Annotated in this window: 52 protein-coding genes, 1 tRNA gene and 1 pseudogene (1 of these 54 cut by a window edge); 23 read left to right on the top strand and 31 right to left on the bottom strand. The window is 74.5% G+C overall.

The genetic code is table 11. From position 1 onward, the window contains the following. On the bottom strand, nt 1-380 hold the 5' portion of the coding sequence (locus ACI79C_RS16330; protein ID WP_456946716.1) for a type 1 glutamine amidotransferase domain-containing protein. Its footprint begins 196 nt before the window's first position; the window shows 380 of its 576 coding nt (coding positions 1-380); it begins with the start codon at nt 378-380; its stop codon lies beyond the left edge, outside the window. 1 nt (nt 381) lies between these two features. Then, complete coding sequence (locus ACI79C_RS16325; protein WP_456946715.1) at nt 382-1,536, bottom strand: glutathione-independent formaldehyde dehydrogenase; 1,155 nt, start codon at nt 1,534-1,536, stop codon at nt 382-384. A 648-nt stretch (nt 1,537-2,184) separates the two neighbouring features. On the opposite strand from ACI79C_RS16325, the gene ACI79C_RS16320 reads away from it, so the two are divergent. After that, nucleotides 2,185-3,066 carry an SRPBCC family protein gene (locus ACI79C_RS16320; RefSeq protein ID WP_456946714.1) on the top strand — a complete coding sequence of 294 codons (882 nt, stop codon included), beginning with the start codon at nt 2,185-2,187 and terminating at the stop codon, nt 3,064-3,066. Further along, complete coding sequence (locus tag ACI79C_RS16315) at nt 3,063-4,238, top strand: zinc-dependent alcohol dehydrogenase (RefSeq protein ID WP_456946713.1); 1,176 nt, start codon at nt 3,063-3,065, stop codon at nt 4,236-4,238. The genes ACI79C_RS16320 and ACI79C_RS16315 overlap by 4 nt, the downstream gene beginning before the upstream one ends. Here the strand turns inward: ACI79C_RS16315 and ACI79C_RS16310 are convergent. Next, nucleotides 4,228-5,181: a LysR family transcriptional regulator gene (locus ACI79C_RS16310; protein WP_456946712.1), complete on the bottom strand. Its 954-nt coding sequence runs from the start codon at nt 5,179-5,181 to the stop codon at nt 4,228-4,230. The genes ACI79C_RS16315 and ACI79C_RS16310 overlap by 11 nt on opposite strands. A 196-nt stretch (nt 5,182-5,377) precedes the next feature. Here ACI79C_RS16310 and ACI79C_RS16305 point away from each other — a divergent pair, with 196 nt between their 5' ends. The 3 genes and pseudogenes from ACI79C_RS16305 to ACI79C_RS16295 form a co-directional block, all read left to right on the top strand. Then, nucleotides 5,378-6,391 carry a response regulator transcription factor gene (locus tag ACI79C_RS16305; RefSeq protein ID WP_456946711.1) on the top strand — a complete coding sequence of 338 codons (1,014 nt, stop codon included), beginning with the start codon at nt 5,378-5,380 and terminating at the stop codon, nt 6,389-6,391. Between the two features lie 244 nt (nt 6,392-6,635). After that, entirely contained in the window at nt 6,636-6,779 is a 144-nt protein-coding gene (locus ACI79C_RS16300) for a hypothetical protein (protein ID WP_456946710.1), read from the top strand. A gap of 50 nt (nt 6,780-6,829) precedes the next feature. Then, nucleotides 6,830-7,599: pseudogene (locus ACI79C_RS16295) on the top strand (DUF2254 family protein); the annotation flags it as partial. Between the two features lie 254 nt (nt 7,600-7,853). On the opposite strand, the gene ACI79C_RS16290 reads toward ACI79C_RS16295, so the two are convergent. From ACI79C_RS16290 to ACI79C_RS16275, 4 genes are all read right to left on the bottom strand, one after another. Next, nucleotides 7,854-7,926 (bottom strand) — tRNA-Ala (locus tag ACI79C_RS16290). An 83-nt stretch (nt 7,927-8,009) separates the two neighbouring features. Continuing rightward, nucleotides 8,010-8,423, bottom strand: coding sequence for a VOC family protein (locus ACI79C_RS16285; RefSeq protein WP_456946709.1), 414 nt, complete (start codon nt 8,421-8,423; stop codon nt 8,010-8,012). Between the two features lie 20 nt (nt 8,424-8,443). Further along, nucleotides 8,444-8,851, bottom strand: coding sequence for a helix-turn-helix domain-containing protein (locus ACI79C_RS16280; protein ID WP_456946708.1), 408 nt, complete (start codon nt 8,849-8,851; stop codon nt 8,444-8,446). A 29-nt stretch (nt 8,852-8,880) separates the two neighbouring features. Further along, nucleotides 8,881-9,633 (bottom strand): M23 family metallopeptidase, encoded by a 753-nt coding sequence (locus ACI79C_RS16275; protein ID WP_456946707.1) that lies wholly within the window; start codon nt 9,631-9,633, stop codon nt 8,881-8,883. A gap of 538 nt (nt 9,634-10,171) precedes the next feature. Here ACI79C_RS16275 and ACI79C_RS16270 point away from each other — a divergent pair. The 4 genes from ACI79C_RS16270 to ACI79C_RS16255 are packed head-to-tail and all read left to right on the top strand — an operon-like array spanning nt 10,172 to nt 14,421. Continuing rightward, a complete protein-coding gene (locus tag ACI79C_RS16270; protein WP_456946706.1) occupies nt 10,172-11,668 on the top strand; it encodes a mannitol dehydrogenase family protein in 1,497 nt (498 codons plus the stop codon). A 20-nt stretch (nt 11,669-11,688) separates the two neighbouring features. Continuing rightward, nucleotides 11,689-12,474 (top strand): HAD family hydrolase, encoded by a 786-nt coding sequence (locus tag ACI79C_RS16265; protein WP_456946705.1) that lies wholly within the window; start codon nt 11,689-11,691, stop codon nt 12,472-12,474. Continuing rightward, complete coding sequence (locus tag ACI79C_RS16260) at nt 12,471-13,595, top strand: CDP-glycerol glycerophosphotransferase family protein (protein WP_456946704.1); 1,125 nt, start codon at nt 12,471-12,473, stop codon at nt 13,593-13,595. Before ACI79C_RS16265 ends, ACI79C_RS16260 begins: the two co-directional genes overlap by 4 nt. Further along, the gene (locus ACI79C_RS16255) at nt 13,585-14,421 is read left to right on the top strand and encodes a phosphocholine cytidylyltransferase family protein (RefSeq protein ID WP_456946703.1); all 837 of its coding nucleotides are present in this window, start codon (nt 13,585-13,587) and stop codon (nt 14,419-14,421) included. The genes ACI79C_RS16260 and ACI79C_RS16255 overlap by 11 nt, the downstream gene beginning before the upstream one ends. A 28-nt stretch (nt 14,422-14,449) precedes the next feature. Here ACI79C_RS16255 and ACI79C_RS16250 read toward each other — a convergent pair whose 3' ends face one another. From ACI79C_RS16250 to ACI79C_RS16230, 5 genes are read right to left on the bottom strand one after another with little or no spacing between them, the layout of a single operon-like run. Further along, complete coding sequence (locus ACI79C_RS16250) at nt 14,450-15,526, bottom strand: hypothetical protein (protein ID WP_456946702.1); 1,077 nt, start codon at nt 15,524-15,526, stop codon at nt 14,450-14,452. After that, nucleotides 15,523-16,179, bottom strand: coding sequence for an SCO family protein (locus tag ACI79C_RS16245; RefSeq protein WP_456946701.1), 657 nt, complete (start codon nt 16,177-16,179; stop codon nt 15,523-15,525). The genes ACI79C_RS16250 and ACI79C_RS16245 overlap by 4 nt, the downstream gene beginning before the upstream one ends. Then, nucleotides 16,176-16,955, bottom strand: coding sequence for a YcnI family protein (locus ACI79C_RS16240; RefSeq protein WP_456946700.1), 780 nt, complete (start codon nt 16,953-16,955; stop codon nt 16,176-16,178). Before ACI79C_RS16240 ends, ACI79C_RS16245 begins: the two co-directional genes overlap by 4 nt. A gap of 31 nt (nt 16,956-16,986) precedes the next feature. Beyond that, on the bottom strand, nt 16,987-18,780 hold the full coding sequence (locus tag ACI79C_RS16235) for a copper resistance CopC/CopD family protein (protein WP_456946699.1): 1,794 nt from the start codon (nt 18,778-18,780) through the stop codon (nt 16,987-16,989). Beyond that, on the bottom strand, nt 18,777-19,427 hold the full coding sequence (locus tag ACI79C_RS16230) for a zf-HC2 domain-containing protein (protein WP_456946698.1): 651 nt from the start codon (nt 19,425-19,427) through the stop codon (nt 18,777-18,779). The genes ACI79C_RS16235 and ACI79C_RS16230 overlap by 4 nt, the downstream gene beginning before the upstream one ends. 88 nt (nt 19,428-19,515) lie before the next feature. Between ACI79C_RS16230 and ACI79C_RS16225 the strand changes: the two genes are divergently transcribed. From ACI79C_RS16225 to ACI79C_RS16210, 4 genes are all read left to right on the top strand, one after another. After that, complete coding sequence (locus tag ACI79C_RS16225) at nt 19,516-20,064, top strand: sigma-70 family RNA polymerase sigma factor (RefSeq protein WP_456946697.1); 549 nt, start codon at nt 19,516-19,518, stop codon at nt 20,062-20,064. Between the two features lie 105 nt (nt 20,065-20,169). After that, nucleotides 20,170-20,787: a DUF47 domain-containing protein gene (locus tag ACI79C_RS16220; RefSeq protein ID WP_456946696.1), complete on the top strand. Its 618-nt coding sequence runs from the start codon at nt 20,170-20,172 to the stop codon at nt 20,785-20,787. Nucleotides 20,788-20,793: 6 nt separating this feature from the next. Then, complete coding sequence (locus tag ACI79C_RS16215) at nt 20,794-21,795, top strand: anion permease (RefSeq protein WP_456946695.1); 1,002 nt, start codon at nt 20,794-20,796, stop codon at nt 21,793-21,795. A gap of 329 nt (nt 21,796-22,124) precedes the next feature. Continuing rightward, nucleotides 22,125-23,051 carry a sulfite exporter TauE/SafE family protein gene (locus ACI79C_RS16210; protein WP_456946694.1) on the top strand — a complete coding sequence of 309 codons (927 nt, stop codon included), beginning with the start codon at nt 22,125-22,127 and terminating at the stop codon, nt 23,049-23,051. 22 nt (nt 23,052-23,073) lie between these two features. Here ACI79C_RS16210 and ACI79C_RS16205 read toward each other — a convergent pair whose 3' ends face one another. The 6 genes from ACI79C_RS16205 to ACI79C_RS16180 form a co-directional block, all read right to left on the bottom strand. Next, nucleotides 23,074-24,066 carry an NAD-dependent epimerase/dehydratase family protein gene (locus ACI79C_RS16205; protein ID WP_456946693.1) on the bottom strand — a complete coding sequence of 331 codons (993 nt, stop codon included), beginning with the start codon at nt 24,064-24,066 and terminating at the stop codon, nt 23,074-23,076. A gap of 85 nt (nt 24,067-24,151) precedes the next feature. Next, on the bottom strand, nt 24,152-24,649 hold the full coding sequence (locus ACI79C_RS16200; protein ID WP_456946692.1) for a DUF5994 family protein: 498 nt from the start codon (nt 24,647-24,649) through the stop codon (nt 24,152-24,154). 204 nt (nt 24,650-24,853) lie between these two features. Next, the gene (locus ACI79C_RS16195) at nt 24,854-26,002 is read right to left on the bottom strand and encodes an aldose epimerase family protein (RefSeq protein WP_456946691.1); all 1,149 of its coding nucleotides are present in this window, start codon (nt 26,000-26,002) and stop codon (nt 24,854-24,856) included. A gap of 411 nt (nt 26,003-26,413) precedes the next feature. Next, nucleotides 26,414-28,303, bottom strand: coding sequence for a translational GTPase TypA (gene typA / locus ACI79C_RS16190; protein WP_456946690.1), 1,890 nt, complete (start codon nt 28,301-28,303; stop codon nt 26,414-26,416). Nucleotides 28,304-28,469: 166 nt separating this feature from the next. Then, on the bottom strand, nt 28,470-28,802 hold the full coding sequence (locus ACI79C_RS16185) for a hypothetical protein (protein WP_456946689.1): 333 nt from the start codon (nt 28,800-28,802) through the stop codon (nt 28,470-28,472). A gap of 524 nt (nt 28,803-29,326) precedes the next feature. After that, a complete protein-coding gene (locus ACI79C_RS16180; protein ID WP_456946688.1) occupies nt 29,327-29,887 on the bottom strand; it encodes a YceI family protein in 561 nt (186 codons plus the stop codon). 91 nt (nt 29,888-29,978) lie between these two features. Here ACI79C_RS16180 and ACI79C_RS16175 point away from each other — a divergent pair, with 91 nt between their 5' ends. From ACI79C_RS16175 to ACI79C_RS16165, 3 genes are all read left to right on the top strand, one after another. Beyond that, the gene (locus ACI79C_RS16175; protein WP_456946687.1) at nt 29,979-30,482 is read left to right on the top strand and encodes a MarR family winged helix-turn-helix transcriptional regulator; all 504 of its coding nucleotides are present in this window, start codon (nt 29,979-29,981) and stop codon (nt 30,480-30,482) included. Nucleotides 30,483-30,561: 79 nt separating this feature from the next. Further along, nucleotides 30,562-31,749 (top strand): sensor histidine kinase, encoded by a 1,188-nt coding sequence (locus ACI79C_RS16170; RefSeq protein ID WP_456946686.1) that lies wholly within the window; start codon nt 30,562-30,564, stop codon nt 31,747-31,749. Between the two features lie 44 nt (nt 31,750-31,793). After that, nucleotides 31,794-32,483 (top strand): response regulator, encoded by a 690-nt coding sequence (locus tag ACI79C_RS16165; protein WP_456946685.1) that lies wholly within the window; start codon nt 31,794-31,796, stop codon nt 32,481-32,483. A gap of 4 nt (nt 32,484-32,487) precedes the next feature. Here ACI79C_RS16165 and ACI79C_RS16160 read toward each other — a convergent pair whose 3' ends face one another. Continuing rightward, nucleotides 32,488-33,282, bottom strand: a complete 795-nt coding sequence (locus tag ACI79C_RS16160) for an ArsR/SmtB family transcription factor (protein ID WP_456946684.1) — start codon at nt 33,280-33,282, stop codon at nt 32,488-32,490. Between the two features lie 197 nt (nt 33,283-33,479). Between ACI79C_RS16160 and ACI79C_RS16155 the strand changes: the two genes are divergently transcribed. Together ACI79C_RS16155 and ACI79C_RS16150 are read left to right on the top strand one after the other, a co-directional pair. Beyond that, nucleotides 33,480-34,253, top strand: coding sequence for an ABC transporter ATP-binding protein (locus tag ACI79C_RS16155; RefSeq protein WP_456946683.1), 774 nt, complete (start codon nt 33,480-33,482; stop codon nt 34,251-34,253). Between the two features lie 10 nt (nt 34,254-34,263). Further along, nucleotides 34,264-36,717, top strand: coding sequence for an FtsX-like permease family protein (locus tag ACI79C_RS16150; RefSeq protein ID WP_456946682.1), 2,454 nt, complete (start codon nt 34,264-34,266; stop codon nt 36,715-36,717). Nucleotides 36,718-36,762: 45 nt separating this feature from the next. Here ACI79C_RS16150 and ACI79C_RS16145 read toward each other — a convergent pair whose 3' ends face one another. From ACI79C_RS16145 to ACI79C_RS16120, 6 genes are all read right to left on the bottom strand, one after another. Further along, on the bottom strand, nt 36,763-38,859 hold the full coding sequence (locus ACI79C_RS16145; protein WP_456946681.1) for a xanthine dehydrogenase family protein molybdopterin-binding subunit: 2,097 nt from the start codon (nt 38,857-38,859) through the stop codon (nt 36,763-36,765). Beyond that, nucleotides 38,856-39,851 (bottom strand): FAD binding domain-containing protein, encoded by a 996-nt coding sequence (locus ACI79C_RS16140; RefSeq protein WP_456946680.1) that lies wholly within the window; start codon nt 39,849-39,851, stop codon nt 38,856-38,858. The genes ACI79C_RS16145 and ACI79C_RS16140 overlap by 4 nt, the downstream gene beginning before the upstream one ends. Then, complete coding sequence (locus ACI79C_RS16135; RefSeq protein WP_456946679.1) at nt 39,848-40,372, bottom strand: 2Fe-2S iron-sulfur cluster-binding protein; 525 nt, start codon at nt 40,370-40,372, stop codon at nt 39,848-39,850. Before ACI79C_RS16135 ends, ACI79C_RS16140 begins: the two co-directional genes overlap by 4 nt. An 86-nt stretch (nt 40,373-40,458) precedes the next feature. Next, nucleotides 40,459-41,343, bottom strand: a complete 885-nt coding sequence (locus tag ACI79C_RS16130) for an enoyl-CoA hydratase-related protein (RefSeq protein WP_456946678.1) — start codon at nt 41,341-41,343, stop codon at nt 40,459-40,461. Continuing rightward, nucleotides 41,340-42,329: an acyl-CoA dehydrogenase family protein gene (locus tag ACI79C_RS16125; protein ID WP_456946677.1), complete on the bottom strand. Its 990-nt coding sequence runs from the start codon at nt 42,327-42,329 to the stop codon at nt 41,340-41,342. The genes ACI79C_RS16130 and ACI79C_RS16125 overlap by 4 nt, the downstream gene beginning before the upstream one ends. Further along, a complete protein-coding gene (locus ACI79C_RS16120) occupies nt 42,326-43,546 on the bottom strand; it encodes an acyl-CoA dehydrogenase family protein (protein WP_456946676.1) in 1,221 nt (406 codons plus the stop codon). The genes ACI79C_RS16125 and ACI79C_RS16120 overlap by 4 nt, the downstream gene beginning before the upstream one ends. A gap of 110 nt (nt 43,547-43,656) precedes the next feature. Between ACI79C_RS16120 and ACI79C_RS16115 the strand changes: the two genes are divergently transcribed. Both ACI79C_RS16115 and ACI79C_RS16110 read left to right on the top strand, forming a co-directional pair. Then, on the top strand, nt 43,657-44,298 hold the full coding sequence (locus ACI79C_RS16115; RefSeq protein WP_456946675.1) for a TetR/AcrR family transcriptional regulator: 642 nt from the start codon (nt 43,657-43,659) through the stop codon (nt 44,296-44,298). 104 nt (nt 44,299-44,402) lie between these two features. After that, complete coding sequence (locus tag ACI79C_RS16110; RefSeq protein WP_456946674.1) at nt 44,403-45,938, top strand: long-chain-fatty-acid--CoA ligase; 1,536 nt, start codon at nt 44,403-44,405, stop codon at nt 45,936-45,938. A gap of 67 nt (nt 45,939-46,005) precedes the next feature. Here ACI79C_RS16110 and ACI79C_RS16105 read toward each other — a convergent pair whose 3' ends face one another. Further along, complete coding sequence (locus tag ACI79C_RS16105; protein ID WP_456946770.1) at nt 46,006-46,794, bottom strand: patatin-like phospholipase family protein; 789 nt, start codon at nt 46,792-46,794, stop codon at nt 46,006-46,008. A 145-nt stretch (nt 46,795-46,939) separates the two neighbouring features. Between ACI79C_RS16105 and ACI79C_RS16100 the strand changes: the two genes are divergently transcribed. Continuing rightward, on the top strand, nt 46,940-48,685 hold the full coding sequence (locus ACI79C_RS16100; protein WP_456946673.1) for a class I adenylate-forming enzyme family protein: 1,746 nt from the start codon (nt 46,940-46,942) through the stop codon (nt 48,683-48,685). A 99-nt stretch (nt 48,686-48,784) separates the two neighbouring features. After that, nucleotides 48,785-49,852 (top strand): potassium channel family protein, encoded by a 1,068-nt coding sequence (locus ACI79C_RS16095; RefSeq protein ID WP_456946769.1) that lies wholly within the window; start codon nt 48,785-48,787, stop codon nt 49,850-49,852. Nucleotides 49,853-49,948: 96 nt separating this feature from the next. Here ACI79C_RS16095 and ACI79C_RS16090 read toward each other — a convergent pair whose 3' ends face one another. Both ACI79C_RS16090 and ACI79C_RS16085 read right to left on the bottom strand, forming a co-directional pair. Continuing rightward, nucleotides 49,949-51,460 (bottom strand): adenylate/guanylate cyclase domain-containing protein, encoded by a 1,512-nt coding sequence (locus tag ACI79C_RS16090; protein WP_456946672.1) that lies wholly within the window; start codon nt 51,458-51,460, stop codon nt 49,949-49,951. A 22-nt stretch (nt 51,461-51,482) separates the two neighbouring features. Beyond that, nucleotides 51,483-52,106 carry a PadR family transcriptional regulator gene (locus ACI79C_RS16085; RefSeq protein WP_456946671.1) on the bottom strand — a complete coding sequence of 208 codons (624 nt, stop codon included), beginning with the start codon at nt 52,104-52,106 and terminating at the stop codon, nt 51,483-51,485. Between the two features lie 73 nt (nt 52,107-52,179). On the opposite strand from ACI79C_RS16085, the gene ACI79C_RS16080 reads away from it, so the two are divergent. Then, nucleotides 52,180-53,040, top strand: a complete 861-nt coding sequence (locus ACI79C_RS16080; RefSeq protein WP_456946670.1) for a class I SAM-dependent methyltransferase — start codon at nt 52,180-52,182, stop codon at nt 53,038-53,040. Nucleotides 53,041-53,058: 18 nt separating this feature from the next. On the opposite strand, the gene ACI79C_RS16075 is transcribed toward ACI79C_RS16080, so the two are convergent. The 3 genes from ACI79C_RS16075 to ACI79C_RS16065 form a co-directional block, all read right to left on the bottom strand. Next, entirely contained in the window at nt 53,059-54,582 is a 1,524-nt protein-coding gene (locus ACI79C_RS16075) for a sugar ABC transporter ATP-binding protein (protein WP_456946669.1), read from the bottom strand. 2 nt (nt 54,583-54,584) lie between these two features. Beyond that, nucleotides 54,585-55,703, bottom strand: coding sequence for a sugar ABC transporter substrate-binding protein (locus ACI79C_RS16070; protein ID WP_456946668.1), 1,119 nt, complete (start codon nt 55,701-55,703; stop codon nt 54,585-54,587). 116 nt (nt 55,704-55,819) lie between these two features. Beyond that, nucleotides 55,820-56,755, bottom strand: coding sequence for an ABC transporter permease (locus tag ACI79C_RS16065; protein WP_456946667.1), 936 nt, complete (start codon nt 56,753-56,755; stop codon nt 55,820-55,822). Nucleotides 56,756-56,875 lie beyond the last annotated feature (120 nt).

The raw sequence follows: 56,875 nt of genomic DNA, 5'->3' as shown, positions 1-56,875 counted from the left end.
CCTCGCGCGACGTCGGCCTCGACGAAGTTCCAGGGGCCGTGGCAGATCGAGGCGACCGGCTTGCCGGACTCGACGAAGTTCCGTACGAACTCGACTGCCGTCGGCTGCATGCGCAGCTGGTCCGGGTTCACCGTCCCGCCCGGCAGCAGCAGCGCGTCGTACTCGTCCACCGACGCCGCGCCGACCAGCAGGTCGACTCCGAAGGTGCCGGCGTCCTCCAGGTCGTTGTTGCGTGCCTGGATCTCGCCGCCGTGGATCGACAGCACGTCGGTCCGCGCACCCGCGTCGTCCAGTGCCCGTCGCGGCTGCTCGAGCTCGACACGCTCCGCCCCGTCGGCCGCCAGGATGGCGACCCGCCGTCCGTTCAGCTCCCCTGCCATGTCAGCTCCCCGCCATCGCCGGGTGGAGCACGACCTTGGTCCAGCCGTCATCCCGCTTGTCGAAGTGCTCGTAGGCCTCGGGCGCGCGGTCGAGGGGGAGCTCGTGGCTCACGATGAACGACGGCTCGGCCTTGCCCGCGGCGATGAGGTCGCGCAGCTGCCGGTTGTACTTCTTGACCGGCGCCTGGCCGCTGCCGATGTGCTGGCCCTTGAACCAGAACATGCCGAAGTCGAAGGCGAGCTTGCCCTGCTTGGCCAGTTCGTCGCTGGCGCCGGGGTCCTGCGGCACGAAGACACCGACGGTGCCGATCGTCCCGGTGAAGCGCACCGAGGCGACCAGCCGGTTCATCGTCAGGTTCGCCTGCTCCTGCCCGCCGGGCTCGTGCGCCTGGTAGCCGACGCACTCGCAGCCGTTGTCGGCGCCCAGCCCCATCGTCTCTTCCAGCACGGCCTGCACCGGATCGACCCTCGAGTCGTCGATGGCGATGGCGCCGATGGACTCGGCCAGCTTGAGCCGGTCGGGCTGCCGGTCGACGACCATCACCTTGCCGGCCCCTCGGATGGTGGCCGAGAGGGCGGCCATCAGCCCGACCGGGCCGGCGCCGTAGATGACCGTCTGGTCGCCGGGCTTCACGCCGGCCATCTCGGTGGCGTGGTAGCCGGTCGGCAAGATGTCGGCGAGCATCACGTAGTCGGTCTGGCGCTGCTCGGCGTCCTCACCCAGCCGGAGGCAGTTGAAGTCCCCCCAGGGCACGCGCAGCAACTCCGCCTGGCCACCGGCCCAGGGGCCCATGTCGGCGAAGCCGTAGGCCGCGCCGGCCATGTTCGGCTCCGGCTGCGCGGTCAGGCAGTAGTTCGTGAGCTGCCGCTCGCAGTTCTTGCAGTGCCCGCAGGCGATGTTGAACGGCAGGACGACCCAGTCGCCCACCTTCACCTTGTCGACCCCGTCGCCGACCTCCACCACCTGGCCCAGGTTCTCGTGCCCGAACCAGCGGCCGGTCTCGAAGTCGGTCCGGCCCTCGTACATGTGCAGGTCCGAGCCGCAGATGTTCGTCGAGGTGATCCGCACCAGGACGTCGGTCGGCCGGTCGATCCGCGCGTCCGGTACATCCTTGACGCTGACCTGGCGCGGGCCTTCGTAGACGACTGCTCGCATGCTGTCCCCCTCGCTCGTCGTCGGTGGCACTGCCAGCTCCCGCACGGCGTCTGACCCGCACGGCAACGCTCGTCATCGGACACCGGTCGCGTGGCCCGGCGGTATCGGCAGACATGCCGATACGTGGATGCCCGTGGCGCCGCACCGCCTCGCGGGCGCCAGGGATCAGGTGCTCTGCCGATGGAGCCCGACGGTTCCCGGGCCCATCGGGGAGCAGAGCTCGACCGTCCCGAAGAGCAAGCGATCAGAGGCTGGACCTTCGAGTGCTCAGGCTGCTGATCGCCGGGACGACGTCGATCCGGACGTGGCCGCCGTTCCGGGCGTCGACGCGACCAGAGTCGCCGAGGCCCTCCGCGCAGCCCTGGTCGCACCGTCGGCCTCCAACCTCACCGCCGCCGTGCGGGCCCTGCGCGCGGGGCGGCGAACACCTCCGCAGCTGGCCGGTGCGGGCCCGGCGACGACGACTGCCTGACCGGGGCCCTGCTGAAATCGGTCGTTCTGCCGATGGCGCGGGCCGCGCTCCGGGGATCTGCTGCACCCGACAACGTCTTCCCGGAGGGTGCGATGACCTCTGCCCCCGCCGCGCCTGCCCGCCGGCCAGCTCCAGCTTCGTCCCAGGGACACGACCCGCTGACTCGTGGGCTCGGCGTGACCAGCGCTGCGCTCGGCGTTCCTCAAGTAGCAAGATCGGCGGACTTCGCACGGAGCCTCGCTGTCGGTGACGCCCCTCGGCACCGCGCGGTCACCGAACTCGTCGGCGTCGGTGAACTGGTCGCCGCAGCCGGCCTGCTGGGCCGCCCGCACCCGGCGTGGCTGTGGGGCCGGGTGTGCGGCGATGCCTTGGACCTCTCCCTGATGCGCACGGCCCTGCGCCACCACGACGGGCGTGGCCTGCGCCGCAGCGTTCTCGCCATGGCCGGCCTCGTCGTCACCGCCGTCGACGTCTACGCAGCCGCCACCCGCACGATCCGGAAGGGGACAGCGACACCCATGGAACTCACGTCCGCCACGACCGTCACGAGACCACCGGAGGAGGTGTACGCCTTCTGGCGGCAGCTCGACCGGCTGCCGACGTTCATGGCGCACCTCGACGAGGTGCGCGCCACGAACGCGCACCGCAGCCACTGGAAGGCCAGCGCGCCGTTCGGCCGGTCGGTCGAGTGGGACGCCGAGACGACCGACGACGTCCCGGGGCAGCGCATCGCCTGGCGCTCGCTCGACGGTGCCGACGTCCCCAACTCCGGCCAGGTCGATTTCGTCCCCGCACCGGGCGGCCGCGGCACCGAGGTGCACGTCACCCTGACCTACGAGCTGCCCGGCGGCGCGCTGGGCAAGGCCGTGGCGAAGTACTTCGGCGAGGAGCCCTCCCAGCAGCTCGACGACGACCTGCGCCGGTTCAAGCAGGTCCTGGAGACCGGCGAGGTGATCCGCAGCGACGGCGCACCGCGGGGCAAGCAGGCCCGCGAGGAGTTCCCGCAGCACCCCGCCCGCCCGCTGACCGACGACGAGCGCAGGGAGGTCCTGGCGTGAAGGCCAACTGCTGGATCAGTCCGAACACGGTCGAGGTCACTGACGTCCCGGACCCGGCCATCCTCAACAGCCGGGACGCGATCGTGAAGATCACCTCCACGGCGATCTGCGGCTCCGACCTGCACCTGCTCGACGGCTACGTGCCGACGATGCAGAAGGGCGACGTCATGGGCCACGAGTTCATGGGCGAGGTGATCGAGGTCGGCCCCGGCGTCGACCGTGAGAAGCTCCGGGTCGGCGACCGCGTCGTCGTCCCCTTTCCCATCGGCTGTGGCGCCTGCTTCGCCTGCCGGAACCAGCTGTGGTCCTGCTGCGAGAACACCAACCCCAACGCCGGTGTGGCCGAGAAGATGTTCGGCCACCCGGTCGCCGGCATCTACGGCTACTCCCACCTCACCGGCGGTTTCGCCGGCGGCCAGGCCGAGTACGCCCGGGTGGTGCTCGCCGACGTCAACCCGCTGAAGGTCGAGTCCGACCTCTCCGACGAGCAGGTGCTCTTCCTCTCCGACATCCTGCCCACCGGCTACATGGGCGCCGAGATGTGCGAGATCTCCGACGGCGACGTGGTCGCCGTGTGGGGTGCCGGGCCGGTCGGGCAGTTCGCGATGGACTCCGCCCGGGTGCTCGGCGCGGTGAAGGTGATCGCCATCGACGACGTCCCCTACCGGCTCGAGATGGCCGCCGCGCAGGGCTACGAGACGATCGACTACTCCGACACCGACGTCCGCTCGGCCCTGCTCGAGCTGACCGGCGGCCGCGGCCCGGACAAGTGCATTGACGCCGTCGGCATGGAGGCCACCCACGGCGCCGGCCACGTGAACCTCTACGACCGAGCCAAGCAGGCCATCCGGTCCGAGACCGACCGGCCGCACGTCCTGCGCCAGGCCATCACCTCCTGCCGCAGCGGAGGCATCGTCTCGGTCATCGGCGTCTACGGCGGGTTCGTCGACAAGTTCCCTGCCGGTTCCTGGATGAACCGCTCCCTGACCCTGAGGACCGGGCAGTGCCACGTCCAGCGGTACATGCGCCCGCTGCTCGAGCGCATCGAGCGCGGCGAGATCGACCCCACCCGAGTGATCACCCACCGTCTGCCCCTGGCCGAGGCACCGCACGGCTACGACATCTTCAAGCACAAGCAGGAGCGCTGCGAGAAGGTGGTCCTCACACCGTGATCGACGTCCCGGTGCCGCCACCGAGGTGCTCGGCTGCCTCGATGGCGGTACCGGGGTCCCGCGCGGATCGCACGAGGAACTCGATGAGCCTGCGGACGGACTGCCCGGCCGGCGCCCGCCAGACGGCCTCCAGTTCGAGCCGCAGGTCGGGCTCGAGACGCCGGGCCTCGACCCCGTCGATGCCCATGCCGTCGACGATCCCCAGGATGCCCGCGGCCATGCCGACGCCCGCTGCGACCGCGCGCAGCACCGCCTCGGGACTGTTGAGCAGGTTCGGTTCGACGACGACCTGGCCGGGTCCGGCGCCACCGGGGAAGAAGTGGTCCACCGTGCGGTCCCAGATGCCGGCGAACGGTCCGCGCGGGAACATCACCAGCACCTCGCGGGCGAGGGCAGCGACCGGCACCCTCGCCGAGTCGGCCGCCCGGTGCCCCAGCGGGAGGACCACGCCGAACAGCACCGAGCCGAGGACGACGCCGTCGAGGTCGCGGTCCATCGGTCGACGGCTCCAGACGACCGCCGCGTCGGCACGGGCCTGACGGACGGCCTCCAGCGCGTCGTCCCCTCGGCTCGAGCTCACCGAGACCTCGACCCCGTCGATGCCCTCGGCCAGCCCACTGAGCGGACCGTCCAGGACCAGGTCCGCCATGTTGGCGACCCGGAGGCTCAACCGCTCGCGTCCCGTACCGGCGGCGCGCACCGCCTCTGGTGCCCGCTCCACCTCTGCGACGATCACCCTGGCTCGCTCGACCAGTACCTGCCCGGCGGTGGTCAGCTCGACCCGCTGCGGCGTGCGCTCGAAGAGTGCCACGTGCAGCTCTCGTTCCAGGGCCCTGATCTGCTGGGAGAGGGAAGGTGCGGCGATGTGCAGGCGGGTCGCCGCACGGCTGAAGCGCCCTTCCTCGGCCACCGCCAGGAAGTACCTGAGCTGGCGAAACTCCACGACCCACGCTACTGCTCCGCGGTGCACCCCGCGTCGGTGGCACCGTTAGCCGGCACCTCCGACCACTGCGACTCTTTCGTCATGGTGAACGGGACTACTCCGTTCCGCTCCGCGGTAACCGGGCACCCGAGGGGCAGACGTCGGCACCGTTGAACAGACAGCGTGCCTTGCCGAGGCTGCGGTCCCGGGAGTGCCGATGAAGCAGACCGCGAGCCTCGAGCTGGCCGAGATAGCCGACTCGACCAGTCCCCCCTCCGAGCGCACGCAGGAGATGCTGGAGAAGCTGCGCCGCGTCGTGCCGTTCGACGCCGCGTGGCTGGCGAGTGTCGATCCGATGAGCAGCAGCTACACGTGCGTGGCCAGCACCGACCTCGACGAGAGCACGGTGCAGTACCTGAGCGGTCCCACCATGGCCCACGACATCGAGGTGACCCACACCGACCCCGCGCGCCCGCCGCTGAGCCCATCCGACCTGCCCTACCCGGCCACAGACCTGCCGACCTGGGCCGAGTGCTTCATCCCCGCCGGCTTCCACGAGGCCCTGGGCGTCGCCCTGTTCGACGGAGGGCAGCGCCACGTCGGACACCTGGCGCTGCTCTTCAGCAGCAAGGAGCCGCCGCCCCCGGTCATGCGGCGCCGGTTGCACCAGCTCACCCCCGTTCTGGCGCGCGGGTCGGACCCTTTGCGCTCGCTGGCCGCGGCAGCGCGGGTGGTGCGGGGCGCGACCGCAGGCATGGTGCTGTGCCGCGACAGCGCCACCCGGCCACTGCCCGGCCTCGACGGCGACGCACTGCTCGCCGAGGGATCGCCCGTCGTCACCATCGCCCGCTCGTGCATCGACGAGGGCCGGGTGTTCGCGTCCTTCCTGTGGCCGCGCGGAGGCCGCCATGCCCCGGATGGGCACATCCGCGTGAGCGTCCTGGCCTGTCCCGGATGGGCACCAGGGAGCCCGCTCGGAACGGTGGTCCTCTCCCCGGTGACCGACCTGCGGGGGTTGACGCCGCGCGAGCTGGAGGTGCTCGGGTTGCTGGTCGACGGGTGTTCCAACCAGCAGATCGCCCGCGCGCTGGTCGTGACCCCGCGAACCGTCGCTGCCCACCTCGAGCACATCCTCGCCAAGCTCGATGCACGCACGAGGACGCTCGCCGCGGTGCGGGCCGAGCGCGAAGGCCTCTACGTGCCCCTGTTGCCGTCGCCCTGCCGGGCCTGAACGGGGCGTTCTGCCGATGGGTCTGCCTCGTCGGCATCGGTTCCATGAGAGGCCCGGGCGGTCCGGCGAGGTCGCCGGGTCAGGCGCGTCCGCGCGAGCGCATCCGTCCACACGGAGGGCAGACTATGATCGGGTACGAGTCGTCCATCGAGGCCGCGGGTCGGGAGGGCTCCAGCCCCTCCCCCTCCCTTCGGCCACCGCTGCTCTCCGGTCACGGGGGCCCGGTCGGCGGTGCCTCCAGCGCATGAGCAGGCTGCGGCTCCGACTCCTCGTCCGCAGCAGCATGTGGCTGCTGCCGATCGGCTGCCTGGCCGCGGGCGCCCTCCTCGCCGTCGGAACGCTCGCCGTGGACCGGGCGACGGGCTACGGCTCGTCCCGCAGAGCCTGACCGGGACGCCGTCCGACGCCCAGACGATCCTGTCCTCCTTCGCCACCGCCATGGTGTCGCTGACCACCCTCGTCCTGACGATCACCCTGGTCGCGGGCCAGCTGGCGATGGGCCAGTTCTCGCCCGCATCGTGGGGGCGCTGCTCACCGACCGCTGGAGCCAGCTGGCGATCGGGTTGTTCGGCGCGAGCTCCCTGGTCGCGGTGCTGACCCTCCGAGAGATCCGCGGCTCGGACACCGGCACGGTGCCCGGACTGTCGATGCTGCTGTGCTACCTCCTGGTGTTCGCCAGCATCGTCGTGCTCATCCTGTTCGTGCACCATGCCGGCCAGGGCCTGCGGGTCGCCGGCCTGATCGACCTCGTCGGCGACCGCAGCCGCGCGTTCATCGTCCGCGAGCACGGAGACCTGCCCGCCGTGACCGGCGGCCCGGACGGCATCGTCGCCGCGCAACCCGCCAACGTGATCCGCGTGGACCGCCCCGCACTGGTCGCCGCCCGGCGGGCGGACTGCGTGCTCGAGCTGGTCCCCGTCGTCGGGGACTTCGTCGTCTGCGGCGCACCGCTGTTCCGGGTGCACCCGGGCACCCGGTCGCCGGTGAGCGCGGACGGGGACCCGGCCCATCGGCTCCGGGCCCCCAACGTCACCCGCCACGTCCTGCTCGCCGGAGAGCGCGTGCACACCGAGGACCTCGCCTACGGCTTCCGCGAGCTCGTCGACATCGCCGTGCGGTCGATCGCACAGCCGTTCAACGACCCCACGACGGCGGTCCAGGCGCTGCACCGGCTGCACGACCTGCTGCGCCAGATCGCCGCCCGCCCCCTGTCCTGCGGTGAACACCGCGACGAGGACGGCGTGGTGCGCCTCCGTCCGGCGCGCCCACGAGGACGAGGAGGACGTCCTCGCAGCGCTCACCCCGGACGCCGAGGGCATCGGGTCGGGGGCCGACGTCACCGCCGCCCCACGGCCTCGGTCGACTCCCGGACCGTACTGAGCCGACCGGGTGGTGGCCACCGCAGTGGCACCAGAGACGACTCAGGCCGCCCTCCCGAGGGAGGACGGCCTGGTCATCGGGGTGGAGCTGAGGGGACTCGAACCCCTGACCCCCACACTGCCAGTGTGGTGCGCTACCAGCTGCGCCACAGCCCCGTACCTGGCCCGGTCGGTGTCCCCGAGCCGTCGACAACTGTACAGGGCTGCGTCAGCGCTCGGACGCAGGGGGTCCAGGCGGGTCAGCCCTGCTTCATCTGGGCGATGCGGATGTGGTTGCCGAACGGGTCGCGCAGCCCGAAGTCGATGCCGTAGGGCTGGTCGACCGGCTCCTCGGTGATCTCCACGCCCCTGGCCTTCAGCTCGGCGTGGGTCTTGTGGGCGTCGTCGCAGGCGAAGAAGAGGTGCCCGCCGGCGACGCCCTTGCTGATGGCGTCGCGCACCTGCGCGGCGGTCTCCTCGCTCATCGACGGCGGCCCGGGCCGCTCCAGGAGGACGGCGCGGTCGGGCTGGCCCGGCAGGTTCACGGTGAGCCAGCGCATGGGCCCGAAGTCCATGTCGGACTGGACCTCGAAGCCGAGCTTGCCCACGTAGAAGTCGAGGGCGGCGTCCTGGTCGGGGACGTAGATCTGGGTGATGGTGATCGCGGTCAGCATGGGAGCGACGCTAGAGACGATCACTCCCGCCGCGCTTCTCCGAAACTGCTCGGCCGCGACCACGCCATCGCGAAGCAGGACGGCACGGGCGGCAGCGGTCCCCGCTGCCGGTACTGGGACGGCGGCTCACCCACGACGTCCCGGAACACCCGGCTGAACGTGCCCAGGCTCGAGAAGCCGACGTCCATGCAGATGTCGGTCACGCTCCGGTCGGTGGAGCGCAGGAGGAACATCGCCCGCTCCACGCGGCGCCGCTGCAGGTAGCGGTTGGGGGTCTCCCCGAAGGTGGCCCGGAAGGTGCGGATGAAGTGCGCCTCGGACACGTGCGCGATCCGCGCCAGGGTCGGGATGTCGAGGGGTTGGGCGTAGGAACCGTCCATCGCGTCCCGGGCGCGCAGCAGTCGGCGGTTGGCGTCCTCGGCACCCACGCCGCGCATCCCACCACGGACGCCGGCGGTCACACCTCGACGCCGCGCGCCTCCAGCCACGGGATGGGGTCGATCCGCTTGCCGTCGATCCCGCCCTGGTGCACCTCGAAGTGCAGGTGCGGGCCGGTGGACTGACCGCGGTTGCCGAGCAGGGCGATGGTCTCCCCCGCCTCCACGTACTGGCCGGGCTCGACGAGGATCTCGTCCATGTGGCCGTAGACGGTCACGTCGCCGTTGTCGTGGAGGACGTAGACGGCCAGGCCGAACCCGCTGGCCGCCCCGGCTCGCAGCACGACGCCGTCCACGGCCGCGTACTCGGGGGTGTGCATGGGCGCGGCCAGGTCGATGCCGTAGTGGAAGGTGCCCCAGCGGGCGGCGAAGGTGCTGGTCAGCCGGCCGTCGACGGGCAGGACGGCCTTGGGCCGGGCTGCCTCACGCGCCGCCTCGGCCGCCGCCGCCTCGGCCGCCGCGCGCGCCGCCCGGGACGCGGCCACCTCCGCCAGCCGGGCCTCGGCCTCGGCGACGGAGATCGACGCCTGCGGGAGCAGCTCGAGGTCGTCGTCGACGGTGAGCAGCTGCTCCTGGGCCTCCAGGACCGACGTCGGCTCGGCCGCGGCGTCGGGTGCGCCCGTGATCCCGGTGACCCCGGCGATCAGCCCGCCCGCGACCAGCGCGGCCAGCAGCAGCGGCCCCCGCCGGGGTCCGGGCGCGGAGGCGACGACCCCGGAGCCGCGAGCGACCGAACGGTCGCCGGGAGTAGTGGCGCGACGTCGACCGGCCATGCACCTATCCGTCTCGTGGGGAAGAGAGCGCCCGTGCCCGGGCCAGGGGGGTTGCCCCGATACAAACACGCCGTGACCGATCCGTGACCCTCCGCTCGGCGCGTCGTCCGAGACACGCCGGGTGCCGTGCCTCACACACCCCTCGCGTCATGCCCTCGTGTGACGCGCGTCCGGTTTGGACCCCCCGGCAAGGGGCATGTCAGTCCCCCCGGCGTGAAAACACCGCGCCTCGGCGTCAGGTCGACTGCTGCGGTGCCCGCCGCACGGGGATGCCCCCGATTGGCCACGGACGGCTCCGCCCGTGTACTGATGGTCGACGCTGCAGCCCCCGTTGCCCTCTCCTGCCCTGAGGTGGAGGGCGACGGACCAGGAACCGGCGCGAGGGGGGCGACCGCACCACACGCACGAGAGAGGCAGATGCCGCATGACGAGGCCGGAGCGCTCCCCCGGAGCCGCACTGCCCCAGTCGGCACCCTCCACGACCTCCACGGCACTGCCCTGCACCGCGCTGCCCCCAGCCCCGCCCGACGAGCGTCCGGTGATCCGCCAGCTGAGCCAGGACACCCTGCACAGCCACGGCGCGCGGCTCACCGTGCCCACCTACGACCGGTCCGCCCTCACCCCCTCCGTGGTGCACCTGAGCGTCGGCGGCTTCTCCCGCGCCCACCAGCTCATCTACTTCGACGAGCTGGCCGAGCGGCGGATCTCCGACGAGTGGGGCGTCGTGGGCGTGGGTCTGCGGCACCGGCACATGCAGGAGGCCCTCGCGCCGCAGGACCACCTGTACACCGTCGTCGAGCGCAGCCCCGACGGTGAGCGCGCCCGCGTCGTCGGCGTGATGGTCGACTACCTGTTCGCCCCCGACGCGCCTGCCGCCGTCCTCGACCGGCTGACCGACCCGCGGACCCGGATGGTCACCCTCACCATCACCGGAGCGGGCTACCCGCTCGACCCGCACACCGGCGAGTTCACCGCCGAGGACGCCGACGTCCGGCGCGACGCGGCCCGGCCGCACGAGCCCACCACCGCCTTCGGCTACCTCGTCGAGGCCCTGGACCGCCGCCGGCGGGCGGGGCTGCCCCCCTTCACCGTCGTGTCCTGCGACAACATCCACCGCAGCGGCGACGCCACGCGCACCGCGGTCGCCGGCCTGGCCCGGCTCCGCGACGAGGTGCTCGCCCGCTGGATCACCGACCGGGTCGCCTTCCCCAGCAGCATGGTCGACCGGATCACCCCGCAGACCGCGCCCGAGGAGCGCGCGGCGGTCGCCGAGCGCTACGGGGTGGACGACCGCTGGCCGGTCATCACCGAGCCGTTCTCGCAGTGGTTCATCGAGGACGCGTTCAGCAACGGCCGGCCGCCGCTGGACCAGGTCGGCGTCCGGTTCGTCGCCGACGTCGGCGACTACGAGCTGATGAAGACCCGGCTGCTCAACGCCAGTCACTCCGCGCTGGGCTACCTGGGGTCCCTCGCCGGCCACCGGCGCATGGACGAGCTGATGGCCGACCCCGTCTTCGCCGAGTACGTCGCCCGTCTGATGGACGACGAGGTCACCCCCCTGCTCCCCCGCCCCGACGGCGTGGACCTCGACGAGTACAAGCGCATCCTGCTCCAGCGCTTCGCCAACCCGGCCATCGCCGACGGCCTGCCCCGGCTGTGCCGGCGCGGCTCGACCAAGGTGCCCCACCACCTGCTGCCCTCCCTGCGGCAGGCACTGGACGAGGACCGGCCGGCGACCCTGCTCACGCTCGCCCTCGCCGGCTGGTGCCGCTACCTGCGGGGCACCGATGCCGCCGGACGCCCGGTGCCCCTCGACGACCCGCACGCCGAGGAGCTGCAGGCGCTGGCCCTCGCCGGGGGCACCGACCCGCGCCCGCTGCTCTCGCTGCGCTCGGTGTTCGGCGACCTCGGCGAGCGCCCCGGCCTCGTCGCAGCCCTGGGGCGGGCGATGGAGCGCATCGACCGGCTCGGCGCCCGGGTGACGGTCGCCGCCGCCCTCGCCGACGCCGGCCCGACCCTCTCCCTGCCCCGATGACCCCCGGGAGGACCTCCCCCATGCCCGCCCTCCCCGAGACGCTCACCGCGCGCCTCGAGGCCCTGCTCTGCGACGCCGACGGCAACCTGTTCCCCTCCGAGGAACCGGCCTTCGTCGCCTCCGCGGACGTCACCAACCGCTTCCTCGGCGCCCTCGGGGTGGAGCTGCGCTTCACCGCCGAGGAGCTGCGGCGGGCCACCACCGGCATGAACTTCAGGACGACGTCGCGCCGGCTGGCCGACGAGGCCGGGCACCCGGACGTCGACGTCGAGCCGTGGGTCGCCGAGGAGAAGCGGGCGGTCACCGCCCACCTGGGCGCCACGCTGACCCCCCACCGGGAGACGACCGACGCGCTGAGCGCCCTGGCGGCCCACCTCCGGCTGGCCGCGGTCAGCTCGAGCGCGCTGACCCGGCTGGCGGCCTGCTTCACCGCGACCGGCCTGGACGGGCTGATCCCGCCGGCGGTCCGGTTCAGCGCCGAGGACTCGCTGCCGGTGCCCACCAGCAAGCCCGACCCCGCGGTGTACCTGCACGCCTGCGAGCAGCTGGGCATCGCGCCGGAGGCCGGCCTGGCCGTCGAGGACTCCGTGCCCGGGGTGCTGTCGGCCGTCCGGGCCGGCTGCCCCACCGTGGGCAACCTGCTCTTCGTGCCCGAGGCCGAGCGGGCCGACCGCGCGGCCGCCCTGACCGACGCCGGCGCGGCGACCATCGTCGACTCCTGGCAGCAGCTGGCCGACCTGCTGCTGCCCGTCCTCAGCCGCCGGTCCGCGCCCGGCGACCTGCTCACCACGGGAGGTGACCGGTGAACATCGTCTACGTGGCCTTCCGGGGCCACTTCTCCGACAGTCCACGAGCGCTCTACGAGGCGCTGCTGACCCGCGGGCTCGACGCGACCCACACCTGGCTGTCCGCGCCACACACCCAGGCCACCTTCCCCGACGACGTCGCGACGGTGACCTTCGGCAGCCCGGAGTCGATCGCCGCGCTGGAGGGCGCGGACCTGGTCGTCTCCAACGACCACATCCCGCTGGACTGGGAGAAGCGCGAGGGCACCACCTACCTGCAGACCTGGCACGGCACGCCGCTCAAGCGGATCCACAACGACGTCCGCTGGGCGCCGGAGGGCCGGCTGGCCTACCTCGAGCACGACATCGCCCGGTGGGACCTGCTGCTGTCCCCCAACTCCGCGAGCACCGAGCGGCTGCGGCGCGCGTTCGGCTACCGCGGGCCGGTCCACGAGACCGGCTACCCGCGCAACGACCTGCTCAGCAGCCCCGAGCGGGACCAGGTGCGGGCCGCCGTCCGGGCCGACCTCGGCATCTCCGACGAGCAGACCGTCGTCCTCTACACCCCGACCTGGCGGGACGACCTGGTCTTCAACAAGACCGGGCCGCAGGACTTCGAGTTCCCCCTGGACATCGACGACTTCACCGCGCGGCTCGGGCGGGACCACGTGCTCCTGCTGCGCCTGCACAACATGGTCATGGACCGGCTGGAGATCGTCGACGGCTCACCGATCCGTGACGTCTGCAGCCACCCCGACATCCGCGACCTCTACCTGGCCGCCGACGCCATGGTCACCGACTACTCGTCGACCATGTTCGACTTCGCCATCACCGGCAAGCCGATGCTCTTCTACACCTACGACCTCGAGTACTTCCGCGACGAGCTGCGCGGCTTCTACTTCGACCTGGAGGAGGTCGCGCCGGGGCCGCTGCTGTCGACCAGCAAGGACGTGGTCGAGGCGATCGCGGACCTGGACGCGGTGGCCGCCCGGCACGCGGAGCGCTACGCCCGCTTCCGGGAGACCTTCTGCCACCTGGAGGACGGGCATGCCGCCGAACGCGTCCTCGACCTGATCTTCCCGCCGGACCCGCCCGCGGGGACCACCACCACGACCCGAGGAGGGGACGACAGTGCTCGCTGACCGCGCCACGACCGCACACCTGGGCCTGACCGGCACACTGCCCACGGCCCCGGCCCCGGCCCCGGCTCCGGCCCCGGCCGCCGGGCCCCTGCCCGCACCGGTCCAGGTCGTGATCCTCGCCGCCGGCATGGGGACCCGGCTCGGCCGGCCCTGGCCCAAGCCGCTCACCCCGCTGCACGACGGGCGCAGCATCATGCAGCGCCAGCTCGACGGCCTGCGCGCCGTCCTCGGGCCGTCGGTGGACGTGACCGTCGTCGTCGGGTTCAAGGCCAAGCGGGTCATGCAGGCGGTGTCGGACGTGCGGTTCGCCTACAACCCCGACTACGCCGTCACCAACACCTCGCAGAGCCTGCTGCGTGCGCTGCGCGCCACCCGCGACGGCGGCGTCCTGTGGCTCAACGGGGACGTCGTCTTCGACCCCGCGGTCCTCGACGCGGCGCTGCCGGCGCTGCGGGCCGACGAGAGCTTCGTCTGCGTCGACACCTCCAGCGTGGCCGACGAGGAGGTCAAGTACACCCTCGACGCCGACGGCTGCATCGCCGAGCTGTCCAAGACCGTCGTCGGTGGCCTCGGCGAGGCGGTGGGCATCAACCACGTCTCGTCCGCCGACAAGGCGGTGCTGATCGAGCACCTGTCCGCCTGCGCTCCGCAGGACTACTTCGAGCGCGGCATCGAGACGGCGATCCTCGACGAGGGGCTGCGCTTCCGGCCGCTGGACATCTCCCGGTTCTCCGCCGTCGAGGTGGACTTCGAGGCCGACCTCGAGCGGGCCAACGAGATGTTCGCCGCCCGGGGACACCTGCACCCGGTGGGCGGCGACCTGTAGGCAGAGCCCCCGGGGCCCGAGGATCCGCTCAGCCGACCGGCAGCGGCTCCTCGGCCGGCGGGCGGGCGGGCCGGCCTCCGGGCTCCCGGAACCGGCGGGTCGCGGCGATGCCGCCGACGACGCAGCCCGCGCCGAGGGCCACGAGCACCGCGACCGCGGCTCGGGCGAGGAGCGTCGGGCCGGCGGAGAGCACGTGCGCGGTCCACAGGACGTCGACGTCGGGCAGCCCCTGCACCAGCAGCAGCCAGCCGAGGACGACGGCGAGCAACCCGGCCATCGCGCCGCGCCCGCGCCGGGCGGCGAGGAACCCGAGCAGCGCGACCGCGACGGCGGTGAGCGCGGGCAGCAGCGCCGAGACGACGGCCCCCGCGTGCGAGGAGACGCTCGCCGCGGGCTCCGGGGTGGTCGCGGCGTGCCACAGCGCGGCGGCCCCGCCGACCAGCAGCAGCCCCCCGAGCGGCCGGGGCCCGCGTGTCAGCACCCCCGCAGCGACGGCGGCCAGGGCCAGCGCGGCGTACAGCGGCCACACCACCCACGGCGAGGGCGGCGGGCTCCAGGTGAGCTCCCCGCGCACCTGCACACCGGTGCCGCCGTGGGACAGCGGCACGACCCACTCGGAGACCACGTGCTCGCGGGTCGGGTCGGCCGCCACCGCCGGCGGCAGCAGCCCCTCGCTCATCCAGTGCGTGCGGTGGTCGTGCCAGACGTACTGCGGCTGCGTGGACACCTGCACCCAGTCCGGCGAGGCGGCCGGGTCGGCGTGCGCGGGCAGCGTCGTCCGGCCGTACCGGTCGAGGTTGATGTAGGTGGCCGGGCTGTTGGCGTTGCGCCAGACGCCGTCCGGGCCGATCCGCAGGTAGGGCTCGTCGGAGTAGCCGGGGACCGCGACGTCGGTGGCGGTCGTGTTGACGACCTCGAACTCGTCGCCGAAGGACAGCACCCGCACCGAGACCCCCGGGATCGCCGGCTCGACGGCCAGCACGCGCCCGTCGAAGTCGCTGCCGGCGGCACCGCCGCCGACGTGCGCCCGCGCCGGACCGGCCACCAGCAGCGCGGCCAGCACGCCGAGGACGACGACCAGCAGGCGGGTTGCCGCGCGCGTCACGTCCCCGCCACGAGCGCCAGGTCACCGGCGATGTCACGGCTGGTGTTGCCCGTGTCGAAGGCCACGTGCGCGAGGTCGTCGTCGCCGTAGAGCAGCAGCAGCGAGGAGTGCAGCCGTCCCTGGTCCTCGGCCAGCGGCACGCCAGCGGCGAGCTGCGCCCGGTCGATGGCCGCCTGGTCGCCGGTCAGGCCGACGAAGCGGTTGGGCAGGTCGGCGTCGAACCGGCCCAGGTACTCGGCGAGCACCTCGGGGGTGTCGAACGCCGGGTCGGTGGTGACGAAGACCACCTGCACCCGCTCGGCCAGCGCCGGGTCCACGCCGCGCAGGGCGACGGCGACGTCGGCCATCGTCGTCGGGCAGACGTCGGGGCAGTTGGTGTAGCCGAAGAACAGCAGCGTCGGCGTGCCGGCGGTGGCGGCCGCGAAGTCGTAGGGCTGCCCGGCGGTGTCGGTGAGCGTGAATGATGGCCGCTGGTAGGGATCGGGCAGGTCGAGGCCGGCGTAGGCGTCCTCGGGCCCCTCGACCACGGCGACGCCGCCGGAGTGGTCGTGCTCCTGGCCTTCCTCGGCGGCGGCACCACCGCCGCAGCCGGCCAGCACGAGCCCGGCCGTGAGGGCCAGGACGGCCAGGCGGCTGCGGCGGTGCGAGGTCACGAGGACACGGTACGACGACCCGCCCGCCAGCCCAGGACGACGCCGCCGAGTCCGGTCAGCAGCGCGAGGATCGCCACGAACAGCGCCGGCCCGCCGGGCCCGGAGTCCCCGTGGGTCGCGGCGGCCTCGGTCGAGGCCGCGGTGTCGGTGGCCGTGTCGCCGGAGGCGGGCTCGGCCGTGCCGTCGCCGGCCGGCTCCTCGGCGGAGGAACCCGTGGAGCCCCCGGCCAGGGACAGCACCGGAGCCGGCTTCTCGGGTTCGGCCTGCCCGTCGACGGTGGGCTCGATCCAGGCGGCCTCGGTGCCGTCGCTGTAGGTCTGCACCGCCGGGAAGACCAGCTGGTCGCTGTCGGGGAGGGGCCCGCCGGACAGGGAGAACTCCTGGAACTCGCCGGGCCGGATCCCCCCGCCGTCCGCGGCGCGGAACTCCACGACCGACACGTAGCTGGTCACCTGCTCGCCGTGGCTCTCCAGCGGCGTCTGCAGGTCCGAGGTGGTCATCGTGACCGTCCAGCCGGGCACCGGCTGGGTCCGCAGCGAGGCCATCGCCGACTCCTCCGGGATGGAGATGCGCAGTGCCACGGTGCTGGCGGTGTCGCTCTCGTTCGGCACCCGGAAGGTGAGCTTGCCGAAACCGCCGGGCGCGGCGTCGGCCGACGACACGGTCACGTGCGCCGACGCGACGCCGGCGCCCGCGACGGCGGCGGCGAGCGCGGTGAACAGGGCGAGGACGACGACGCCCAGCCGGAGCAGCGGCCGAGGGGGCGATGAGGACATGGTTCTCCTGTCGAAGGGGGTGGAGCGGGGGTCAGCGCACCGAGAGGGTGGTGCTCGCGGTGCTGGCGGTGAACTCGTCGAGCCGGACGGTGACCGCGAGGGTCCAGGTGCCCGCGCCGGGGATGGCCATCCCGTCGCCGACGTAGTGCCCGGGCCCGGCCGGCTCCAGGGCGACCTCGAGGGGACCGATCTCCTGCGCCGGCTCACTGAGGGTCACCCGGATGTCGACCGGCTGGGCCAGCTGCCCGGCCTGGTCGAAGAGGTAGACGTGCAGGGTGTTGGGGCCGCTGGTGGCCGGGTCGACCGAGACCTGGACGCTGCCGTCGGTCCCCGCGGCGGTCTGCAGCGGCAGGGTCACGTCGACCGGCTGGGTGGCCTCCGCACGCGCCGGCGGGGTACCGACCAGCACCGACGACAGCGCCAGGACGACGACGGCGATCCCCAGCTCGGCCAGCACCGACCGGCGCAGGACGGGGCGCTCGACGGCGGCGGCCTGCGCCTGGACCTCGGCCCGCGCACCGGCGGCCGACGCGACCGCGGGGTGGGCGTCGGGGTCGGCGCCCGCGGCGAAGGCGTGCGCGGTCACCCGGCGGCGCCCGGCCGGCCGGGGGCGGGAGACCCCCAGGTGCTGCTGCACCCAGACCCGCGAGATGCCGGCCGCGGCAAGCAGCAGGAGCACCAGGCCGAGCTTGGCCAGCAGCAGCCAGCCGTAGGTCGTCGTCACGAGGGCCGCCGGCGAGCCGACCTCGCGCACCGACTGGACGACGCCGGTGACGACCAGCGCGGTCACCGAGCCGGCCGCCAGCCGGGAGAACGGCGGGAGCGCGCGGGCCAGGTCGGCCGCGGGGGCGTCCTCGCGCAGGACCCCGGCGAGCAGGCCGACCAGGCCGCCCAGCCAGACGGCCATCGCGGCCACGTGCACGGTCGCGGCGGCCACGGCCAGCACCGGCCAGCTGCCGGCGACCGGGTGCCCGACGGCGGCGGTGGCGAGCACCAGCCCCGCCGCGAGCACGCCCGAGACGACCAGCGGGCCGCGGGCGGGGGCCCGCCCGGCGCGCAGGGCCGGCCACAGCACGAGGATCAGCGCGACGGCCAGGGCCGCCCGGACCAGCAGGGTGATGCCGTTGGCCGACGACGCGGTCGCGCCCAGGAGCGCCGGGTCGGCCACCGACGCCGGCCCGCTGCCCGCGGCGTAGGGCCCCTGCAGCAGGAACGTGAGGACCGCACCTCCCGCCACCGCGGCCAGCCCGCCGGTCACCAGGCGGCGCAGCCGGGGCGACGCCCAGCCGGCGGGCCAGCCGGCCAGCAGCAGCACCGGCACGCCGATCCCGAGCGCCAGGCCGGCGTAGCCCAGCCAGCGGGACACCGGCAGCACGGCGGCGACGACCGGGTCGCTGTCGGCCTCACCGGCCGAGGTGCCCGCCGGCACGAGCTCGCCGTCGCCGACCACGAACGAGAACGCCCCCGAGATCGGGTGCGAGTCGGCCGACACGACGCGGTAGGTGACCAGGTAACCGTCGTCGGGCAGGCCGCTGCGCAGCGGCACGGTCAACGTCCCGCCGTCCACCCGCGGGCTGCCGGTGTCGGCGCGCTCGCCGCCGGAGGTCAGCACGCGGGCGTAGCCCGCGCCCAGCGAGACCCCCTCGCTGAACCGGAGGGTCACCTCCCCCGGCATCTCGGCGAGCCGGGCGCCCTCCCCCGGGTCGGTGGAGACCAGCTCGGCGTGGGCGGCGGCGGGCGGCGCCGTCGCCACGCCCGCGCCGAGCCAGGCCCCCACGAGGGCCAGCAGGAGGAGCAGCGCCGCGGCCGGGGAGCGCCGGGTCACGCGGGCACCCGCTCACGGCCGACCGCGGGGACCGGCTGCCGCCTCCGGCGGCGGCCGCGCCAGGCGACGGTGCCGACCAGGGCGACGCCGGCCAGCACCAGCAGGTGGGCGACCGCACGGTCGGCGTGCACGTGACCGGCCCGCAGGTCGGCCACGGTGAGGACGACGAGCAGCGCGGTGGAGGTCACGAGGAACGGCAGCGCACCGGCGGCCAGGCGGGGGACGGCGGCCACGGCGACGAAGGCCGCCGCGATGCCGAGGTTCCAGGCACCCGACTCGTGGGCCATGTGCACCGGCGCGCTCATCGCGGCAGCGCCCGAGGCGAGGGACGGCCAGGCGAACCCGGCCTGCGCCACCCCGACCGCCAGCAGCGCCAGCCGCAGCGCCGTGGTGGCCAGCCGCGCGCGGGCGACCGCGCCGGTGCCGGGGAGCTCCCGCGGGAGCGCGGTGAGGACGGCGGCGGTGAGATCGGGCACAGCCGGCGCCGGGGCCAGCCGGGCCCGCCGGGTGACCAGCTCGGCCCGCCGTGCCCAGGCCGTGCAGTCGGCGCACGAGGCCACGTGCTCGTCGAGCTCCCCGGCCGGCAGACCGGGGGACTCGCCGTCGAGCCGCGCCGAGAGCGCCTCGCGGTAGGGGGTGCACTGCATGATGGGGTGGTCGTCTGGCGAGGCCGGTTGGTTCCCCCTCGTTTTCGGGAGCAGCCCGTGCGACGGTCCCTCGGGGAGGATGCGGGGCGTGGACGAACTGGAGCGGCTGGCCTCCGCCGCCGTCGACGGCGACCCCCTCGCCGCGGCGGCGCTGGTGCGGGCCACCCAGTCCGACGTCTGGCGGCTGTGCGCCGCGCTCGGCGACCGGCAGTCCGCCGACGACCTGACCCAGGAGACCTACCTGCGGGCCTTCGGCGCCCTGCACCGCTTCGAGGGCCGGTCCTCGCTGCGCACCTGGCTGCTCGCGATCGCCCGCCGGGTCTGCGCCGACGCGGTCCGCTCCCGGCGGCGGCGCCGGCTCACCCTGGTCCGGGACGACGCCGACCTCGAGGCCCTCGACGTCGCCGACGGCGCCGACCGCGTGGGTGAGGGCGCCGTCGTCACCGACCTCCTGGCCCGCCTGGCACCCGACCGGCGGGAGGCCTTCGTGCTGACCCAGCTGCTGGGCCTGCCCTACGCCGAGGCGGCCGAGGTCGCCGGCTGCCCGATCGGCACCATCCGGTCGCGGGTCGCCCGGGCCCGGGCCGACCTGGTCGACGCGCTGGGCGGGGAGGACGCCGACGTGGCGCGGGCATGACGCCTGCGTGAACGGCGGGTGGACGGGCACCTATGCTGCCCGACGGCCGTGCGACCGCCAGGCAGGCGGGTGGACGGTCCCCTAGCCGATCGGGAGCCCCACGCCGTGCCCTTCAGCCTCACCCCCAAGGACTCGAGCTTCTACCCGCTGTTCACCGCCTCCGCGGAGAACCTGGTGGCGGCCACCGCCGTCCTCAGCGAGTTCATCAACGACCACGCCCGGCGCGGCGAACTGGCCGACAAGCTGCGCGAGCTCGAGCACGTCGGCGACCAGTCCACCCACGCGATCTTCCGGCAGCTGAACTCCAGCTTCGTCACGCCGTTCGACCGCGAGGACATCTACAACCTGGCCAGCGACCTCGACGACGTCATGGACTTCGTCGAGGCCGCCGCCGACCTGGTGATCCTCACCGGCCTGGGCACCCTCCCCGCGGAGATGAACCAGCAGGCCGCGTTGTTGCAGCGGGCCGCCCAGACGACCGCCGAGGCGATGCCGCGGCTGCGCACGCTCAAGGACCTCTCCGACTACTGGATCGAGGTCAACCGCATCGAGAACGAGGCGGACAAGCTGTACCGGCGGCTGCTCTCCCGCCTCTACAGCGGCGAGTTCGACGCGCTGGAGATCCTCAAGCTCAAGGAGGTGGCCGACCAGCTGGAGGAGGCCGCGGACGCCTTCGAGCACGTGGCGAACGTCGTCGAGACGATCACCGTCAAGGAGTCCTGACCCGGCATGGACGCGGCCCTCGTCGCGCTGGTCCTCATCATCCTGGTGGCCCTGGCCTTCGACTACACCAACGGCTTCCACGACGCGGCCAACGCCATCGCCGTCGCCGTCTCCACGAAGGCGCTCACCCCCCGGGTCGCGCTGGCGCTGGCCGCGGTGATGAACCTCGTCGGCGCGCTGCTGTCCACCGAGGTCGCCAAGACCGTCGGCGAGGGCATCATCGGCCCGCCCCAGGGCAGCGACGGGCTGAAGATCGTGTTCGCGGCCCTGATCGGCGCCATCGCCTGGAACCTCATCACCTGGTGGTTCGGGCTGCCCTCGTCGTCCTCGCACGCCCTCATCGGCGGCCTGGTCGGCGCCGCGGTCGCCGCGGCCCACACCGTGCAGTGGATGGGCGTGTTCGAGAAGGTCATCGTGCCGATGGTCGTCTCGCCCCTGGTCGGGTTCGGCCTGGGCTACCTGTTCATGCTGGCGATCCTGTGGGCCTTCCGGGGCGCCAACGTCAGCCGGGCCAACCGCGGCTTCCGGTACGCACAGATCGTCAGCTCCGCCACCATGGCGCTGGGCCACGGGTTGCAGGACGCGCAGAAGACCATGGGCGTCATCACCCTGGCCCTGTTCACCGCCGGTGAGATCGACGACTTCACCGTCCCGCTCTGGGTCGTCCTCGCCGCCGCCCTCGCCCTGAGCGCCGGCACCTACGCCGGCGGCTTCCGCATCATGCGCACCCTCGGCCGGCGGATCATCCAGCTCACCCCGGCCGGCGGCTTCTCCTCACAGACCGTGGCGTCGACCGTCATGGTGACCACCGCGACCGTGTTCGCCGTCCCCGTGTCGACGACCCACATCACGACGACGTCGATCATGGGGGTCGGTGCCACCCGGCGGCTGTCGGCGGTCCGCTGGGGCGTGGCCGGCAACATCGTCGTCGCCTGGGTCGTGACGCTGCCGGCTGCCGGCGCGGTGGCCGCCGTCGCCTACTTCCTCACGCACAACATCATCGGCTGACGGCCGCGCGGGCCGCTCGCGCACGGGCCCGGCTGGCCGTCCTGCCGGGCACCGTCGCGTCCCCCTCCGGGCCGGCGGACGGCGTCCCGCAGGGTGGAACGCGGCTTGGCACATATCCCGATCGATCTGGTAGACATATCGCCGTGGCGGCGACGACGGTGCTCCTGGTGGGGCGGATCCACGTCGACCTGCTGCGCGTCTGCACCGCCCGCTGTCCGGGCTGCTGACGTCCGCGCGCTGCTGCGCGCCCCCTCCCCCGTTCGTCCCGCGGTGAGCCGCGCCCTGACGCGCGCCCGCGACCCTCCTCCCCGGATCCGGAGTCCAGCCCCGTGAAGACCCTCACCCTGCTCGCCCTGGTCGGTCTGGGGGCGCAGCTCGTGGACGGCAGCCTCGGCATGGCCTATGGCGTCACGTCCACCACCCTGCTCCTGGCCATCGGCACCAACCCCGCCGCCGCCTCGGCGACCATCCACCTGTCCGAGATCGGCACGACGCTGGCCTCGGGCCTGTCGCACTGGAGGTTCGGCAACGTCGACTGGCGGGTCGTGGCCAAGGTCGGCGTCCCGGGCGCGGTCGGGGCGTTCCTGGGCGCGACCGTGCTGTCGAACCTCTCGACCGAGGTCGCCGCCCCGGTCATGTCGCTGGTCCTGCTCGCGCTCGGCGTCTACCTGCTGGTCCGCTTCACCCTCCGCGGCGTGGACCGCCGCCACCTGGGCAAGCCGGTCCGCAAGCGCTTCCTCGGCCCGCTGGGCCTGGTGGCCGGCTTCGTCGACGCCACCGGCGGCGGCGGGTGGGGCCCGGTCGGGACCCCCGCGCTGCTGGCCAGCGGCCGCATGGAGCCGCGCACGGTGATCGGCTCGATCGACACCGCCGAGTTCCTCGTGGCGCTGGCCGCCAGCCTCGGGTTCCTGCTCTCCCTCGGCTCGCAGGGCATCGACGCCGGCTGGGTGCTGGCGCTGCTGATCGGTGGGCTGATCGCTGCCCCGATCGCCGCCTGGCTGGTCCGGCACGTCCCGCCGCGCATGCTCGGCTCGCTCGTCGGCGGGATCATCGTGGTCACCAACACGCGGACCCTCCTGCGCAGCGACTGGATCGACGCCTCCGACCCCGTCCGCTACTCGGTCTACGCCGTCCTGTACCTCGCCTGGGCCGCGGCCGTCGCCCACTCCTTCCGCGAGTACCGCAAGGACCGCGCCCTGGAGTCCGCCGACGCCCTCGCCGCCCAGCGGTCGCGCCCGCCTGTCGCCGCGGGCTGAGCCCGGCAACCCCGCCGGGGGCTCAGCGGGCCGCGAGGAGGGCCGCCTCGAGGTCGGCCGGCAGGCCGGGCACGGGCAGGCCGTGCGGCGGCGGCGGGAGCCGGTCGACCGTCTGCAGCCAGGCCCAGGTGTCGGCGACGGTCTCCTCCAGGGGCCGGCCGGGCAGTCCCAGGTCGCGGGCCCGGGTGGTGTCGACGTCCCAGGCGGTGCGGGCGATCTCGGCGGGCAGCCACAGCGGCAGGTGCAGCCACGGCTCCACACCCGCGGCGAGCAGGTCCGCCTCCGGGACCACCGCCCACTCCGCGTCGCTCCCGGTCACCCGGCGGCAGAGGTCCAGCAGCCCGCCGAGGGTGGTCATGCCGGCCGGGCCGGTGGTGTTCACCGGACCGGAGACCCCCTGCTCGGCCATGGTCACCAGCCAGCCGGCGAGGTCGCGGACGTCCACCAGGGCGATCGGCTGGTCGAGGGCGTCGGGGACCACGACCCGGCCGCCGCGCGCGATCCGCTGCAGCCACCAGCCCAGCCGGTGCACGCGGTCGTCGGGCCCGACGATCAGCCCGGCGCGCGCGGTGAGGAAGCGGTCGCCGAACGCCGCGCCGAGGACCCGCTCGGCCTCGGCCTTGATGGGCCCGTAATCCTCCTCGTCGCTCTCCCAGACCGGCTCGTCCTCGCTCCGGATGGGTCCCGGCGGCCAGTTCCGGTAGGCGTTGAGGCTGCTGACGAACGCGTAGCCCCGGATCGCCGGGCCACGGACGCCGCCCAGGACCTCCGCGGCGCTGCGGGCGCCGGCCCGGGTCTGGCACGAGGTGTCGACGACGAGCTCCGGGACCCAGCCGTCGAGAGCGCCGGCCAGCGCGGCGGGGTCGTCCCGGTCGCCGCGCAGCGCCCGGACGCCGTCGGGCGGGTCCCCGGACACGCCGCGGGTGAACGCCGCCACCTCGTGACCGCGGTCGAGCGCCGCCGTGGCCACGTGCCGGCCGAGGAAGTGGGTGCCGCCGAGGACGAGCAGTCGCATGGCCCCAGCCCAGCCGAGCGGCTCCCGCGCCGTCCAGCCGGTTCGCTGTGGGCGCAGTCCGCCCGGCCGGTGCGCGGTCTCGTCCTCAGACCGCGTGCGTGAACGGCACCCCGGGCACCTGCGGCAGCGGCATCGACCGGGCGGCGGCCATCACCATCTGCGGCGAGCGCGGCAGCCCCCTGCGGGTGCACAGCCGCAGCGCCCGCGCCCCGGTGATCACGTCGGTCTCCGGCGGCACGACGAGCAGGTCCGCCCGCCGGGTGCCGCCGTCCCAGGTCAGGCAGACCACCCCCGGGTCCATGCTGCGGAAGCCGCCGGTGCGGACCACCCGGCCACCGACGACGACCTTGCGCGCGGCCGGGCTCCAGGCGTCGAGGGGGTAGGTGAAGCGCTCGATGCGCAGGCCGCGCTTGTCCAGGGCGGCGACCAGCTCGGGCAGCTCCACAGCCAGGTCGCGGCTGCGCGGGAACCAGGCGCCGTCGAAGGCGTGCTCGCCCGACCCTGCGTCGCTGCGCACGCTCACCCGGACGTCGATGCCGCCCCGGTGCCCCTCGGCCGCCAGCGTCTGCAGGGTCGTCCTCATCAGCGTCACGCCGCCTTCCGTCGTCGAGTGCGCCCTCGGGTACACGGGCCCGAGGAGAACCTATGCAGTGCGGGTCGCGCCGCCCGGCCGGCCGCGGGGCGGCGGGTCGCCGTCCAGCGGCTCGTCATCACGGTTCGTCACCAGGCGATCACGACCCCTCTCCGGGGGCGCGGTGCCCGGCGGCCGCCTGCCCCGGCGCCCCGGTCAGGACGACAGGGAGAAGACGGTGGTGCTGTCGTAGACCTCGCCCGGCCGCAGCTCGGTCGACGGGAACTCCGGCTCGTTGGGCGAGTTCGGGAAGTGCTGGGTCTCCAGCGCCAGCCCGTCACCCTGCCGGTAGATCGTCCCGCCGGTGCCGACCAGCGTGCCGTCGAGGAAGTTGCCCGAGTAGAACTGCATCCCCGGCTCGGTGGTGTCGATGGTCAGCGTCCGGCCGCTGGCGGGGTCGCGCAGCACGGCCGCCTGCTCGAGGGCGTCCTCGCTGTCGGAGCCCTCCCGCGCCCCGTCGTCCTCGCGGTCCAGCGCCCAGTTGTGGTCGTAGCCCTGCCCGTACAGCAGCTGCTGGTCGTCCTCACGGATGCGCGCGCCGATGGCGGTGGGCTCGCGGAAGTCGAACGGGGTGCCCTCGACCGTGGCGATCTCGCCGGTCGGGATGAGGGCCTCGTTCACCGGGGTGTACCCGCTGGCGTCCAGCTGCAGCTCGTGGTCGTAGATGCTGCCGGAGCCCTCTCCGCCGAGGTTCCAGTAGGTGTGCTGGGTCAGGTTGACGACGGTCGGTGCGTCGGTCGTGGCCTCGTAGTGCACGGTCAGCCGCGACTCGGCGTCCAGGCTGTAGGTGACCGTCGTGGTGAGGGTCCCGGGGAAGCCCTGGTCGCCGTCGGGGCTGACCAGCTGCAGCTCCAGGGCGGCGACGTCGTCGTCGCCGACGGGCGTGGCCGTCCAGACCTGGTCGTCGAAGCCGTCGGTCCCGCCGTGCAGGGTGTTCGGGTCGTCGTTGAGCGGCAGTTGGTAGGCGGTGCCGTCGAGGGTGAAGGTGCCGCCGGCGATGCGGTTGCCGTACCGGCCGATCAGGGAGCCGAAGTAGGGGTCGGTGTCGGCGACGTAGCCGGCCAGGTCCGGGAAGCCGAGGACGACGTTCTCCACCTGGCCCTCGGCGTCGGGGACCTCCAGCGACTGGATGACGCCGCCCCAGGTGAGCACGCGGACGACCATGTCCCCGTTCGCCAGCGTCCAGCGCTCGACCGGGGTGCCGTCGGGAGCGGTCCCGAAGGGCTCGACGGTCGTCGTCGCCGCCTGGGCCGCGGTCGGGAACACCAGACCGCTGGCGACCAGGCCGACGCTCAGCGCGGTCACGACGGGCCAGCGGCGGCGACCCCGCGGGGCCGGGGGGAACGGGAGGGCCGGGCGTCCAGTCATGGGGACTCCGATGTCCGTGCGGTCCACCGGCGTCGTCGCGCGGTGGCGGGGGGCACCGCCGGACCGGGCGGATCAGACACCCGGCGAGCGGTCCTGGGACGAGTCGGAACCGTAGGGACTCGGTCGGAGGGGTGTCAACGGCCGCTCCGGAGACGCGAACGGCCGAGTGGGCAGTTCCCGCCGTCCAGGACGGCGTGTCGCGCACGCGTCGCGACGACGACTGCTCACTCGGCCGTGGAGCACGCGAGGAGGACCCCCGTTCTTGGGGAGGGCAGGACCGCGCTCGTCGGCCCCCGTCCCCGGGCACCGCCGCAAGCGTGCGAGCGGCGAGGAGGTCGGGGTCCTTCCTCAGGCCTTGGGCTTGCGGTTCTTCGCCTTGCCCCGCTCGTTCTGGTCGAGGATCACCTTGCGCACCCGGATGGCGGCCGGGGTGACCTCGACGCACTCGTCCTCGGCACAGAACTCCAGCGCCTGCTCCAGGTTCAGGATCCGCGGCGGGATGAGCCGCTCGAGCTCCTCAGCGGTCGAGGACCGCATGTTGGTGAGCTTCTTCTCCTTGGTGATGTTGACGTCCATGTCGTCGGGGCGGGAGTTCTCGCCGACGATCATGCCCTCGTACACCTCGGTGCCCGGCGCGACCATCATCGAGCCGCGCTCCTGCAGCGAGAACATCGCGTACGACGTCGCCACGCCCTGCCGGTCGGCGACCAGGGACCCGGTCGGGCGGGCGCGCATGTCGCCCATCCACGGCTCGTAGCCCTCGAGGTTGTGGTTGAGGACGCCGGTGCCGCGGGTCTCGGTGAGGAACTCGGTGCGGAACCCGATGAGGCCGCGGGAGGGGACGATGTACTCCATCCGCGCCCAGCCGGTGTCGTGGTGCACCAGGTTCTCCATGCGGCCCCGGCGGGAGGCCAGCGCCTGCGTGAGGGTGCCGACGTACTCGCCCGGGGTGTCGATGGTGACCCGCTCGACCGGCTCGTGGAGCTTGCCGTCGATCTCCTTGGTGACCACCTGCGGCCGGCCGACGGTGAGCTCGAACTCCTCCCGGCGCAGCTGCTCGACGAGGATCGCCAGGGCCAGCTCGCCGCGGCCCTGCATCTCCCAGGTGTCGGGTCGCTCGGTGGGCAGCATGCGCACCGAGACGTTGCCGACCAGCTCCTGGTCGAGCCGGTTCTTGATCAGCCGGGCGGTGAGCTTCTTGCCCGAGCGGCCCGAGATGGGCGAGGTGTTGATCCCGATGGTGATCGAGATCGACGGCTCGTCCACGGTCAGCGGCGGCAGCGGCCGCGGGTCGTTCGGGTCGGCCAGGGTGTCGCCGATCATGATGTCCTCGATGCCGGCGATGGCGACGAGGTCACCGGGGCCGGCGCTCTCGGCCGGGGTGCGGGTCAGCCCCTCGGTCACGAGCAGCTCGGTGATCTTGACCCGCTGGATCGTGCCGTCGGTCTTGCACCAGGCGACCTGCTGGCCGCTCTTCATCGTGCCGGAGTGGATGCGCAGCAGCGCCAGCCGGCCGAGGTACGGGGAGGCGTCGAGGTTGGTGACCTGCGCGCGCAGCGGCTCCTCGGCGTCGTAGGACGGCGCCGGGATGGTCTCGAGCAGGGTCTTCACCAGCGGGCCGAGGTCGGGGCTGTCGGGGCTGGTCCCGTCGGCGGGCCGGGTGAGCGAGGCCTGCCCGGTCTTGCCGTTGCTGTAGACGATCGGGAACTCGAGCGCGTCGGTGTCCAGGCCGTTGTCCTCGAGCAGCTCCATGAACAGCTCGTAGGTCTCGTCGACGACCTCGGCGATCCGGGCGTCGGCACGGTCGGTCTTGTTGACCACGAGGATCACCGGCATCCGCTTGGCCAGCGCCTTGCGCAGCACGAAGCGGGTCTGCGGCAGCGGGCCCTCGGAGGAGTCCACGAGCAGGACGACGCCGTCCACCATCGACAGGCCGCGTTCGACCTCGCCGCCGAAGTCGGCGTGGCCGGGGGTGTCGACGATGTTGACCGTCACCGGGTTGCCGTTCTCGTCGGCCAGCCGGATGGCGGTGTTCTTGGCGAGGATGGTGATGCCGCGCTCACGCTCGAGGTCCATCGAGTCCATGACGCGGTCCTGCGTGGAGTCGTTGTCCGTCCCCTCGCCCTTGGCGCGGCCGAGCGCTCCGGCCTGGCGGAGGAGGGCGTCGACCAGGGTCGTCTTGCCGTGGTCGACGTGGGCGATGATCGCCACGTTGCGCAGGTCGTCGCGGGTGGGCATGCGGGAGGGCACCTCAGGGGGGTTCGGGGATCCGCGGCGTCGGCGCACACGGCATCACGAGTAACGGCCGCCGGCCCGGCGACCTTCCCACTCTAGAAGGACCTCCGGTCCCCCTCATCCCTCGCAGGCTCGACGCGGGCCCCTGGAGGGTGGCCGTTCCAGCAGCTCACGCTCGGTCGGCCACGGCGAACGTCACTCCTGCGGCGGCGATCGTGACCAATCCCACGGCGAGCCACGCCGCCACACCCACGCCGAGCGCCAGCACGTGGGCGAGCACGAAGGCACCGACGTACAGGGCGCCCAGTCCGAGGGCCACCGCCCAGCCGCGCCGCTGGACCCACAGCCAGGCCGCCGCCAGCCCACCGAGGGCGAAGAGGGCGCCTCCGAGCGCGCGGACGCCGGTGCTCTGGGCGACGCCGAAGCCGGCGGCCAGGCCGACCGCGACGAGGACGGCGGACGGGAAGCGGGTGCGGGCACGGGTCAGCGTGGACGACGACATGCCGACCAGTCTCCCCCTCCGGGAGGCCGGTTTCCGGGCCTGCCCGCGACCGGTTTCCGGGCCTGCCCGCGACCGGTTCCCGGGCCTGCCCGCGACGATCATGACGTTGCGGAAGCGACACCCCGGCGACGACCGTCGTGTCGCCTCCCGAAGGCCATGATCGCCGGGAGCAGACGGGGTCACCGGAACAGCCGGGAGCAGACGGGGTCACCGGAGCAGACGGGGCGGCCGGGGCGCCGGAGCGGACGGGCAGAGGGGGTGCCGGAACAGACGGGCGACCGGGTGCAGGTCACTCCAGGGCCGCGCCCACGGCGCGATGCCCCCCGCGCCGCGGCGAGCAAGGTCGGCCGGGCCGTCGCGCGAAGTCCCCCGGCCGGCCGGCCCGCCCCCGCAGCACGCATCGGCTCGGGATCCTGCACCAGCGCCGCCGCGGACCGTGGGACGCGGACGACAGAGGGCCCCGGGCGTGCGCCCGGGGCCCTCTGGAGTCGCCGTCGAGTGGTGGCCTCTCAGGCGGGAGTCGTTCAGGCGGTGCGGAGCACGGCCTCGATCTCGAGCTCGACGCTGATCTTGTCGCCGACGACCACGCCGCCGCCGTCCATCGGCATGTCGATGTCGACGCCGTACTCCTTGCGGGAGATGTCGGTCTTGGCGCTGAAGCCGGCGCGGGTGCCGCCGTAGGCGTCGGGGCCGAAGCCGTTGAGCTCGAGCTCCAGCTCGACCGGCTTGGTGATGCCCTTGATGGTCAGGTCACCGACGACCGTCCAGTCGGCACCGTCGGTGCGGACCGCGGTCGAGCGGAAGGTCATCTCCGTGTGGTTGCCGACGTCGAAGAAGTCCGCGGAGCGGATGTGCGCGTCGCGCTGCTCCTGACGGGTGTCGATGGAGTCCATGTTGATCCGCGCGGTGACGCTGGAGAGCGCCGGGTCCTCGGCGGTGACGATCTCGCCGGAGAAGTCGCGGAAGTAGCCGCGGACCTTGCTCACCATCATGTGGCGGACGGAGAAGCCGACCGTCGAGTGGGTGGGGTCGATGTCCCACGTGCCGACGACGTAACCGGGGATCTGGGTGGTGGTGCTGGTCATGGTGTTCTCTCCAAGGCGGTTGAGCGTTTGACCTTCTGCCGGGCCTGAGCGTAGTTGAAGGCTCATCTATTCCGCCAGTACCCTGAGGGACATGACCGCGTACGTGTCCGCCTCCCAGGACGGCCCCGAGCGTCCGGCCGGGGAGCCCCGCTGGCTGGACGCCCACGAGCAGCGGGCCTGGCGCGCGTGGCTGTACAGCTCGCAGCTGCTGCAGGACCGTCTGGACCGCGAGCTCACCCACCGGACCGGGATCTCGCACGCCTACTACGAGATCCTCGTCGCCCTGTCCGAGACCGAGGGCCGCATGCTGCGGATGAGCGAGCTCGCCGACCGTTGCCTGTCCTCGCGCAGCCGGCTCTCCCACGCGGTCTCCCGCCTCGAGGAGCGCGGCTGGGTGCGCCGGCAGGTCTGCGCCGAGGACGGGCGCGGTCAGCTCGCCGTCCTCACCGACGAGGGGTTCGCCGCACTGGAGGCCGCGGCCCCGGTGCACGTCGAGGGGGTGCGCGCCCACCTGTTCGATCAACTGACCCCCGAGCAGGTGGAGCACATGCGCGACCTGGGCGAGACGCTGCTGCGCCACCTCGACGCACGCTGACCCTCGTCCCCGGGTCGGACGCGCGCGTCATCTCGCGGGTGGACGACGCGGGCGGGAGGGCTGCCTAGGGTCGTCGCCGATGGACGGCCACCCACCCCTCGCGCGCCTGGAGACCTGGCTGCGCGCCCACCCCTCCGGCGTGGACGTCGGGATCGCTGGGCTGGTCTGGGGCCTGACCGTCCTCCTGCCCTACGAGTCGTACTGGCCGGGCGCGGCCACCGCCTTCGTCGTCGGGACCCTGCTCACCGTCCCGCTGGCGTGGCGGCGGCGGAGACCGGTGCGCGCCGCCGCGGCCGTGGTGGCCGCCGGCCTGCTCGAGCTCGTCGTCGTCGACGCCTTCCTCGCCGCCAACGTCTCCGCGCTGCTGATGGTCTACGCGCTGGCGGCCCACGCGCCGCGCTGGGCCGGCCGCGCCGGCCTGGGAGTCGGCCTGGCCGGGGCACTGCTCGCCGGCCTGCGGTACTTCTCCCTCGGCGCCAGCGACGCGCTGGTCCCCAGCGCCGGCTCGATCGGGGTGGCCGTCGTCGCCGCCTGGGCGCTGGGCGACCTGCGCCGGGCGCGCCTCCGCCAGCTCGACGACCTGCACGAGCGGGCCCGGCTGCTCGAGCTCGAGCGCGACCAGGAGATGCGGTTGGCCGCGACCGCCGAGCGGGCCCGCATCGCCCGCGAGATGCACGACGTCGTCGCCCACTCGCTCTCGGTCGTCATCGCCCAGGCCGACGGCGGCCGCTACGCCGGGAAGGCCGACCCGACGGCCGCCACCGGCGCGCTGGAGGCGATCGCGGCGACCGGGCGGCAGGCGCTGTCGGACATGCGGGGCCTGCTCGGCGTGCTCAGCGAGGACGGCGGCGAGGAGTACGCCCCGCAGCCGGACGTCGCCGCCATCGCCGGCCTGGTCGAGCAGGTCCGGGCCAGCGGGCTGGACGTCGACCTGCTGGCCGAGGGCACGCCGCGGGAGCTCCCGGCCGGACCGCAACTGGCCGCCTACCGGATCGTGCAGGAGTCGCTGACCAACGTGCTCAAGCACGCCGGCCCGGCCAGCCGCGCCTGGGTGCGGCTGCACTGGCGGCCCGACGCGCTGGAGCTGTCGGTCCTCGACGACGGCCGGGGGGCCTCGGCGGCGATGCTGGAGCCCGACGGGGCCGGCCAGGGACTGCGGGGCATGGCGGAGCGGGCGCGGCTGCACGGTGGGCGGGTGGACGCCGGCCCGCGCCCGGGTGGCGGCTTCGGCGTGCACGCCGTCCTCCCCTACCCTGCCCCGCGATGACGACGGCGAGTGGGCACCACAGCGGCGGATCGGGGACACGGGAGGTGAGCGAGCGGATCCGGGTGGCCCTCGTCGACGACCAGCAGATGGTGCGGGCCGGGTTCCGGATGGTCATCGACTCCCAGCCGGACCTGACCGTGGTCGGCGAGGCGGGCACCGGTGCCGAGGCGGTCGCCCTGCTCGCGCGGACCCCGGCCGACGTCGTCCTCATGGACGTCCGGATGCCGGGGGTGGACGGCATCGAGGCCACCCGGCAGGTCAGCGCCCTCCCCGAGCCGCCGCGGGTCGTCGTCCTGACCACGTTCGACCTCGACGAGTACGTGGTCGCCGCGATCGGCGCCGGGGCCAGCGGCTTCCTGCTCAAGGACGCACCGCCCGAGGAGATGCTCTCCGCCGTCCGGACGGTGCACGCCGGGGACTCGGTGATCGCCGCGAGCTCGACCCGCCGGCTGCTCCAGCACGTGGCGCCCATGCTCCGCGGGAGCGCACCACGGTCGGTGGCCACCGACGAGCTGGCCGAGCTGACCCCGCGGGAGCGGGAGGTGCTCGAACGGATGGCCTACGGCGCGACCAACGCGGAGATCGCCGCGCACTTCGTGGTCAGCGAGGCGACGGTGAAGACCCACGTCGGCCGGGTGCTGGCCAAGACCGGCTCGCGCGACCGGGTGCAGGCCGTCGTCCTCGCCTTCCGGACCGGGCTGGTGCAGCCGGCCGACCTGCTGCGCGACGCCTGAGGGGTCACGCCGGTGCCGGCAGGGTCGCACCGGTCTCCAGCAGCGTCTTGAGGTCCGACAGCAGGTGCGGCCAGCCCTGGCTGACCATGGTCACCACGGTGCTGCCGGGGTCGAACCCGTCGTGGACGACGGTCAGCCGCACCAGGTCGTCGGCGAGCGGGGCGATGGTGAAGGTCACCGTCGAGCGCCGTTCGCCGCGCAACCGGCCCAGCAGGTCCTCGTCGATCCCGTGCGCCGCCGCCCACTCCGGCGTGAAGGTGTGCCAGGTGTAGGCCAGCCGGCGGCCGGGCTCGGCCTCGAGCACCACCTGCTCGGGGTCGGCGATCGTCACGCCGCCCTCCTCCCAGGTCACCGGCGAGCCGACCGCCCAGTCCGACGCGAGGGCCACACCCCAGTAGCGGTGGGTGAACGCGGGGTCGGTGAGCGCCTGCCAGAGCTGCTCGGGCGAGGTGCGGATGTAGGTGGTGTAGACGAACTCGGGGGCGCTCATCGGTTCCCTCTCCAGTGCTGTCGCGAGGTCCGCGAGCGCGCGCACCCGCTCGCGGTCGAACTGGCTGATCCACCGGTCGGAGACCGCCTGGATCGGCGCGGGGTTGAGGAAGTGCAACTTCTCCCGGCCCCGCCACACGGTGGTGACCAGGCCGGCGTCCTCGAGGACCGCGAGGTGCTTGCTGACCGACTGGCGCGCCATGTCCAGCCCCGCGCACAGCTCGCGCAGGGTCTGACCCCGGCGCGCGTTCAGGCTGTCGAGCAGCCGGCGCCGGCTCGGGTCGGCGAGCGCGCGGAAGGTCAGGTCCATCGGGCTCCTCTCGTGCAGCCGTCCGGCTGCACGTCACGATAGGCAGCCGAGAGGCTGCACGTCAACGCATCCGTCCGCGGGAGGACGCCGGGTCGGACCGGGGGCGGACCGAGGGATCACCCCGCGCTCCGACGCGGGCTGCGGGTCCCGCCCGGCAGGTTGGTCCCCGTTCCCATCCCCGTCCCGGAGGTGCCCTCGTGTCCGCTCCCGTCCCCGTCATGACCGTGCCCGGCGAGCCGCCGCCCTCGGCCGCCGCCGTCCGCGCCCGCGGCCTGGCGAAGACCTTCGGCAGCGGTGAGACCGCCGTCCGCGCGCTCGCCGGGGTGGACGTCGACTTCGACCGCGGGGCCTTCACCGCGATCATGGGGCCGTCGGGGTCGGGCAAGTCGACGCTCATGCACTGCCTGGCCGGGCTGGACACCCCCACGGGCGGGCAGGTCTGGCTGGGCGACACCGACGTGACCGGGCTGCCCGACGACCAGCTCACCCGGCTGCGGCGCGAGCGGATCGGCTTCGTCTTCCAGTCGTTCAACCTGCTCCCGGTGCTCGACGCGCGGGAGAACATCGTGCTGCCGCTGCAGCTGGCCGGCCGCCGTCCCGACCCCGCGTGGTTCGACGCGGTCGTCGCCCGGCTCGGCCTGCGGGAGCGGCTGCGGCACCGTCCTCCGGAGCTCTCCGGCGGCCAGCAGCAGCGGGTCGCCGTCGCCCGTGCACTGCTCCCCCGCCCCGACGTCGTGTTCGCCGACGAGCCCACCGGCAACCTCGACTCGCGGGCCGGCGCGGAGGTCCTGGACCTCCTGCGCAGCAGCGTCCGGGAGACCGGCCAGACCGTCGTGATGGTCACCCACGACCCGATCGCGGCCGCCTACGCCGACCGGGTGGTGCTGCTCGCCGACGGCCGGCTGGCGGGCGAGGTCCAGCGGCCGACCCCGGACTCGGTCGTGTCCGCCCTCCGCGGCCTGGGGGCCTGACGTGCGCTCCGTGACCCTCGCGTCGGTCCGCGCCCACGCGGCCCGGCTGGTCGCCTCGTGTGTGGCGATCGTGCTGGCGGTCGCCTTCGTCGTGGCGACGCTGGTGCTCAACGAGACGACCCGCGCCACGGTGCTCACCGCCGCGGGTGCCCAGTACGTCGGCACCGACGTCGTCGTCACCTCCGACGACGGCACGTCGCTGGCCGGCGACGTGGCCGCGCTCACCGAGCTGCCCGGTGTGCAGGCCGTGGCGCCGGAGTGGCAGACGTCGGTCCAGGCGGGCGTGACCGGCCGGACGGGATCCCAGTTCCTCGTGGTCGGCGCCGTCGCCGACGAACCGGCGCTGCGCTGGCAGCGGCTGTCGGCCGGCTCCCTGCCCGACCGGGACGGCGAGCTGGCGGTGAGCGAGCGGGTCGGCGCCGAGGTCGGCGACGTGCTGCAGGTGGTCGGCGTGGCCGCCGACGGCACCGAGACCACCGCGCCGGCGACGGTGACCGGCGTGGTCGACCTCGGCGGCGACCCCGAGGCCGGCCTCTACGGCCGCGCCTGGACCACCCCCGCGCAGGCGCGGGCGTGGGGTGCGGTCGACCCGACCGAGCTGCGCGTCGCCGGCTGGCCGCGCACCGGGGGCGCCGCCCTGGCCGCGGACGTCCGGGCCACGCTCGACGGCCGGGTGGTGACCGTCCGCACCGGCACCGAGCAGGCCGAGCAGCGGGCGGCGAGCATGCTGGGCAACGCCACGGCGCTGGCCGCGGTGCTGCTGGTCTTCGGCACGGTCGCGGTCGTCGTCGCCGGGCTGGTCATCGCCAACACCTTCGCGGTGCTGCTCGCCCAGCGCACCCGAGACCTCGCGCTGCTGCGCTGCGTCGGCGCGACCGCCCGCCAGGTGCGCCGAAGCGTGCTGGGCGAGGCGGTGCTGACCGGGCTGGCGGCCTCCGCGCTCGGCGTCGGCGCGGGCATCGGGCTGGCCGCCGCCGTCTCCGCGCTGGCCGAGGGCGTCGAGTCCCCGGTGCCGCTGTCGGGGGTGTCCGTGCCCTGGTCCGCCGTCGTCGCGGGGCTCGCGGTCGGCACGCTGACCACGCTGCTGGCCGCGCTCGCCCCCGCCCGGGCGGCCATCCGCGTGGCGCCGCTGGCCGCGCTGCGGCCGGCCGACCCGGCGCCGCTGCGCTCGCGGCCCGGGGTGCTGCGGCTGGTCCTCGGCCTGCTGCCGCTCCTGCCGGGCGCGGCGCTGCTGGCGCTCGGCGTGGCGATGGCCAGCGTGTTCGTCGCGCTCCCCGGCGGCGTGCTCAGCTTCCTGGGCGTCGTGCTGCTGGCCCAGCGGGCGGTGCCGCCGGTGGTCCGGACGGCCGGCGGGCTCGTCGCCCGCGCCGGCGTGCCCGCACGGCTGGCGGCCGGCAACGCCACCCGCAACCCGCGCCGGACGGCGGCGACGGCCACCGCGTTGCTCATCGGGGTCACGCTGACCACGGCGATGGTCGTGGGCACCGCCTCGACGCGGGCCACGGCCACCGCCGGCCTGGCCGCGGCCTACCCGGCCGACGTCGTCGTCGAGGGCCTCTCCGGGCAGCTGCCCGGGTCCCTGCTCGGGCAGGTGGCGGCCGTCGAGGGGGTCGCCCGCGGCACGGCACTGCCGGCTGCCGACCTCACCGGCCCCGACGGGCAGCCGTGGACCTTCTCCGGGGTGGACGTGTCCACCGCCGTGCCGGTGCTCCGGTCCACCGCCGACACCCCGCTGCCCGAGGCCGGCGAGGTCCTGCTCCCCGGGTGGCTGGCCGACTCCTGGGCGGTGACCGAGGGCTCGCCGGTCCCCCTCTCCGGAGCCGGCGGGTCGCTGGACCTCCGGGCCCGCGTGGTCGACGGCGACACCCCGCCGCTCGTCCTCGCCGCGGACCTGGCCCGGCTGGCCCCGGACGCCGCGGTGAGTCAGCTGTGGCTGCGGCTGACCGACGGCGGGGACCAGGCCGCGGTCGTGGACGCCGTCACCGACACGGTCGGGACGGCGACGACCGACGCGCAGGTGACCGGCGTGGTGAGCCTCCGGCAGCAGATGGACGAGGTGCTCGACGTGCTGCTGCTCGTGGTCACCGGGCTGCTCGGGGTGGCCGTGGTGATCGCGCTGATCGGGGTCGGCAACACCCTGGCGCTGTCGGTGGTGGAGCGCCGGCAGGAGAACGGCCTGCTGCGGGCGCTCGGGCTGACCCGCCGGCAGCTGCGCGCGCTGCTGGCGTGGGAGGCGGTGCTCGTCTCGGGCGTGGCCGCGGTGCTGGGCGTCGTCCTGGGCGGGGTCTACGGGGTGACCGGCACCGCGTCGGTGCTGGGCATGGCCGGGGAGGTCGTGGTCGACGTCCCGTGGCTGCAGGTGGCCGCGATCGTCGCCGTCGCCACGGTCGCCGGGCTGCTGGCCTCGGTGCTGCCGGCCCGCCGCGCCGTCCGCACCTCCCCCGTCGCCGCGATCGCAGGCTGATGCCGGAGGGTGGGAGTGCAGGCCTCCTGCACTCCCACCCTCCGCTCAGGGTCGGAAGAACGCGTCGGGGGTGATGGGCAGGTCGCGGATCCGCCTGCCGGTCGCGTGCCAGTAGCCGTTGGCGACGGCGGCCGCGGCACCGGTGATGCCGATCTCGCCGATGCCCTTGAGCCCCAGCTCGTTGACCAGCGGGTCCTCCTCCTCGAGCCAGGAGACGTCGATCTCGCCCACGTCGGCGTTGGTGGCGATGTGGTACTCGGCGAGGTCGTGGTTGGCGTAGTGGCCGAACTCCTCGTCCTGCACCGACTCCTCGTGCAGCGCCATCGACAGCCCCCAGCAGAAGCCGCCCAGGAACTGTGAGCGCGCGGTCTTGGCGTTCACGATCGTCCCGGCCGCGAAGACGCAGGTGGCCCGCGGCACCCGCACCTCCCCGGTGTCGGCGTCGACCCGCACCTCGACGAAGTGCGCGCCGAAGGAGTGCATCGAGTACCGCTCGGCGTGCGGGGAGGGGCCCGGGACGCCGCCGTCCACCGTCACCCCGTCGGGCGGCAGCTGACCGCCGTGGGACTCCAGCCGCCGCCGGACCTCCCGAGCGGTGAGCACGATCGCCGACCCCCACGAGGCGGTGCCGGTGGAACCGCCCGCGCCGCCGGCGAAGGGCAGCCGGCTGTCCCCGATCCGCAGCTCGACGTCGCCCATGCCCACCCCGAGCGCGTCGGCGGCGATCTGCGACAGCGCCGTCCACGCGCCGGTGCCGATGTCCGAGCCGTCGATCTCGACGACGTAGCGGCCCCGGCCGTCCACGGAGATGCGGCAGTCGGCCTTGCGCCGCTTCGCCGGGTAGGTCGCCGCGGCCACGCCGGTGCCGACCAGCCACCGCCCCTCGGTGCGCACGCCGGGCCGCGGGTCCCGGCCGGCCCAGCCGAAGCGCTCGGCCCCGGTGCGCAGGCACGGCACCAGCGACCGCGACGACCACGGGACGTCCCGTTCCGGGTCGCGCTCGGGCTCGTTGCGGATGCGCAGCTCGACCGGGTCGACGCCGAGGTCGTGCGCGAGCTCGTCCATCGCCGACTCCAGCGCGAACATCCCCGGGGTCTCCCCCGGCGCCCGCATGATGGTCGGCGGCGGGACGTCGAGGCGGGCCAGCCGGTGCGTCGTCCGCCGGTTCGGGGCGGCGTACATCATCCGCGTCGGGGTGGCGGTCTGCTCGGCGAACTCGCTGATCCGCGCGGTGTGCTCGACGACCTCGTGGCTGATCGCGGTGAGCCGGCCGTCGGCGTCGGCCCCCAGCCGGACCCGCTGGATCGTGGGGGTGCGGTGGCCGACCAGGCTGAACATCTGCTGCCGGGTGAGCTCCAGGACGACCGTGCGCCCCACCACCCGCGCGGCCATCGCGGCGAGGACCTGGTGGGGGTGGGTGAACGCCTTGGAGCCGAACGCCCCGCCGACGTAGGGCGAGACCACCCGGACCTGGTGTCCGCCCTCGAGGCCGAAGCCGGCTACCAGGTCGTTGACGATGTTGTGCGGCCCCTGGTTGGAGTCCCACAGGGTCAGGGTGTCGCCGTCCCAGCGGGCCATCGAGGTGTGCATCTCGATCGGGTTGTGGTGCTGGGTGGGCGTCTCGTAGGTGGCGTCGAAGGTGACCGCGGCGGCGGCCAGCGCGGCGTCCACGTCGCCGACCACGGAGTCGGTGTCGAAGCCGGCCATGAGCTGCGCCGGCGGGTACAGGTCCGGCCGGTCGGCCGACAGCCGCACGTCCGGCGGCTCGGCCGCGTACCCGACCGCCACCTCCCCGACCGCGGCTCGCGCGATCTCGGAGGTCTCGGCGACGACCGCGGCGACCACCTGGCCCTGGTAGTGCACGTCCAGGGACTGCAGCACCGGCAGGTCCGAGGCCAGGTCGCCGGACAACCGGGGCGCGTTGGCCGGCGTGAGCACGGCGAGGACCCCCTCCCGGGCCTCGGCGCGGGTCGGGTCCAGGCGGCTGATCCGGCCGCGGTTGACCGTGCTCTGCACCAGCGCGAGGTGCGCGATCGGCTCGCCCGGGTCCTGCTCGAAGGCGTAGGGCGCGGTGCCGCGCACCTTCGCCGGGCCGTCGATGCGGTCGATGCCCGCGCCGAGGACGCGCTCCAGCGTGGTCATGCGCGGGCTCCCGTCAGGTCGGACAGGGTGCGGACGACGACGTTGCGGGCCATGGGCACCTTGAAGCCGTTGTCCGGCAGCGGGGTGGCCGCGGCCAGCTCGGCGTCGGCGGCCGCGGCGAAGGACTCCTCGGTGGCCGGCCGCCCGCGCAGCGCCTCCTCGGCGGCGGTGGCCCGCCACGGCTTGTGCGCGACCCCGCCGAGAGCCAGCCGGACGTCAGCGACGACGCCGTCGGCCACCGAGACCGCCGCGGCGACGCTCACCAGGGCGAAGGCGAACGAGGCGCGGTCACGCACCTTGCGGTAGCGCGAGGGCATGTCCAGTGGCGGGAGGTCGACCGCGGTGACCAGCTCGCCGTGCCGCAGCGTGGTGTCGCGGGAGGCGTCGTCCCCGGGCAGCCGGTGCAGCTGGCCGATCGGGATGCTGCGCTCGCCGTCCGGGCCGAGCACCCGCACGACCGCGTCGAGGGCGACCATCGCGACGGCCATGTCCGAGGGCTGGGTGGCCACGCAGGTGCCGGGGCCCTCGAGGGTCTGCCCGAGGATCGCGTGGTTGCGGTGCAGACCGCGGAGCGCGCCGCAGCCGCTGCCGGGGCTGCGCTTGTTGCACGGCTTGGTGACGTCGGTGAAGTAGCCGCACCGGGTGCGCTGCAGCAGGTTGCCGGCCGTGGTGGCGCGGTTGCGCAGCTGCCCGGAGGCGGCGGCGAGCAGCGCCTGGGCCAGCACCGGGTACCGCTCGCGAACCCGCCGGTCGGCGGCGAGGTCGGCGTTGGGGACGCCGGCACCGATCCGCAGCCCGCCGTCGGGGAGGTCGGTCACCTCACGGGAGGTGAGCGTGCGGACGTCGACCAGCACGTCGGGCGTGGCGACGCCGAGCTTCATCAGGTCGACGAGGTTGGTGCCCCCGCCGAGGAACGCGCCCCCGGGCTCGGCGGCCAGCAGCGCGACCGCGGCGGCGGGGTCGGTGCCGCGCTCGTAGCGGAACTCCCTCACCGGCGCACCCCGTTCGCCTCGGCCACGTCGGCCACCGCGGGGACGATGTTGGCGTAGGCGGCGCAGCGGCACAGGTTGCCGCTCATCCGCTCGCGGATCTCGGCGTCGGTGAGCCGGACCTCGTCGGCGGCGAGGTCACCGGTGACCGCGCTCGGCCAGCCGGCCCGGGCCTCCTCGATCACGCCCGCGGCCGAGCAGACCTGGCCGGGGGTGCAGTACCCGCACTGGAAGGCGTCACGCTCGACGAAGGCGCGGTGCAGCGGGTGCGGCTCACCGTCGGCGGCCAGCCCGTTCGACGTGGTGACCTCGGCGTCGTCGACGGTGACCGCCAGCACCAGGCAGCTGTTGACCCGGCGGCCGTCGAGCAGCACGGTGCACGCGCCGCACTGGCCGTGGTCGCAGCCCTTCTTCGGGCTGGTGTTGCGCAGCCGCTCCCGCAGCGCGTCGAGCAGGGTGGTGCGGGTGTCGACGCTCAGCGGGTGCGCCGCCCCGTCGACCCGCAGCGTGATCTCGGTGTCCACACGCGCGCTCCTGCCCTCGCAACCGGGGTCGACAAACCGGTCCACCGGAGTGCCACCGTGCAGGTCCCCTGCGTCGCCGCACTCCGCTAGGGCGCGGCGTCGGCGGGCGGGTCGGGCCAGCGCGGGACGCCGGCGACCGCGCCGTCCCCCAGGGGCGTGCCGAACCGCGGGGGCCGCTTCTCCAGGAACGAGGCCACGCCCTCGGCGGCGTCGGGGCCGGCCCCGAGTTCGACCAGCGCCCGCGACTCGGCCCGGTGGGCGTCCCACGGCGAGGCCGCGCCGAGCATCGACCACAGCAGCTGCCGCGCCGCCCCGACCGCCACCGCCGAGGTGTTGTCGGCGATCTCCCGGGCCAGCGCCCGCGCGGTGGGCAGCAGGTCGGCGTCGGGGACGACGCGGGAGACCAGCCGGCCGCGCAGCGCCTCGGCGGCGTCGAAGACCCGGCCGGTGGCGACCCACTCCATCGCCTGGCTGATGCCGACCACCCGCGGCAGGAACCACGACGACGCGGCCTCGGGCACGATCCCGCGCCGGGGGAAGACGAACCCGAACCGCGCCGACAGCGCCGCGATACGGACGTCCATCGGCAGGGTCAGCGTGGCGCCGATGCCGACGGCAGGGCCGTTGACCGCGGCGACCACCGGCTTGCGCAGCGCGGCGAAGGGCAGTGACGCGATCCCGCCCCAGTCCCGCGGGACGCCGCCCACGGTGCCGCGGGGCACCGGGTCCGGGCGCGCCGCGCGGTCCCGGAACGTGCTCTCCCCGCCGGCGAGGTCGGCGCCGGCGCAGAACGCCCTCCCGGCGCCGGTCACCAGGACCACCCGGACGGCGTCGTCGGCGTCGGCGGCCGCGGCCGCGGCGGCCAGCTCGGTGGCCATGACCGCGGTGAAGGCATTTCTCCGGTCGGGCCGGTCGAGGGTGATCGTCGCGATCCCCTCGCCGACCTCGTACCGCAGCTGGGTCGGGGTCATCCCAGCGCGCCGGCGACCGCGAGGCGGGCGACGGTGTCCAGGTGCTCGGCGGCGTCGCCCAGCAGCAGCCGGTCGACCTTCGCCCGCCGCCAGTACAGGTGGGCGTCGTGCTCCCAGGTGAAGCCGATGCCCCCGTGCACCTGGATGCAGGTCTCGGCGGCCCGCTCGAACGCCTCGGCGGCCTGCGCCTTGGCGGCCGAGGCGGCCAGCGGGAGCTCGTCCGGGGCGGCGTCGGCGGCCCACGCCGCCCACCACACCAGCGAGCGCAGCTGGTCGGCCCCGACCCAGGCGTCGACCAGCATGTGCTTGACCGCCTGGTAGGAGCCGATCCGGCGGCCGAACGCCTCCCGCTGCTGCGCGTACTCCACGGCCATCCGCACGGCCTCGTCGGCGGCGCCGAGGTCCTCGGCGGCGAGCACCACGGTGGCCACCTGCCGGGCGCGGGCCCACAGCGCTGCGGCGTCGTCGGCCAGCACCCGCCGGGAGGTCAGCCGGACCGAGGCCAGGCCGCGGGTGGCGTCCATGGGCCGGCCCGGGGTGGCCTCGCCCTCGCCGACGACCAGCGCGCCGTCGTCCAGGCCGAGGAAGAGCGTCGCCCCGGCCGCGTCGATCGACGGCGCCGAGCCGGTCACCGGCCCGTCGAGGACGGCGAACCGCGCGGACCCGTCGGCCAGCTGCGCGGCGAGGTCGGGGTGCTCGGCCAGCAGCACGGCCGCCCGGGCGGCGGTGACCAGCGACGGCCCGGCCAGCACCGCCCCGCCCTGCTCGGCGACGACGGCGAGGTCGAGCACCGACCCGCCCGCACCGCCCGCGGACTCCGGCACGGGGATGCCCAGGAACCCGATGCCGGCCAGCGCGTCGTGGCCGGGCGCGACCGCCCCGCCCTCCAGCGCGGCGCGGGCGGCGGCGGCCGACGCCGTGCCGCGGAAGAAGTCGCGGGCGCCCGCGGCGGCGTCGCGCTGGTCGGGGCCGAGGTCGAAGTTCACCGCCTGCCTCCGGCGAAGGGCGCGTCCTTGTCGCTGCGCGGTTCGGGCGGGAGCCCCAGCACCCGCTCGCCGAGGATGTTGCGCAGCACTTGGTCGGTGCCGCCGGCGATGGCCAGCCCCGGCAGGTATCCCTGGGTGCGCTGCCAGGTGTCGTCACCGTCGGCGGTGGCGGCGTACACCGCGTCGTCGCCGAGCAGCCGGACGCCGGCGTCGGCCACCAGCTTCGCCGCGGCGGTGCCGGCGAGCTTGCCCGCGCTCGCCTCCGGCCCGGGCACGCCGCCCTGGCTGAGCACCGTGAACCGCCGGTACCCGGTGTAGCGGGTGGCCAGGGAGGCGACGACCGCCCGGCCCACCGCCTGCCGGGCGAGGACCTGCCGGGCGGGGTCGAGCCCGGGCAGCCGGTCGCGGGCGGTGGCGACGAGGGCCTCGACCGGCAGGCCGAGGTCGCTGCCGGCGCCGCCGATCGCCACCCGCTCGTTCATCAGCGTGGTGAGCGCGACCCGCCAGCCCTCCCCCGGCTCGCCGAGCCGCTCGCTGTCGGGGATGCGGACGTCGTCGAAGAAGACCTCGTTGAAGCCGGCCGAGCCCACCATCTGGCGCAGTGGGCGCACCGTCACCCCGGGGGCGTGCATGTCGACGACGAACATCGTCAGCCCGGCGTGCTTGGGCCGGTCGGGGTCGGTGCGGGCGAGCAGGAGGCCCAGGTCGGCGACGTGCGCCAGCGTCGTCCAGACCTTCTGGCCGTTGACCACCCACTCCTCGCCGTCACGCACGGCGGTGGTGCGCAGCGCGGCGAGGTCGGAGCCGGACGCCGGCTCGCTGAACAGCTGGCACCACACGTCGTCGGCGCGCAGCAGACGGGCGAGGTGGCGCCGCTTCTGGTCCTCGCTGCCGTGGCCGATGACGGTGGGACCGCACATGCCCAGGCCGATGTGGTTGATCAGCGTCGGCACGCCGGCGCGGGCCAGTTCCTGCTGCACGATCGCCTGCTGCACCAGCGTGCCGCCCCGGCCGCCGTACTCCCGGGGCCAGGTGATCCCGACCAGGCCGGCCTCGGCCAGCACCCGCTGGGAGCGGCGCAGCGCGGCCTCGTGCGTGCGTGCGTCGACCGCCTCCTCGCCGGGGCCGACGTGCAGCAGCTCGGCCGCGTGCTCGGCGAGGGTGGCCCGGACGCCGGCGCGGAAGGCCGCCTCGTCGGGGGTGTCGTCGAAGTCCACGGGCGGCGCCTCTCCTCAGCCGGGCGGGTCCGGCCGCAGCGTGACAGCGGTCACCCGGAACGGTCAACGGTGACTGTTCGGCAGTGCCGCCTCCCCCTACGCTCGCGCGGGTGACCGCCGACCCCGCCGCGCCGTCCGGCCCCCGCTCGCGGTCGGCGCGGACCGCCGGCAGCCGCGCGCTGATCCTCGACGCGGCGGTCGCCTGCCTGGTGGAGGACGGCTACGCCGGCGCCTCGACCCTGGCCGTCCAGGCGCGGGCGGGGGTGTCCCGCGGGCGGCTGCTGCACCACTTCCCCAGCCGGGCCGAGCTGCTGGTGGCCGCCGCCGAGCACCTGTCGACCACCGTGCTGGCCGCCGTCCGGGAGCGGGCCGCGGCGCTGATGGCCGACCAGCCGGCCGGCCCCGAGCGGGTCGACCGCGCCATCGACCTGATGTGGGCGACGTTCCAGGAGCCGCCGTTCTGGGCCGCCGTGGAGCTGTGGACGGCGGCGCGCACCGACCCCGAGCTGCGTGCGGCGCTGCGGGCCGAGGAGCGGCGGCTGCGGGCGGCCATCCGCGCGGTGGCCGACGAGATCTGGGGACCGGAGATCGCCGCGGCCCCGCTCTACGCCGAGACCTGCGAGCTGCTGTTCACCAGCATGCGCGGCGTCGCCATCGTGTACGCGTTCGAGGACCGCCCGGCCGCGACCGACCCGCACCTGGGACTGTGGAAGCGGCTCGCCGAACGGGTGCTCGCCCACGAAGGCCCCTGACGGTCAGGGTTGACCGCGGCCGAGGTCGTCGTGAGCATGACGCGGGTCCCACTCTGCGAGGAGGACCCGTGGCCGTCGAGATCCCCCGGTTACCGGGCCGCGGCATGACCGCGAGCGACCAGCTGGCCCGCTGGGCACGGCGCACGCCGGACGCCGTCGCCCTCCTGTTCGAGGGCACGAGGCGCAGTTTCGCCGAGCTCGACGACCGGGTGGGCCGGCTGGCCCGCGCCTTGGCCGACCGGGGCCTGGGCACCGGCGACCGGCTCGCCGTCCACGGGCTCAACTCCCTCGAGGTCTGGGAGGCATACCTGGCCGGGGTGCGGCTGGGGGCCGTCGTCGTGCCGGTCAACTTCCGGCTGGTCGCCGACGAGGTCGCCTACGTGCTCGCCGACAGCGGCGCCGCGGCGATGGTCGTCGACGCGGCGACGGCCGAGGTGGCGGCCAAGGCCCGCGAGCAGGCGCCCGGCGTCCGCACCGTGCTCACCATCGGCGACGAGTACGAGGCGGTGCTCGCCGCCGCCGACGCGCCGCCGCCCGACGTCGAGGTCGACGAGGCCGCGCCGGCGTTCATCATGTACACCTCCGGCACGACCGGCCGCCCCAAGGGCGCCGTGCTCACCCACCGCAACCTGCTGGTGCACGCGTTCAGCCAGGTCACCCACCTCGGCGTCGACCCCGGCGACCGGGTCGCCGTGCCGGGCGCGCCGCTGTTCCACATCGCCGGGCTGGCCGGCGGGCTGCCACCGCTGCTGCTCGGCGGCACGCACGTCATCCTGCGGTCGGGCGGGTTCGACCCGGTGGCGACGCTGGACCTCATCGAGCGCGAGCGGGTCACCAACATCTTCCTGGTGCCGGCGATGTGGGCCGCGGTGGTCGCCGTCCCCGACATCGCGCAGCGCGACCTCTCCTCGCTCCGGCGCATCTCCTGGGGTGCCGCCCCGGCGTCGACGACGCTGCTGCGCACGATGATCGACACGTTCCCGCAGGCCGAGGTGGTCACCGCGTTCGGGCAGACCGAGTGCAGCCCGGTCACCTGCTTCCTCCGCGGCGAGGACGCCGTGCGCAAGATCGGCTCGATCGGCACCCCGATGCTCAACGTCGAGGTGCGCATCGTGGACGACGCCGTGGAGGACGTCCCTCAGGGCGAGGTCGGCGAGATCGTCTACCGCAGCCCGATGGTGATGAAGGAGTACTGGGGCAAGCCCGAGGCGACCGCGGAGGCCTTCGCGGGCGGCTGGTTCCACTCCGGCGACCTGGTCCGGCAGGACGAGGACGGCTACCTCTACGTCGTCGACCGCAAGAAGGACATGATCATCACCGGCGGGGAGAACGTGTACTGCGCCGAGGTCGAGGACGTCCTCGCCGCCCACCCGAAGGTCGGCGAGGTGGCGCTGATCGGCGTCCCCGACCCCCGGTACGGCGAGGCGCCGCACGCCGTCGTCGCCCCGCGGGACCCGGCCGACCCGCCGACACCGGCCGAGCTCTCCGCCTGGTGCCGGGAACGGCTGGCCCGCTACAAGAACCCGCGGGAGTACTCGCTGGTCCCGGCGCTGCCGCGCAACCCCAGCGGCAAGGTGCTCAAGACCCGCCTGCGCGAGGAGCACTCCGCCGGCTCGCTCGTCGCCGACCCGATCACCTGAGTGGGAGGAGGACCCCGTCCTCCCCACCCCTCGCACGCTCGGGGCGGTGCCCTGGACGGCGCCGTGCTCAGCCCTGCCAGGCCTCGGCGACCTGCTCGGCCACGCTCGCCGCCTGGGCCCGTCCCGCCCGCGCCGACCCGGCCCGCGCGGCGGGGTCGAGGACGTTGCGCCCGATCGCCGTCCGCGACGCCTCGTCCGGCGAGACGACGGCGACGCGGGCGACCATCCCGGTCACCTGTGCGTCGACGCTGGCCATCGGCCCCACGCCGCGCGGGATGGGCGCGAGGACGACGACCCGGTCACAGCCCTCGGCGAGGTCGGCGTTGGCCGCCGAGCGCATGCCCCCGTCGACGTAGCGGCGGCCGTCGATGGTCACCGGCGGATAGACCCCCGGCACCGCGCAGCTCGCGGCGACGGCCAGCAGGAGCGGCACGCCCGAGTCCCGGGTGAAGGTCCGGAACTCGCCGGTCTGCGCGTCGACGGCGGTGGTGGTGAGCGCCCGGTCGGGCCACTCGGTGCTGACCAGCCGGGAGCCGATGACGTCGAGCCGCTCCTGCTCGGAGGGCGTCAGCCCGGCCTGCTCGGCGGCGAGCGCGAGCGCGCCGACCCGGCGGCGGAACTCGACGTCCCTGCCGCGGCTTCGCAGCATCGCCCAGCCGTAGCGGGCCAGCGCCGCGCGGGTCATCCGCGCCGCCCTCTCGCCGGTCGGGGGCTCGAGCTGGCGGGCGTGGAGGGTCTCCAGGTCCGCGCCGGCGGTGACCTGCGCGCCGACCACCGACCCGGCGGAGGTGCCGACGACGAGGTCGGCACCGGTGAGGTCGGTCCCCGCCTCGGCGAGACCCGCGAGGACGCCGATCTCCCAGGCGATGCCGGTGATGCCGCCACCGCCGAGGACAGGGCCGTGCGCTGGTCACTCATCGACCCATCCTCACCCACGGTGGGCTCTCGACACGCGTTGTGACGTGCGCCACGCTGGGGGCCTCCGCAGAGAGAGGACCCGCATGACCGCCACCGAGGCCCCGCCGAGCCCCTCCGCGCACAGCTGGCCGCCGGGCCTGCCGCGCGCGCTGGACTACCCGGCGGTACCGGTCGGCTCCATCCTGCGGGCGGCGGCGCGCCGCTGGGGCGATCGGGTGGCGTTCGTCGACTCCGGTGCCGAGCTGACGTTCACCGAGCTGGCCGACCGGGCGCACGCGGTGGCCAACTGGCTGGCCGACGCAGGCGTCGGCCGAGGTGACGTCGTCGCGGTGCACGTGCCCAACTGCCGGCACTACCCGGCGGTCTACTACGGCGTCCTGCTGGCCGGGGCCACCTTCTCCCCCACCAACCCGCTGCTGCCCGCCGCCGACCTCGCCGCGCAGCTGACCGACGCCGGCGCCCGCGTGCTGGTCACCTGGGACCAGGTCCTGCCCCTCGTCCGGACGGCGCTGGCCGGCACCGCGGTCGAGACCGTCGTGGTCACCGGCGCCGCGCACACCGCCGACCTCGCCGCCCGCCTCGACGGACTGGACCCCGGCGAGGTCGACCTCGCCGACCTGCTCGCCGCCGACCCCTCCGACCGCCACCTCGACGCCGACCTCGACGTCGCCACCGACCTGGCGCACCTGGCCTACACCGGCGGCACCACCGGGGTCAGCAAGGGCGTCGAGCTGCCGCACCGGAACGTGGTCACCAACGTGCTGCAGTCGGGCTGCTGGTCGTCGGGGTCGCTGCCGGAACTCGACGCCGCCGGGGACGTGACGCTGCGCCAGGTCCTCGGCCCCGACGAGGTCCCCACGCGGCTCGGCGAGGGGCGGATCATCAACCTGACCCCGTGGTTCCACGCCATGGGCGCCATCGGCTACCTCAACGGCCTGGTCATGGCAGGGACGACGACGGTCATCCACATGCGCTTCGACCCGGTGCGCTACGTCGAGGACGCCGTCCGGTACCGGGTGACCTCCATCGGCGGCGCTCCCCCGGTGTTCGTCGCGCTCCTGCAGGTCCCCGGGATCGCCGAGGCCGACCTGTCGTCGGTGCGCGGGGTCTCCAGCGGTGCCGCGCCGCTGCCGGTGCCCCTCATCGAGGCGCTGCGGGCGCTGCTGCCGGAGGCGGTGATCGGCGAGGGGTACGGGCTGACCGAGGTGACCATGCAGGCCACCGGCAACCCGGCGTTCCGCTCGGGCACCCGCAAGGCGGGCACCGTCGGCGTGCCGGTCTTCGACACCGAGATCAGCATCCGGCCGCTGGGCGGGGGCGACCCGCTGCCGCCCGGCGAGCGCGGCGAGGTGTGCATCCGCGGCCCGCAGGTGATGCGCGGGTACGCGCACCGACCCGAGGCCACCGCCGAGGCGATCGACGCCGACGGCTGGTTCCACTCCGGCGACGTGGGGGTGCTCGACGAGGACGGCTACCTGTCGATCGTCGACCGCACCAAGGACATGCTGCTCTACAAGGGCTACAACGTCTTCCCGCGCGAGCTGGAGGAGGTCCTCTTCGGCGTGCCCGGGGTCGCGGGCGCCGCGGTGGTCGGCCGCCCGGACGAGCAGGCGGGGGAGCTGCCGGTGGCCTACGTCGTCCGCAGGGGCGACGCGGCCGGTGCCGCGCTCACCGCGGAGTCGGTGATGGCCGCGGTCAACGAGCGGGTCACCCCCTACAAGCGGCTGCGCGACGTCGTCTTCATCGACGCCATCCCGGTGTCGGCGGCGGGCAAGGTGCTCAAGCGGGAGCTGGCCGCCCGGGAGCGCGCCGCGGCCACCGGCGGCTGACCCCACCCGGCGCCGGCCGCCGCACCCCTCCGACTCACCCGGAGGGGTGCGGCGCTCACGCGGGAGCGCCGTCGGCTCACTATCGTCCGCGGGGTGACCATGCCGACCGGTGACGGGACGCCCGAGCACGCCGGCGTCCAACTGGCGCACGTCGAGGAGTCCCCGACCCGCCAGGTGTGGCGCCGGGTCGTCATCGCGGCGATCGTCCTCGCGTTCACCGTGTTCATCGTGTGGCTGGACCGGGACAGCTACCGCGACGGCGACCAGGTCGGCATCGGCCTGCTGGACGCGATCTACTACTCGACGGTCACCCTGTCCACGACCGGGTACGGCGACATCACGCCGATCACCGACGGCGCCCGGCTGGTCAACATCCTGGTGATCACGCCGCTGCGCATCATGTTCCTGATCGTCCTCATCGGAACGACCCTCGAGGCGCTGACCGCGCGCTCGCGGGAGGAGTTCCGCATCCGTCGCTGGAGGTCCCGCGTGCGCCAGCACGTCATCGTGTGCGGCTACGGCACCAAGGGGCGCAGCGCGATCCGCTCCCTGCAGGCCAACGGCACCCCGCTCGAGCAGATCGTCGTCGTCGACCCCGAGCCCCGTGCCATCGACGAGGCCAACTCCGTCGGACTCACCGGGATCGTCGGTGACGCCGGCCGCACCGAGGTGCTGCGCCGGGCCTCGGTGGAGCGGGCCCGGGCGGTGATCGTCGCGGCCAACCGGGACGACGCCTCGGTGCTCATCACCCTCACCGTGCGGCAGCTCAACCCCAGCGTCCCGATCACCACCTCGGTGCGCGAGGAGGAGAACGCCAACCTGCTGCGCCAGTCCGGCGCGGACACGGTCATCACCACGTCGGCGACGTCCGGCCGGCTGCTGGGGTTGTCCACCGACGCCCCGCGGGTGGTCGCCGTCGTCGAGGACCTCGTCACCGGCGGCCACGGCCTCGACCTCAAGCAGCGGCGGGTCACCGCCGACGAGGTCGGCCTCGGGCCGCGGCAGCTGCGCGACATCGTGCTGTCGGTGACCCGCGGCGGGCGGACGCTGCGCTTCGACGACCCGCTGATCGGCACGCTGCAGCCCGACGACGTCCTCGTGGTCGTGAAGTCCCACCCGACCGCGGGGCGGATGCCGACCGGGGGCGGGCAGGCCGCCGCCGTCTAGAAGGACCCCGTCCTCCTCACCGCTCGCAGGCTCGCGGCGAGCCTCTGGACGGGGCCGCCGTCCCCCGCCCCTGGTGGGCTCGGGACGGTGACCCCCTCAGCCGATCGTCAGCACCCAGGTCTGCGTCGGCTCGTCCCGGCCACGCAGCTCGACCACCGTGCCGGGCGCCCAGTACTGGGCCTCGTGGCCACGGGCGGCCCGGATCACGCTGTTGGACACCACGGCGCGGCCGGGGTGGTCCTTGGCCAGGTCGGTGAGCCGGGCCGCCTCGTTCACCGGGTCGCCGATCACCGTGTACTCCAGCCGGCTGGCCGCACCCACCTGACCGGCCCACACCGGGCCACAGGCGACCCCCACGCCGACGTCGACCTCGCCCGCGGCGGCGACGGCGGTGCAGATGCGCCGGGCCGCCCGCAGCGCCGCCCCGGCGGGGTCCGGGTGGTCGGTGGGCGCACCGAAGACGCACAGCGCCGCGTCGCCCTCGAACTTGTTCACCAGGCCGCCCTCGTCCTCCACGGTCGCCACCACGACGGCGAAGAAGCGGTTGAGCAGGCCGACCATCTCCTCCGGTCCGGTGCGCCGCACGAGTGTCGTGGAGCCGGCGATGTCGACGAACAGGGCAGCGACCGTGCGGACCTCGCCCCCCAGGGAGACGCCCGTGGCCAGGGCCCGCTGGGCGACCGTCGTCCCGACGTGCCGGCCGAACAGGTCGCGCAGCCGCTCCCGCTCCGCCAGCCCCGCCGCCATGGTGTTGACGCCCTCCTGCAACAGGCCGATCTCGCCGGCGTCGTCCACCGTGACCCGCACGTCGTGGTCGCCCTCGCCGACCCGCTGCACCGCCCGGCGCAGGTCGCGCAGCGGCGCGCCCACCGCCCGGGCCGCCAGGTGGGTGGCCACGAAGCCGATCAGCAGCGACGCCAGGACGAGGAACACGACGGCACCCTCGCGCGGGCCCTGGGGGTTGCTCGGGTCGAGGAAGAGCAGGGTGAGCCCCACGAGCGGGACGCCGCTGGTCAGCGCCCAGGTGAGCAGCAGCCGCGGCCGCACGCCGAGGACCAGCGCGCCGGCCGGCGGGTACGCGGCGAGGGCCCGGGCGGTCAGTCCCCGGGTCAGCCGCAGCGTGAGCAGGTAGCAGTGGCCGGAGGTCGCCACTCCGCCGAGCAGCGCGGCCAGCCCCAACCGCAGTCCGACGAGGGACAGCTGCGAGGCGACCGCGCCCACGACCCCCACGACCACCGCGCCCCCGAGCCAGCCGAGGGCGACGACGAGGGCGACGTCCACCGGCAGCCGGAGCACCTGGGCGGCCTCCTCGGGCCGGGGCGGCCGGCTCTCCCGCAACCAGGCGGCGGTGAGCCGCTGCCGGCGCAGCACCGCCAGGATGCCCAGCGGCAGGGCCAGGGCGAGGTAGCCGACAGCCGACAGGACGATGGCCGTCCGTCCGGCGGGGTCGCGGGCACCGGCGGACAGGGCGAACAGCAGCAGGGCGACGACGGCGACGGCGACGAGGTTGGCGGTCAGGACGTTCAGCACGATGTAGGGCACCGCCCGGCGTCCCCGCGGCGCGAACTCCAGTGCGGCGTCGACCCGGCGGAGGGCGCTGCCGGTCACCGGTCCTCCGGCCGGCGCGGCGTCACCAGTCGGCCCGGCGGGCGATCTCGGCGACCTCGGCCTCGTCGGCACGGGCGGCCGTCGGGTCGTCGGGCCAGTCCGCCACCTGGGCACTGGCCCAGTCCGCCCAGTCGGCGACCAGCCGGTAGAAGTCGGTGAGGAAACGACCGGCCAGCATGGCCTCGGGCAGCCGTTCCGGGAACGGGCCCCGCCCCGCGGCATAGGCCTCCGCAGCCGACCGGTTCTCCTGGTTGCGCTCCTCGGCCCACGCCCGCGCGGCCGCCAGCGTGGCCAGCGCGTCCTCCCGGGTGCCGTGCTCGGCGAAGCTGATCTTGAGCAGCTGCTCGAACTCCAGCACCGGGCCGCTCCCGGGGTCGCGGTGCCACGCGGCCAGCGCCTCGCGGCCGGCGTCGGTGATCGAGTAGACGGTGCGCGACCGCTTCCCCACCGGCTCGGTGCGCGCCGTCGCCAGGCCGTGTGCGACCAGCTTCTTGGGCTCCTCGTAGAGCTTGCTCTGCGCGCGCGGCCACATCCGGCCCAGGCTGCGGTCCATCTGCCGGGTGAGCTCGTAGGTGCTCCACGGCCGGACGGCGAGCAGGCTGAGGATCGCGTACGAGGTCGTGGTGAGCGCGCCAGGGGTTGACATGGTCCTCCCAAGGGGAGTACGCCGAACGCATAGTCCCTTCGGGAGCAGACTAGCCGCCGAGAAGGTGACCACGGTGACCGACACAACGACGCTCCGTGTCGCTCCGGGCAACGCCGAACAGGCCCGAGCGTGGGACGGCGGTGAGGGCGCCCAGTGGGCCGCCTCCGCCGACCGCTTCGACGACGCGGTCCGCGCGTACCACCCGCTCTTCCTGGCCGCGGCCGCCATCGGCTCGGCCGACCGCGTGCTCGACGTCGGGTGCGGCAACGGGCGGACCACCGTCGACGCCGCCCGGCTCGCCCCGGACGGGCACGTCCTCGGGGTGGACCTCTCCGCCCGGATGCTCGAGGTCGCCCGGGCTCGGGCCCGCGCGGCCGGGCTGGGCAACGTCACGTTCCTGCAGGCCGACGCCCAGGTGCACCGGTTCGAGCCGGGGGCCTCCGACGTGGCGATCAGCCGCAGCGGCGCGATGTTCTTCGCCGACCCTGTCGCGGCGCTCGGCAACATCGGCGACGCGCTGCGGCCGGGGGGCCGGCTGGTGCTGCTCACGTGGCAGTCGCTGGAGCGCAACGAGTGGATCACCGCCTGCCGGGACGCGCTCGCCGCGGGCCGGGAGTTCCCGCTGCCGCCGCCCGGCCGGCCGGGCCCCTTCGCGCTCAGCGACCCCGAGCGGATCTCCGACCTCCTGCCCGCGGCCGGCTTCCGCGACGTGCACCTGGAGTCGCTGGAGCTCCCGATGTACTTCGGGAGGGACGCGGCCGACGCCGAGGTGTTCCTGCTCCGTCAGCTCGGCTGGATGCTGGAGGGGCTGGACCCGGGGCGCCGGGAGGAGGCCGTCGGGGCCCTGCGCGGGTCGCTCGCGGCGCACGAGAGCCCCGACGGCGTGACCTACGGGTCCGCGGCGTGGCTGGTCACCGGGCGCCGGCCCGGCTGACCGCCGCCCGCCGGCCGGTCAGCCCGGGGTGCCGACCCCCTCGGGCGGGACGCCGGTGTTCATGACCTCCAGGATGGTGTGCGCGTCCAGGTGCCGGCCGGTCAGGCGGGCGCAGACCCGGCCGTCGTAGAACACGACGACCTCGTCGCAGACCGCGGCCAGTTCCCGCGGGTCGGACGACGCCACGATCTGCACCGCACCGCGGTCGGCGAGCCCGCGCAGCAGGTTGTAGATCTCCGCCTTGGCGCCGACGTCGATGCCCCGTGTCGGGTCGTCGAGCAGCAGGACCGAGGGCGCGGCCTCCAGCCACTTGGCGAAGACCACCTTCTGCTGGTTGCCGCCGGAGAGCATGCCGACCTCCTGCTCGACCGACGGCGTCTTGATGCCCAGCCGCTCGACGTGCTCGCGGGCACGCTCCTTGAGCCGGGCGGACCGGACGAAGGCCCCGTCGCGGCGCAGCGCCACCGACCCGACCTGGCCGACGTTGTCCCAGATCGGCTTGTCGAGCATGACCCCGAAGCGCTTGCGGTCCCCGGAGACGATGGCCACCCCCTGGCTGATCGCCCCGCGGATGGACGGCTTGAGCGCCGCGCCGTCCGGGAGGACCACCCGACCCTCGTCGGGCCGGACGACCCCGGCCGCGACGCCGAGCACGGCCCGGTGACCGGCGCCGGCGACGCCCGCCAGGCCGACGACCCGGCCGCACGGGACGGCGAGGTCCACCTCGCGCAGCTGCCCCTCCACGGTGACCCGCTCCAGCCGCAGCGCCGGTCCCCCGTCGTCGATCGCCTGCCCATGGTGGGAGCGCTCCTCGACGATGGCCGCGACCTTGTCGCCGAGCATGTGCGCGACGATCCGGTCGACGGTGAGCGTGCTCGCCGGTGCGGACGGCACCGCGACCCGGCCGTCCCGCATGATCGTGACCTCGTCGCTCACGGCGAGCACGTCCTCCAGGTGGTGGGAGACGTACACGACCGCGACGTCGCGCGCCCGGAGCCGGCGCACGACGGCGTGCAGCCGGTCGGCCTCCTCGGCGTGCAGCGCCGAGGTGGGCTCGTCGAGGATGAGCACCCGCGGGTCGGTCACCAGCGCGCGGGCGATCTCCAGCAGCTGGCGCTGGTCCAGCGGCAGGTGCTCGACCGGGTCCTCGAGCCCGACGTCGAGCCCGAGCTCGTCGAGCACCGGCCGCGCCCGCTCGGCCATCCGCCGCCGGTCCACCAGGGGACCGCGGCGCATCTCCCGCATCGGGAACAGGTTGGACAGCACGTCGAGGTCCGGGAACAGGCTCAGCTCCTGGGACACGACCGCGATGCCCTGGTCGACGGCGTCGGCGGTGTTGCCGATGCGCAGCTCACGGCCGTCGAGGCGCAGGACACCCGCGTCCGGCCGGACGGCGCCGACGAGCACCTTGACCAGCGTCGACTTGCCCGCGCCGTTCTCCCCCAGCAGCGCGTGCACGCTCCCCGGCCGGACGGTGAGGTCGACGCCGGCCAGGGCGACGACCCCGCCGTAGGCCTTGCGGATGTCCTGCGCCTCCAGCACGGCTAGTTCGCCTCTTCCAGGTCCTTGATGGGCGGGTTGGCGAGCTGCTCGTCGATGATGTCGCCGTAGTACTCGCGCTTGTTCTCGTCCGACTCCTGGCGGGCCTGGATGTCGGCGACGTTCTCCTGGGTGACCAGCTCGGCCGTGCTCACCCACCAGCCCTCGAACAGCTCACGCTCGCCGAGGGCGTTCTCGATGAGCAGCCGGGTGGCCAGGTAGCCCTTGAGGAAGTGCTGCGGGTCGGCGGCGGCGAAGTTCGTGCCGTCGGCCACCGCCTGCACCCCGGCCTCGTTGAGGTCGAAGGCGCCGGTCAGGAACCGGCCCCCGTTGTCCCGGTTGATGCGGGCCAGGGAGGCGAGGGCGGCGTCGCCGGCGTCGAGGAACACCGAGGCGTCGCTGTTGGCCGAGACCAGGTTGTTCCAGGTGTTGAAGTTCGACGTCGGGTCGGGCGCGCTGGCCACCGGGCCCACGACCTGGAAGCCCGACATGCCCTGCTCGAAGGCCTGCTTCATGCCCAGCGCCCGGTTGTCCAGTGCCGGGACGCCGGGGATCGGGCTGGCGACGACGGCCGAGCCGGTCGTGGTCCCGGCCTCCTGCAGGCGGCGGATCGCCTCCTCGGCGAGCATCGCCCCGGCCGCGACGTTGTCGTTGCCCAGGTAGCTGGTCACGTTGGAGCCGGGCAGCGGGGCGGTGTCGACGGCCAGCACGGGGATGCCCTGCTGCACCGCGCGCGCCTCGGGCCGCACCAGCAGGTCCGGGGTGAGCGTCATGATCGCGATGCCGTCGGTGGCCGTGCGCATCGCGTCCTCGAACATCTTGACCTGCGCCGGCCCGTCGAGCTTGGTGGGCGCGATGGCCTGGACGTCGACGCCGAGCTCCTCACCGGCGGCCTCGGCACCGGCCAGCATCTCCTGCGAGAAGTTCTGGCTGCCGTCCGCGGCGATGAAGGCGATGTTGAGGTCCTCGGCCGCGGCGGCGTCACCACCTCCCCCACCGCCACCGCCACCGCCGCCGTTGCTGCCGCAGGCGGCGACGAGCACGACCATGGCCGTGGCGATCAGCGGGCGGGAGGCCCGCAGTGCGGGACCGGTGCGACCGGTCCCCGCCGAACGTGTGCGCACGATGTTCCTCCTGGGGGGTGTGCCCGGGTGGCCGGGCGGGGTGGGGTGCCCAGGCGACGCGGAGCGAGGACTCGCCTGGGTGTTCGGGGGTCGACGCCGGCGGCCCGGCGCCGGTCCTACAGCTGCGGGCCGCTGGTCCGGCCGGCCGTTCGCCGGCGGCGGACCACGCTGTCGAGTGAGACCGCGGCCAGGATGACCGCGCCCGTGGCGAACTGGTTCCAGTTGATCGGGACGCTGAAGTAGGCCAGGCCGCTGCCCACGACGCCGAGCAGGACCGCGCCCAGCGCCGCGCCGACGATGGTGGCCTTGCCGCCGGCCAGCGAGGTGCCGCCGATGACCGCGGCGGCGATGGCGAGCAGCTCGTAGCCGCTGCCGGTGTTGGGGTCCGAGGCGCCCAGGTAGCCGATGGTCAGCACCCCGGCGAGCCCGCCCAGCGCGCCGCTGAGCACGAAGGCCTGCATGCGGACGCGGTTGACCGGGATGCCGCTGAAGGCGGCGGCCTCGGGGTTGGACCCGATCGACCGGATGCGGTAGCCGAACGGCGTCGCCCGCAGGACGACGGTGAGGACCACCGCGACCAGGACGAGGACGATCCCGGGGACGGGGACGCCGGCGACGTTGCCACCGACGACCTGCGAGAAGGAGTCGTCGACCGGCGGCCCGAGCACCTGCGTGCCGTCGCTGAGCGCCAGGGTGAGCCCGCGGAACATGGCCAGCGTGGCGAGGGTGGCCACGATCGAGGGCAGCTTGAAGTACTGGATGAGCAGGGCGTTGAACAGACCCAGCACCCCACCGACCACGATCGCCAGCAGGGCGCTCAGCCACGAGTTGAGCCCGCTCTGCACCAGCATCGCGCAGGCCAGGGCGGTCAGGGCGTAGACCGAGCCGACGGAGAGGTCCAGCTCCCGCATCGCGAGCAGGAACGCCATGCCACAGGCCAGGATCCCGATGTAGGTGGCCTGGTTGAGGATGGCCATGAGCTGGTCGAACTCGAGGAACCGCGGGTAGAACGCGCCGATCGCGAGGATGAGCACGACCGTGGCGATCAGCACCCCGAGGTACTCCTGCGAGAGCACCGCGCGGCCGGGGGGGGGGGGGGGGGGGGGGGGGGGGGGGGGGGGGGCGGGGGGGGGCGGGGGGGGGGGGGGGGGGGGGGGGTGGGGGGGGGGGGG

The organism is Geodermatophilus sp. SYSU D00697, from assembly GCF_054050175.1.
The sequence above is the reverse complement of the archived record's forward strand: the minus strand, read 5'-3'. Positions and strand labels throughout refer to the sequence as shown.

What these genes read in the sequence shown, in the direction of transcription:
- ACI79C_RS16325 (WP_456946715.1), bottom strand. Translation starts at nt 1,536, where the DNA reads ATGCGAGCAGTCGTCTACGAAGGCCCGCGCCAGGTCAGCGTCAAGGAT.
- ACI79C_RS16305 (WP_456946711.1), top strand. Translation starts at nt 5,378, where the DNA reads ATGAAGCAGACCGCGAGCCTCGAGCTGGCCGAGATAGCCGACTCGACC.
- ACI79C_RS16300 (WP_456946710.1), top strand. Translation starts at nt 6,636, where the DNA reads ATGAGCAGGCTGCGGCTCCGACTCCTCGTCCGCAGCAGCATGTGGCTG.
- ACI79C_RS16285 (WP_456946709.1), bottom strand. Translation starts at nt 8,423, where the DNA reads ATGCTGACCGCGATCACCATCACCCAGATCTACGTCCCCGACCAGGAC.
- ACI79C_RS16275 (WP_456946707.1), bottom strand. Translation starts at nt 9,633, where the DNA reads ATGGCCGGTCGACGTCGCGCCACTACTCCCGGCGACCGTTCGGTCGCT.
- ACI79C_RS16265 (WP_456946705.1), top strand. Translation starts at nt 11,689, where the DNA reads ATGCCCGCCCTCCCCGAGACGCTCACCGCGCGCCTCGAGGCCCTGCTC.
- ACI79C_RS16240 (WP_456946700.1), bottom strand. Translation starts at nt 16,955, where the DNA reads ATGTCCTCATCGCCCCCTCGGCCGCTGCTCCGGCTGGGCGTCGTCGTC.
- ACI79C_RS16230 (WP_456946698.1), bottom strand. Translation starts at nt 19,427, where the DNA reads ATGCAGTGCACCCCCTACCGCGAGGCGCTCTCGGCGCGGCTCGACGGC.
- ACI79C_RS16215 (WP_456946695.1), top strand. Translation starts at nt 20,794, where the DNA reads ATGGACGCGGCCCTCGTCGCGCTGGTCCTCATCATCCTGGTGGCCCTG.
- ACI79C_RS16205 (WP_456946693.1), bottom strand. Translation starts at nt 24,066, where the DNA reads ATGCGACTGCTCGTCCTCGGCGGCACCCACTTCCTCGGCCGGCACGTG.
- ACI79C_RS16200 (WP_456946692.1), bottom strand. Translation starts at nt 24,649, where the DNA reads ATGAGGACGACCCTGCAGACGCTGGCGGCCGAGGGGCACCGGGGCGGC.
- typA (WP_456946690.1), bottom strand. Translation starts at nt 28,303, where the DNA reads ATGCCCACCCGCGACGACCTGCGCAACGTGGCGATCATCGCCCACGTC.
- ACI79C_RS16185 (WP_456946689.1), bottom strand. Translation starts at nt 28,802, where the DNA reads ATGTCGTCGTCCACGCTGACCCGTGCCCGCACCCGCTTCCCGTCCGCC.
- ACI79C_RS16180 (WP_456946688.1), bottom strand. Translation starts at nt 29,887, where the DNA reads ATGACCAGCACCACCACCCAGATCCCCGGTTACGTCGTCGGCACGTGG.
- ACI79C_RS16175 (WP_456946687.1), top strand. Translation starts at nt 29,979, where the DNA reads ATGACCGCGTACGTGTCCGCCTCCCAGGACGGCCCCGAGCGTCCGGCC.
- ACI79C_RS16170 (WP_456946686.1), top strand. Translation starts at nt 30,562, where the DNA reads ATGGACGGCCACCCACCCCTCGCGCGCCTGGAGACCTGGCTGCGCGCC.
- ACI79C_RS16160 (WP_456946684.1), bottom strand. Translation starts at nt 33,282, where the DNA reads ATGGACCTGACCTTCCGCGCGCTCGCCGACCCGAGCCGGCGCCGGCTG.
- ACI79C_RS16145 (WP_456946681.1), bottom strand. Translation starts at nt 38,859, where the DNA reads ATGACCACGCTGGAGCGCGTCCTCGGCGCGGGCATCGACCGCATCGAC.
- ACI79C_RS16130 (WP_456946678.1), bottom strand. Translation starts at nt 41,343, where the DNA reads ATGACCCCGACCCAGCTGCGGTACGAGGTCGGCGAGGGGATCGCGACG.
- ACI79C_RS16110 (WP_456946674.1), top strand. Translation starts at nt 44,403, where the DNA reads ATGACCGCGAGCGACCAGCTGGCCCGCTGGGCACGGCGCACGCCGGAC.
- ACI79C_RS16100 (WP_456946673.1), top strand. Translation starts at nt 46,940, where the DNA reads ATGACCGCCACCGAGGCCCCGCCGAGCCCCTCCGCGCACAGCTGGCCG.
- ACI79C_RS16095 (WP_456946769.1), top strand. Translation starts at nt 48,785, where the DNA reads ATGCCGACCGGTGACGGGACGCCCGAGCACGCCGGCGTCCAACTGGCG.
- ACI79C_RS16085 (WP_456946671.1), bottom strand. Translation starts at nt 52,106, where the DNA reads ATGTCAACCCCTGGCGCGCTCACCACGACCTCGTACGCGATCCTCAGC.